Source organism: Neobacillus terrae, from assembly GCF_011393025.1.
In the GTDB taxonomy this organism is placed as follows: domain Bacteria; phylum Bacillota; class Bacilli; order Bacillales; family Cytobacillaceae; genus Neobacillus_A; species Neobacillus_A terrae.
On record NZ_JAAOEO010000007.1, the window covers coordinates 1 to 57671 of the forward strand.

Annotated in this window: 44 protein-coding genes (1 of these 44 running past the window's edge); 29 read left to right on the top strand and 15 right to left on the bottom strand. The window is 38.3% G+C overall.

Annotated elements, in window-relative coordinates; all coding sequences use genetic code 11:
- Positions 1–294: 294 nt before the first annotated feature.
- A complete protein-coding gene (locus tag G8761_RS11845) occupies positions 295–546 on the top strand; it encodes a hypothetical protein (RefSeq protein WP_166026885.1) in 252 nt (83 codons plus the stop codon).
- 490 nt (positions 547–1036) lie between these two features.
- Here the strand turns inward: G8761_RS11845 and G8761_RS11850 are convergent, their stop codons facing one another.
- The 3 genes from G8761_RS11850 to G8761_RS11860 all read right to left on the bottom strand — a co-directional run bounded on the left by G8761_RS11850 (position 1037) and on the right by G8761_RS11860 (position 3759).
- Entirely contained in the window at positions 1037–1540 is a 504-nt protein-coding gene (locus tag G8761_RS11850) for an HAD family hydrolase (protein ID WP_166026887.1), read from the bottom strand.
- A 1-nt stretch (position 1541) separates the two neighbouring features.
- Positions 1542–3089, bottom strand: a complete 1548-nt coding sequence (locus G8761_RS11855) for a DNA-processing protein DprA (RefSeq protein ID WP_166026889.1) — start codon at positions 3087–3089, stop codon at positions 1542–1544.
- A 121-nt stretch (positions 3090–3210) separates the two neighbouring features.
- A complete protein-coding gene (locus G8761_RS11860) occupies positions 3211–3759 on the bottom strand; it encodes a hypothetical protein (protein ID WP_166026891.1) in 549 nt (182 codons plus the stop codon).
- 269 nt (positions 3760–4028) lie between these two features.
- On the opposite strand from G8761_RS11860, the gene G8761_RS11865 reads away from it, so the two are divergent.
- From G8761_RS11865 to G8761_RS11885, 5 genes are all read left to right on the top strand, one after another.
- Complete coding sequence (locus G8761_RS11865; RefSeq protein WP_166026892.1) at positions 4029–6608, top strand: hypothetical protein; 2580 nt, start codon at positions 4029–4031, stop codon at positions 6606–6608.
- A 9-nt stretch (positions 6609–6617) separates the two neighbouring features.
- Positions 6618–7064, top strand: coding sequence for a hypothetical protein (locus G8761_RS11870; protein WP_338000946.1), 447 nt, complete (start codon positions 6618–6620; stop codon positions 7062–7064).
- A 1350-nt stretch (positions 7065–8414) separates the two neighbouring features.
- Entirely contained in the window at positions 8415–8945 is a 531-nt protein-coding gene (locus tag G8761_RS11875) for a hypothetical protein (RefSeq protein WP_166026895.1), read from the top strand.
- Positions 8946–9470: 525 nt separating this feature from the next.
- The gene (locus G8761_RS11880; RefSeq protein ID WP_166026897.1) at positions 9471–10958 is read left to right on the top strand and encodes a DHA2 family efflux MFS transporter permease subunit; all 1488 of its coding nucleotides are present in this window, start codon (positions 9471–9473) and stop codon (positions 10956–10958) included.
- A 130-nt stretch (positions 10959–11088) separates the two neighbouring features.
- Positions 11089–11421 (top strand): aminotransferase class III-fold pyridoxal phosphate-dependent enzyme, encoded by a 333-nt coding sequence (locus G8761_RS11885; RefSeq protein WP_166026900.1) that lies wholly within the window; start codon positions 11089–11091, stop codon positions 11419–11421.
- Positions 11422–11847: 426 nt separating this feature from the next.
- Here the strand turns inward: G8761_RS11885 and G8761_RS11890 are convergent, their stop codons facing one another.
- From G8761_RS11890 to G8761_RS11900, 3 genes are all read right to left on the bottom strand, one after another.
- A complete protein-coding gene (locus G8761_RS11890) occupies positions 11848–12201 on the bottom strand; it encodes a site-specific integrase (RefSeq protein WP_166026902.1) in 354 nt (117 codons plus the stop codon).
- Positions 12202–12929: 728 nt separating this feature from the next.
- Positions 12930–13772: an SHOCT domain-containing protein gene (locus G8761_RS11895; RefSeq protein WP_166026904.1), complete on the bottom strand. Its 843-nt coding sequence runs from the start codon at positions 13770–13772 to the stop codon at positions 12930–12932.
- Positions 13773–13976: 204 nt separating this feature from the next.
- The gene (locus G8761_RS11900; RefSeq protein WP_166026906.1) at positions 13977–14771 is read right to left on the bottom strand and encodes a putative hydro-lyase; all 795 of its coding nucleotides are present in this window, start codon (positions 14769–14771) and stop codon (positions 13977–13979) included.
- A 302-nt stretch (positions 14772–15073) separates the two neighbouring features.
- On the opposite strand from G8761_RS11900, the gene G8761_RS11905 reads away from it, so the two are divergent.
- From G8761_RS11905 to G8761_RS11995, 19 genes are all read left to right on the top strand, one after another.
- Positions 15074–16213, top strand: coding sequence for a M24 family metallopeptidase (locus G8761_RS11905; protein ID WP_166026908.1), 1140 nt, complete (start codon positions 15074–15076; stop codon positions 16211–16213).
- 21 nt (positions 16214–16234) lie between these two features.
- A complete protein-coding gene (locus G8761_RS11910) occupies positions 16235–17308 on the top strand; it encodes an ABC transporter substrate-binding protein (RefSeq protein WP_166026909.1) in 1074 nt (357 codons plus the stop codon).
- Positions 17309–17342: 34 nt separating this feature from the next.
- Positions 17343–18239 (top strand): ABC transporter permease subunit, encoded by an 897-nt coding sequence (locus tag G8761_RS27165; protein WP_207789195.1) that lies wholly within the window; start codon positions 17343–17345, stop codon positions 18237–18239.
- A complete protein-coding gene (locus tag G8761_RS11920) occupies positions 18236–19045 on the top strand; it encodes an ABC transporter permease (protein ID WP_166026911.1) in 810 nt (269 codons plus the stop codon). The genes G8761_RS27165 and G8761_RS11920 overlap by 4 nt, the downstream gene beginning before the upstream one ends.
- Positions 19046–19054: 9 nt before the next feature.
- A complete protein-coding gene (locus G8761_RS11925; protein WP_166026913.1) occupies positions 19055–20110 on the top strand; it encodes an ABC transporter ATP-binding protein in 1056 nt (351 codons plus the stop codon).
- Between the two features lie 758 nt (positions 20111–20868).
- Positions 20869–21696 (top strand): GNAT family N-acetyltransferase, encoded by an 828-nt coding sequence (locus tag G8761_RS11930; RefSeq protein WP_166026915.1) that lies wholly within the window; start codon positions 20869–20871, stop codon positions 21694–21696.
- Positions 21689–22837 (top strand): M20 peptidase aminoacylase family protein, encoded by a 1149-nt coding sequence (locus G8761_RS11935; protein ID WP_166026917.1) that lies wholly within the window; start codon positions 21689–21691, stop codon positions 22835–22837. The genes G8761_RS11930 and G8761_RS11935 overlap by 8 nt, the downstream gene beginning before the upstream one ends.
- Before the next feature lie 219 nt (positions 22838–23056).
- A complete protein-coding gene (locus G8761_RS11940) occupies positions 23057–23908 on the top strand; it encodes a MurR/RpiR family transcriptional regulator (protein WP_166026919.1) in 852 nt (283 codons plus the stop codon).
- Between the two features lie 56 nt (positions 23909–23964).
- The gene (gene menC, locus G8761_RS11945) at positions 23965–25092 is read left to right on the top strand and encodes an o-succinylbenzoate synthase (protein WP_166027259.1); all 1128 of its coding nucleotides are present in this window, start codon (positions 23965–23967) and stop codon (positions 25090–25092) included.
- A 103-nt stretch (positions 25093–25195) separates the two neighbouring features.
- On the top strand, positions 25196–26641 hold the full coding sequence (locus tag G8761_RS11950) for a serine hydrolase domain-containing protein (RefSeq protein WP_166026921.1): 1446 nt from the start codon (positions 25196–25198) through the stop codon (positions 26639–26641).
- A 150-nt stretch (positions 26642–26791) separates the two neighbouring features.
- Positions 26792–28453, top strand: coding sequence for an ABC transporter substrate-binding protein (locus tag G8761_RS11955; protein ID WP_166026923.1), 1662 nt, complete (start codon positions 26792–26794; stop codon positions 28451–28453).
- Positions 28453–29388 (top strand): nickel ABC transporter permease, encoded by a 936-nt coding sequence (gene nikB, locus G8761_RS11960; RefSeq protein ID WP_166026925.1) that lies wholly within the window; start codon positions 28453–28455, stop codon positions 29386–29388. Before G8761_RS11955 ends, nikB begins: the two co-directional genes overlap by 1 nt.
- Positions 29389–29424: 36 nt before the next feature.
- Positions 29425–30297, top strand: coding sequence for an ABC transporter permease (locus G8761_RS11965; RefSeq protein ID WP_166027261.1), 873 nt, complete (start codon positions 29425–29427; stop codon positions 30295–30297).
- A 28-nt stretch (positions 30298–30325) separates the two neighbouring features.
- Positions 30326–31309 carry an ABC transporter ATP-binding protein gene (locus G8761_RS11970; protein ID WP_166026927.1) on the top strand — a complete coding sequence of 328 codons (984 nt, stop codon included), beginning with the start codon at positions 30326–30328 and terminating at the stop codon, positions 31307–31309.
- On the top strand, positions 31306–32268 hold the full coding sequence (locus tag G8761_RS11975) for an ABC transporter ATP-binding protein (protein ID WP_166026929.1): 963 nt from the start codon (positions 31306–31308) through the stop codon (positions 32266–32268). Before G8761_RS11970 ends, G8761_RS11975 begins: the two co-directional genes overlap by 4 nt.
- 93 nt (positions 32269–32361) lie before the next feature.
- Positions 32362–33528, top strand: a complete 1167-nt coding sequence (locus G8761_RS11980; RefSeq protein WP_166026931.1) for a dipeptidase — start codon at positions 32362–32364, stop codon at positions 33526–33528.
- 137 nt (positions 33529–33665) lie between these two features.
- The gene (locus G8761_RS11985) at positions 33666–34568 is read left to right on the top strand and encodes a serine hydrolase (protein ID WP_166026933.1); all 903 of its coding nucleotides are present in this window, start codon (positions 33666–33668) and stop codon (positions 34566–34568) included.
- A 44-nt stretch (positions 34569–34612) separates the two neighbouring features.
- Complete coding sequence (locus G8761_RS11990) at positions 34613–36085, top strand: M81 family metallopeptidase (RefSeq protein WP_166026935.1); 1473 nt, start codon at positions 34613–34615, stop codon at positions 36083–36085.
- A 393-nt stretch (positions 36086–36478) separates the two neighbouring features.
- The gene (locus tag G8761_RS11995; protein WP_166026937.1) at positions 36479–38449 is read left to right on the top strand and encodes a S9 family peptidase; all 1971 of its coding nucleotides are present in this window, start codon (positions 36479–36481) and stop codon (positions 38447–38449) included.
- A gap of 1431 nt (positions 38450–39880) precedes the next feature.
- Here G8761_RS11995 and G8761_RS12000 read toward each other — a convergent pair.
- The 3 genes from G8761_RS12000 to G8761_RS12010 are packed head-to-tail and all read right to left on the bottom strand — an operon-like array spanning position 39881 to position 43173.
- Positions 39881–41506 carry a PhnE/PtxC family ABC transporter permease gene (locus G8761_RS12000; RefSeq protein WP_166026939.1) on the bottom strand — a complete coding sequence of 542 codons (1626 nt, stop codon included), beginning with the start codon at positions 41504–41506 and terminating at the stop codon, positions 39881–39883.
- A gap of 1 nt (position 41507) precedes the next feature.
- Positions 41508–42257: a phosphonate ABC transporter ATP-binding protein gene (locus tag G8761_RS12005; RefSeq protein ID WP_166026941.1), complete on the bottom strand. Its 750-nt coding sequence runs from the start codon at positions 42255–42257 to the stop codon at positions 41508–41510.
- Positions 42258–42270: 13 nt separating this feature from the next.
- Positions 42271–43173: a putative selenate ABC transporter substrate-binding protein gene (locus G8761_RS12010; RefSeq protein ID WP_166026943.1), complete on the bottom strand. Its 903-nt coding sequence runs from the start codon at positions 43171–43173 to the stop codon at positions 42271–42273.
- Between the two features lie 1243 nt (positions 43174–44416).
- On the opposite strand from G8761_RS12010, the gene G8761_RS12015 reads away from it, so the two are divergent.
- The 3 genes from G8761_RS12015 (at position 44417) to G8761_RS12025 (ending at position 47324) form a co-directional block, all read left to right on the top strand.
- Positions 44417–45247: an alpha/beta hydrolase gene (locus G8761_RS12015; protein ID WP_166026945.1), complete on the top strand. Its 831-nt coding sequence runs from the start codon at positions 44417–44419 to the stop codon at positions 45245–45247.
- Positions 45248–45399: 152 nt separating this feature from the next.
- Positions 45400–46569, top strand: a complete 1170-nt coding sequence (locus G8761_RS12020; RefSeq protein WP_166026947.1) for an ATP-grasp domain-containing protein — start codon at positions 45400–45402, stop codon at positions 46567–46569.
- 17 nt (positions 46570–46586) lie between these two features.
- Positions 46587–47324: an esterase family protein gene (locus G8761_RS12025; protein WP_166026949.1), complete on the top strand. Its 738-nt coding sequence runs from the start codon at positions 46587–46589 to the stop codon at positions 47322–47324.
- Between the two features lie 935 nt (positions 47325–48259).
- Here G8761_RS12025 and G8761_RS12030 read toward each other — a convergent pair.
- The 6 genes from G8761_RS12030 to G8761_RS12055 are packed head-to-tail and all read right to left on the bottom strand — an operon-like array spanning position 48260 to position 55126.
- Positions 48260–49891, bottom strand: a complete 1632-nt coding sequence (locus tag G8761_RS12030) for an ABC transporter substrate-binding protein (RefSeq protein WP_166026951.1) — start codon at positions 49889–49891, stop codon at positions 48260–48262.
- Between the two features lie 36 nt (positions 49892–49927).
- Positions 49928–50860 (bottom strand): oligopeptide ABC transporter permease, encoded by a 933-nt coding sequence (gene opp4C, locus G8761_RS12035; RefSeq protein WP_166026952.1) that lies wholly within the window; start codon positions 50858–50860, stop codon positions 49928–49930.
- Positions 50861–50881: 21 nt separating this feature from the next.
- On the bottom strand, positions 50882–51832 hold the full coding sequence (locus G8761_RS12040; RefSeq protein WP_166026954.1) for an ABC transporter permease: 951 nt from the start codon (positions 51830–51832) through the stop codon (positions 50882–50884).
- Positions 51833–51854: 22 nt separating this feature from the next.
- Complete coding sequence (locus G8761_RS12045) at positions 51855–52874, bottom strand: ABC transporter ATP-binding protein (RefSeq protein ID WP_166026956.1); 1020 nt, start codon at positions 52872–52874, stop codon at positions 51855–51857.
- Positions 52871–53893, bottom strand: coding sequence for an ABC transporter ATP-binding protein (locus tag G8761_RS12050; RefSeq protein ID WP_166026958.1), 1023 nt, complete (start codon positions 53891–53893; stop codon positions 52871–52873). Before G8761_RS12050 ends, G8761_RS12045 begins: the two co-directional genes overlap by 4 nt.
- A gap of 24 nt (positions 53894–53917) precedes the next feature.
- The gene (locus tag G8761_RS12055; RefSeq protein WP_166026960.1) at positions 53918–55126 is read right to left on the bottom strand and encodes a M20 family metallopeptidase; all 1209 of its coding nucleotides are present in this window, start codon (positions 55124–55126) and stop codon (positions 53918–53920) included.
- A gap of 770 nt (positions 55127–55896) precedes the next feature.
- Between G8761_RS12055 and G8761_RS12060 the strand changes: the two genes are divergently transcribed.
- Positions 55897–57671: the start of an AAA domain-containing protein gene (locus tag G8761_RS12060; RefSeq protein ID WP_166026962.1), read on the top strand. Its footprint extends 2014 nt past the window's final position; only the first 1775 of its 3789 coding nucleotides appear in the window; its start codon is at positions 55897–55899; its stop codon lies beyond the right edge, outside the window.

Genomic DNA, 57671 nt, shown 5'->3' on the forward strand with positions numbered 1-57671 from the left:
GAAGAGGCTATTAATAAGAAAGATAAAACACAAGCTTCAAAAATGGTTGATACTAATCGCCAAAATATTTTGCAAGCAGGTAAAGAATTGGGGCTAACTTTAAAAGAATAAGATAAATTGCATTATTAAGCTAAAAGGTGGATTCCTCTAAAAATTGGGATGCACCTTTTCTTATTGAACTAGCGGGGGCTATAGTTCAAGATCACTGTCATAAATACCGGCTTTTTCTGAGATTAACAAGAGGGATAAGCGAGATTAACTACATCCATGTTTAAGAGGAGTAAAAAGACTAATATGAATTTTAACCTGGAAGTACAGCTAAGAATAGACGGAACTGGTGTTGCGCAGACAGGAGCCTTTAATGCGAGAAAAGCAGAGGAAATTCCAGAGGTTGCGTATCAATTCATTCAACATATTAAAAGAGAAACTGGATATCGCGAAACAATTATCGAAAAGGTAATAATAAACCACGACCACGATATAACTGATATGGTTCTTGAAATTGAAAACAGGCCAATACCCAAAATGGATGATGTATGGTGGTAAGGTAGTTCCTGCAGTGTAATCTAGAATAAATACAAACTACGGGGTATATTATGTCCTCCTATTTGTCCTCGCTTTATTTTATTATTATTTAAGATAGTTTTAAAGGACAAGGAATAAACCCTGTAAAAATAAGCTTTTTTATATGCTATTTTCTATTAATATCTGTTGAAAAGAATGGGCGGCATGATGTAATAAAAAGAAAAATAGAACAGAAAAACTTTTGCCTGTTGGTATGAAAGAAATATTAATAAAAGCCTCAGAGCAAGCGGAAAAGCCATCTAAAGAAGACTATACTAAAAATTGGGAAGACGCTAAAAATAATTGTAAGTGATGGAAGGATACCTAAGCACCCTCATGGGTGCTTTTTTTATGATTTAGGGGAGTAGGGACAAAGGGAAATAAACAAGCCTGAATATAGCTATACTTTTAAGTGCGTTTCTATATTCAAGCCTATTTATATTATAAATGGTAGTTATTAATTTAGTATATTTTACTTTATTAGACTAAAAATATCTTTAAAAGAGTCAACCACTATATCAGCACCATTTGCTATTAATTTATCTTTATTAGCTACACCCCAACTAACACCTATTGAATACATTCCTGCCCGCTTAGATGCTAATACATCTTTTAAATCATCACCAATAGACAAAATATCCTCAGGATTTAATTCTAATCCAGATGCACACTTTAACATCGGTTCAGGATCAGGTTTTCTCCTTGTGACATCACGATAGGCAACTAAGTAATCATATTTAATATTATGGTGCTTCAACACCTGTTTAGCATAATTCCTTGGTGACATAGTTACAACCCCGATTTTAAGTTTCAATTCCCTACAAATTGTTAAAAGTTCCTCTACAAAGGGATACAATTCCGTTCGGTGTATGTTTGAAAAGCAACTTCGCCAATTTCCACTATCCCTAAAATTTTTTAAACAGGTTGTGTTTACAAGTGTCTCATCTAAATCGAAAATAAGTCCCTTAAAAGGCATATTATTCACCAGTTTCCATTTGGTTATTAATAAAGTTGATGATTTCTGTTTTTGTAAGACCAAGTGATTTAGCTATTTTACATATATCCTTTAATTTCACTTTAATTTCTTCGGTAAGCTTGTTTTCTTCCTGTTTTAGATTACTATCGCTATTTGGATCCGCGTTGCTATTTGGATCCGCGTTGCTATTTGGATCCGCTTCGCTATTTGGATCCGCTTCGCTATTTGAATCTGCTTCGCTATTTGGATCTGCTTCGCTATTTGGATCTGCTTCGCTATTTGGATCTGCAACGCTATTTGGATTTGCTTCGCTATTTGGATTTGCTTCGCTATTTGGATCCGCTTCGCTATTTGGATCCGCTTCGCTATTTGGATCCGCTTCGCTATTTGGATCCGCTTTTCTATTTAGAGCAGCTTCGCTATTTGGATCCGCTTCGCTATTTGGATTTGCTTCGCTATTTGGAGTAGTTTCGCTATTTGGAGCGGCTTTCGAAATTCGTGAACTCGCTACATAAGCACTATTACATTCGGAATTATTCTCAAAATCAAAGATTGTTGTTTCCACAAATTTTTCAGTATTTGTTTTAGTTAAAATAGCTGTATTAATGTTATTTGTCCTGTTTAATGATTGCAGCTTGGTTACCATAACATTATTTAATAAATCGTAGTCATCTTTGTTTCTAAGGACAAGAGCTTCATTATTGGATATAAGTTTATATACACCCCTATAGGCAGGGATGTCTCCCTCCTCAGATGGTATTGGGCAAAATAATAATCTATTTTGCTTCTGTGTAAACTTGATTGTGTGTTGGGTACCTCCTTCAATATCGGTTTGGACGGGACACACACCTATACTTAATCCGCTTTGTAATCTATCTCTTTGAACGAATGCTGCTCTCACTACTTTTTGGCCGGGGGGATATTCTGAAACTAATAATCCCTTATTATTAACAATGTCAATAGCTAATTTTCTATTTTTAGCAGGATATATCGATTTATCATCAACTCCTCCTGCCAGAACAGCTATTGTTAAACCACCAACCTCAAGTGCGCCTAAATGTCCAGCAGTGTCAATTCCTAGAGCAAGACCACTCACAATAACATAATCCATTTTTGCAAAAGTGGCGGCAATCTTGCCAGCGGCGTTCAACCCTTTTTTAGTAGCTTCCCTTGTTCCAACAACTGCAATTTTTTTGGGAGCTGAAAGTGCTTCAATATTCCCACGGCAGTAAAGAATAATGGGCGGGTCTTCAATCTGTTTTAAAAGGAAAGGATAAATATCGTCACCTATAGAGATAACTTTAATTCCTTGTTGTTCATATTTTTTTATTTCAAGGGATATATCTCTGTATAAATTGTCCATATATTCTTTATCACTTAAATAATTCATTATTTTCTTGTTTTTGCAAATTAGAGATAATTGGCCTTGTATCTCATTTTTAAATAAATCGTTATATTTCAAAGTAGGGAAGTCGGCAAAAATCTTTTGAACCGTTTTATTTCCTACACCAGGTACCCTAAGAATCGTAGCCCACAATATGTTACTCATTTTTTTGACCTCTTTATTATTGAATTGGAAAGACAATTTCTATTTTTAATATTACCATCATAAAGAAACGTGCATAAAGTTTATATTATTAAAAGAAACATTATGCACGTTTTTAGAAAAACTAACGTTTAGTATAACCTAACACTAATTTTACAACCTTTTTAGCGCCATATTCTAATAACAGTTGTTCACAGGCACTAATTGAACTTTCTGATGTTGCCACATCATCAAGTAAGAGTACCTTTCTACCTGTTATTAAATGTGTTGAAACTACCTGAATAGTATCTAGATGATTCTGTTTGTTTCTTGGACCACCATTGGTAGCTTTAGGAATACTTGTGTGCCTCTGTAAACAATTTGTACCGTCAATTCTGTTATTGCTAGCTAGCATTCTAGCCAATCTCTTAATGCCCGTATCTGTTTTTTCCGCGGTTGATGATGGAACAACACATATAGAAATATCATTATTCAAAATTGGATTAACGAGATCAAAAAAATGATTAATTGCTGGTTTTTCCAATTTTTTTAAATTTAATATGTGATTACAGTGGTCATCAAATTTGTCATTTTTTACCTTACCTTCTGGTCCATAATTCCAGTATGGATAGTAATCCCCTAAATGCCATACTTCATTAGGAAACTTTGTATCGTCACCATTATTGAAAACCATATTCTTCCCCCTATAAACGATAATTATACAAATATTACTAAAGAAACAGTAAAAAAGATGTCGAAATTTGTAATATAATCCAAAATAGTGGTTAGAATTTACTCATAAAATATACAAGGGAATATTACATGCTATTAAATTAGTTAAAGGTTTGCGGTTTGTTATGAGGGACAACGTTAACAAATGGTAAGGACAGTGAATGTAAATTTTTGTTTCAATACTAGAGATAGTTAGATAAAATGGAAGAAAATGAAAAAAAGGTGATTTAAATGTCTTTGTTGAGATTCCACTCACATTCTGAGGTTGATCCTGAATACTGGCGTGAATTAGGAATTGCTGTTGATTCGATTAATGACTTCTCTCAAAAAGAATTGGCAGTAAATGATCGTATGGAAACCTTATTAAATAGACTTACTGTCGAAAATTTGAAGGAACTTGCTGAGCTTTACCAAATCGAATTAGAGAAAGATATGACGAAGGAAAAGCTTGTTTCTAAATTTAAAATTCTGGAGAAATCCAGCAAAATAGAACTTTTTCTGCTCCAAGACTTTCTAAATCGAAAAAAACGTGCCGTTGACGACATATATAGCATTAAGTGTAATGATAATAGAAATCTTATATCATCCTTAGCTAGGGTAAAATTTTTATATCAATCCTCTCCTAAATTATTAATGGAAGCGTTTACCTATTTTCAATGGAACGAAAAGGGATCCGGAATCGTACATACATTTAGTAAAAAAGTTCCTTATAAAAATATCCTGAAACTCACTACGGACTATAAAACCTCGTTTCCTCAAAAACTGTTTGAAAAGTCAAAGGGAAAAAATTATTTTAAGATACATTCCTATTTTACATTGGATAATAAGGAATTAATCTTAAATGTTTATAAACAAGTAAATGATAGCCCAAGGCCGGATTTTGACAAGGCTATTCGAAATAAAGAGGTTTCTAGTATTCTCTTAAGAGTCGATATAGAGCAAAACCTTGTTGAATTTAAAGGAGCAAATAAGACTGACGAAGGACACATAATTTCATATATTGAGGAAACTTATTCAGTTAACTCATCAGAAGTGAAACCTAGTGTATTCAAAGATTATAATCCTGAGGCTATAACGAATGCTTTTTTGACCGGGGAATCTGTTTCGAAAGATAAGGTTATGGATTTTCTAGTTACCAAGATTTCTTTCCGTGGAAGCTTGTTAAAGCGAAGCCCAAAAATATCAATAGAATTAGATAACGAGAGTATATGGCCCTCCATAATCGATGCTCAGCAAAAGGGAATTCTAACTATGCGGAGTATAAAAGATATAGAACATGTCATGGCTCAAATTAAAAATAAAAAAAGGTTAATACGGAGCAATATATTACAAAATGGAAATGTTATATTTTCATTTGATGACAGCCGCATGGACAATGATATGAAAGAAAATTTCAAAGATAACTTCCAGGATCTCTTTGGGATTCCCTTGTTTCAGGAAATTTCTAATTATGGATTTTTTGAAGGAAGAGTAGATAAGTTTGATTATCTAATGTCCCTATCCAATCCTGATATATTGTCAAACGAAGACAAGTCAGTGTTTGATCGATTGGTTTTAGAAAATCTCATCAAGGAGAAACAAGGTTTAATTCTTACCTGTAAATCGTGTAAGGATGTAAGTGAAATTGAAGATGTTAGCTTTAATATTGAATCTTTTATTTGCGAATGCGGACATACCGAATGTTATTATAAAAAGACTCTTAATATAGAGATTAATTTAAGAACTGTTACTGATGTCATAAAAAAGCAATTTAATTCTTTATTTAAATCATTGGGATATACAGATAAACCAAAGCTATCTACTATTAATATTAATGAAGAAAAACATAAGTTTATCAGTTATCACAATGATGAGACGAATGAAATGATTCAATTATTTATCACGAGCGACTATATTCGACCTACGTTTATCAAACGTCTTTCCACAATGATGATCCCGACTCTTATAATAACAGTGGGAATGGTTGAGGAAACTATTCAATCTCTCCGTGACCAAGGTGTACATCCAATTAACTTTGGTAAGATTTATTTATCTGACCAAGAAGAACTAAAGGAATACTATTTAGATAATATTGAAAGAGTGAAACGTCAGTCAAAGACTAAAATAGCGGAAGCCGCAGATCATGCTTATATATCATTAAAGCAAATACTTAAAGACCCAAGTAAAGTTGACTCTAAATATACCGATAAAATTTTTGAGGATGATGTCTTTGCCTTGTTAAAGGATATAATTCCGAATGGAGAAAAATGGGGGAAGGAAAAAAGCGGAAAGGCTTATCCTGAAGGAATTTTTGCCATTTCAGCGAAGAATGTAAGGAAAGGTGATTTTAGAAGGGTTTTTTCATATGATTGTAAATTTACAAGGGATGATAATGGGTATGATTTGAAAAGAGAAGAAAAACGAAAAGCAATCGAATATGTAGAAAAATTAAATGAGAATGACTACGTAATAAACTATAGCGATAAAAAAGAGTTAACTGCTCATATTTTCATTTCCAACAGATTTCAAGAACAGCAAAAAGTAGGGATGAGAGACTTTTTTAACAGTGCATTAGGTGAGGATTATGACACTAAGCCCATTTTTCTTGATGTGGAGTGTCTTTTGTATATGCATGAGTCTTATCGTAATAATGTTGAGCATATACTTGCAAATAGGAACCTTTTTTACGAGCAGCTCATATTATTATTCACAAGGGAAAACATTAGTAAGCAGGAAATTGACAAAATTTTTATGAAAGCGTTGGATAAGGATCTTGAGGAAAACAGGAAGTTGGACACGAAGAAGGTGACGAATACCTATAAGGACTATTAAAGAGTAGGGGTGATTAAGTTGGTTCAATTATCTGTTGATGATCAGGCAATTAGGAAATTTTCCAGCTTTTTTGTTCCGTTTGTTGAAGAGCAAATTGTAACCTATTACAACCCCGATTTTTTAATTAACTTTTCCTCTACATCGTATAGTTTTTCCTTTTTGCAAAACGAAATAATAATTTGTTTTCTTAAGGGTGTAAGGATATCCGACATCAAACGTCTTGAATATAAAGAATTTATACCGGACTCTTTTCTTACCAATCTCCTTAACAATGATAATATACCATCTAGGTTAAAAAGATATAGACGAATTGGGACAAATCGTCTGCGCCTTGAGCTTGCAGATGAATTAAGACTGGGTGGCATTTTTGCAAGAGAAACAACAGCAATATGGGACAATTATCAGTTGAAAATTAGAATCTCTTCTGCTCTTCAAATGGAACAAATTGAAATATAAAAGATTTACATTAAGTAAAAGTTCAAACCTCTATATAATAAAAAAACCCTCACAGGGATAGAAGAAAAGGATTGCCTTGGCAATCCTTTTTTAATTATTAAGAGTTTAATAGTTTTTCTAGTTGCTCCTTGTTATAGGGAGTATACTTAGCTGCTTCTTCAATACTCATACCACTTTTTATAAGACTTTGTACTGTTTTCACAATCCCGGAGTCATAGGCGCTTTGTCTGAGACTGTTTAAATCCACCTTTAAGAGAACAAAATCGTATTGTAAATAGAGTCAATAAATTATTTGCTCTATGTGATGAATTAGAACAAAAGATTGAACATTCCAAGAAAAATTACGTTGGGATAATGAAGGCTGTTTTACAAGAAACCTACTTTACTAATTAACATATTAAATAACCAAGATATATACCTAGACAAAAAAATAAACTCCTCATCTGAAGAGGAGTTTTCTGTTGGTAAAGTTTAATACTCTCGGTTGAAGAATCTTTGTGATTTCCAGTTAATTTAAATGTTTTTGTCCGCGGGATTGTCCGCAATCTTTTTTATAGCTATTTTATATTATTGTATCTCCAAGTGGATAATGACCTACTTACTTTGACTTTTAGAGTGTAATTTCTTTATTTTTAAATAATAAAGAATGGGCTGCATGATGTAATAACGCCACCACGGACGTGCTTCTAATGTCATTATAGGTATATCTCCATGTACTATGTCTCCAGGCGAATAGATCCCTGCTTTTTCATTGTTCCCGTCTCCGCGAATGTAAAATATTCCTTCTGGAGGGTATATTTTTTCTTTTTGGGAAAATTTCATGCCCGGTTCGAACTCTTCAGAACTGGCTTGTAATCTCTGCTATTCAATCTGGTCCTATTTTCCGGTCTATTACCGCTCAGGGGATGATTAAAAGCCGGCGATTGCTTGCTGAGCGTGTGGCTGAAATTGTGAAAAAATACTGTAAGAAAGCGGGTTTGAACCCTGAAGAGTTTAGTGGGCATTCCATGAGGATCGGTTATGTAACTACTGCGGCGGAGGCCGGGCGCAGTCATTCTCAGATTATGGTCCAAACTCACATAAATCAGTGGAAAGTGTACATAAGTACGTGAAGAAAACCAAACTATTTGAAAATCATCCTTCGTATGGCCTGGGGTTATAAGTCACTAGGTGGTCTATGAAGATGTATGCATTTTGCAGGCAAGTTTGCTTCATTTTGTATGCAAATGAAAACAGGAAAGAGCAGCGGGATACCGTTGTTCTTTTTTTGTGAACAATTCAGGTTCTTTTGGGAAAAGGGAAGGAATACATTTCGGTGGGGCGAATGAATGAAGGAAGGAGGAAAAGAATATGCCTTATCTCATTTATTTGTGCGTCTTATTTATTGGGATTCCCGTTTTACTGTGTATCTTCATCCTGTTGACATACAAAATGACCTGGATCGTCCTCGGTCTCTCTGTTGTTCTTTTCTTTGTTTGGAGCGTCGTCCATCAGACCAAAAAAGGATACAATGGAGTGATTAAAGGGCGCGTCCGATTCGACGGAGTAGACCCCGACCAGAAATCTGCCTTTTATTTGTATCCCGACCGGATCACGATTAATGACATTCAAATCATCCCGATGGAACAGGTCATAAAAGCCTCTCTTGGTAAGTATGACAACGGATTTCGCTACCGCGGCATCTGGAACAAAAAAGAAGTCTACCAGGTGAATCTGGAGTTCAAGGACAAGGAGGGAAAGACCCAGTTCCTCACCTGCGCCTCCAAGGAAAATCCTAATTTCACCGCTGACAACTATGCGGCCATGGTTCAGGCCATTAACAAGATGGTGGGATACGTCGAACCCCAGCCCACTTACCCAAAGAAACCTTATAATCTATGAAAAACGATTGTAGGCTTTCTATTCTGTGTTAGAGGATCCCACTATCAATCCGGAAACTGTCTAATCTAACCGGCTTTCCCTTTGTTACCGGATGAAAGGATAGTTTTACCGGCAATATAGAGATTTGATCCAGGAGGAGGATAAGAAGTTTATTTTCCTTGACCCTAAACTAAAATGTCGTGTTAAATTCCGGAATTAGCCCATTGGGAGGTTTGGTGCCCAACAAAAAAACCAGCTAAAAACATTCTCAGTATCTAATCGGTTTAAACCATTCAAATGATTGGAAAAAACGATCAATAACGTGTATCCTTTAATAGGACTTTTTATAAAATCTTTTTGATTAATTGTGCTTATTTTAAGAGGATAAAGAATTATGTTTCCTGCATTTGATTGGTAATTTAACTATCCTGCCTTGATTAACTTGTTGAGTGTAAATTCAATGTTTTAATACTACATGGTTTCGACATACTAAGCATACTTACCAAAAACCAAAAATCACAAGTAATGATTTATAGGGAGGATTTTATGGCTACAGTAAAAACATCTACGACATCTCTTCGCACAACACCGATTTTTACAGTTTTACTTGCAGGTGCTTTTATCGCATTTTTGAATCAAACTGTAATCAATGTAGCATTGCCGCAAATTATGGAAGACTTTAATATTTCAGCAGCTACAGCCAACTGGTTAAGTACGATTTTTATGTTGACTAACGGAATCGTTATTCCTGTTACCGCATTTTTAATGGAAAGATTTAAAACCAGGCAATTATTCTTATTCTCAATTGGAGTTTTTGCAATCGGAACTTTAATTTGTGCTATTGCTCCTGCTTTTTCGGTCATCTTAATTGGCCGCGTTATTCAAGCTATTGGAGCAGGTATCCTTTTTCCGTTGATTGTAAATGTTATTTTTACTATTTTTCCGATTGAACGGCGAGGATTTGCGATGGGGATTTTTGGTGTTGCATTGAACTTCGCTCCTGCAATCGGTCCTACATGGGCTGGTTGGATTATAGAGAACTATTCCTGGCATACGATGTTTTATTTTATTGCACCTTTAGCCTTACTGGACTTTATCGTGGCCATATTTGCCGTGAAAAATGTCACGGAAACTAGCCGTCCAAAACTGGATATTCTAGGTGTTATTCTCTCAACAATTGGGTTTGGCGGTTTGCTTTATGCTTTTTCTACTGGTGGCACGAAAGGGTGGAGTGATCCGGAAGTCGTCACGCTGTTTATTATTGGAGGGGTTAGTCTAATCCTGTTTGTTTGGCGTCAAATGGTGGTCAATCATCCTATTTTAGAATTCCGAATTTTTAAGTATAGAATGTTTACGTTAACTACCATTATCAACGTAATTGTGACTATGGCAATGTTCTCCGGAATGATTTTGATGCCAATTTATATGCAAAGCATTCATGGTTTCACTCCACTGAAAGCGGGATTTATGCTTTTACCAGGCGGAGTGGTAATGGGAATTATGTCTCCGATTACGGGCAGGTTGTTTGATAAGTATGGTGCGCGTTGGTTAGCAATAATCGGTTTAGGGATTACTCTTGTCACAACCTATGCCCTGACTAAACTGGAGATGGGTACTCCCTATTCTTATGTTCTATGGGTATATACTGCCAGGATGTTTGGAATGTCAATTCTGATGATGCCAATTTTCACAGCGGGTTTGAATGATTTGGGGTTGAGTTTAAATAAATATGGAACGGCAATGATTAACACGTTAAGGATGGTAGCAGGAGCAATAGGAATGGCATTCTTTGTATCAATTATGACAAGTCAGGCAAAAGCACATGCTAAAACCATCATGAGTGAACATAAAATTTCCCTAGCGGACAAAGTTCATTTTGCATCGGTGGTTAAGCAAGCAACGGTGATGGGGATTGATGATGCATTCATGTTTGCTACTTACTTAACAATTATCGCATTTGTTTTGGCTTTCTTTATCCACACATCTGGTCAGATGGAACAGCAAATTCAAAAAAAAGAAATTAAAATATCATGACCGCAACCGCATTAAATAAGTCAAACGAAAAAAATGGATTTTGAAAGGACAAAAGGAGTTGCTGAGGCAGCTTTTTTTGCTTATTAAACAAGATCCGCCCTTTTTCGATGCTCTAAAAAGGTAGTACAAAATGCCGGTAAAAAAGTGCCCTAATGGAGAGTTGTACTACAAAGGGGCTAAAGCATATGCAGCTTACATGGGACTTATGATCGGAGTGGAACTTGTCAAAGATGAAGAAAAAACCCCAGCAGCAACAGAGGCAGCGAAAGTGGCTTATCGTGCATATCAAATGGGCTTGATTATCTTTTATGGGGGAATTTATTCAAATGTGCTTGAGATTACTCCACCACTGACCATTTCTGATGATGAAATTAGGCATGGCATAGAAGTTCTTGATAAGGCCCTTACTAATGTTGAAAACGGATTAGTAAGTGATGACGCTTTGTCATATGCAGGATGGTAATTGAAAAAAAATATACGATATCTTTTAGGTTATAAAATGAACGAATTTAACGCCCTGTGAATATGCAGGGCGTTTTTTATAGATTTAAAATCTCCATTAAATTACAGGTGGTTGGTGCCATGCTTGGTGCCCAAATTTTTAAAATTAGAAATCACAAGGAATCATCAGAAAACAAGAAACCTTGATTTATCAATACTTTAGGGTACCTAAAGGTACTAGAAAAACAGATGCTAGCAAACTTCAAAACCGCTTGTGACCTGCGTGCCAGGTCAGGTGGGTTCGATTCCCACGCAGTCCCGCCATTATTGATATAATAGGGGTTTAGCAAGGTTTAAGAAGTGATTTTAAGAGGGTTTGTTATTGGCCAATAACTGAGATTTTTTAAAAATGGTCACGATTTGGTCACGTTAATATTTTTACATACAATTATTTTATCAGCTGCTCAAATTGATGGGCAGCTTCTTTTTGCATGTTTGGCATTACATGTGTGTAGGTACCCATTGTGATACCTATTGTTGAATGACCTAAACGTTCTGAGACCACTTTAGGATGTACTCCTTGTTGAAGCATTAGTGTAGCATGGGTATGTTTGAGGTCATGAAACCTTATATAAGGCAAGCCGCTGTTTTTGACAATCTTTCGATAGTTTCTATGCATTTCAGGTGGCAGAATAGGATTACCGTTTTTTTGGGCAAAAACTAAATCAAGATCGTTGTATTCATATCCAATTAAAATTTTGTTGCGACTTTCTTCCTTGACAGAGTAGGAAGTTCGATTCAATTTGATTTTATTAGAAATCTCTTACCTAATAAACAAAGCAGTAGTATTCTTTCCAGGAATCTGCTGCTTTTTCTTTTATAATAAATAGTAAAGGGTATAAAACTTAAGGAAGATAGTAAGCCAGCAACCTTTGATCTTATTGAGTTTACTGACTATTGTGGAAGAAGTAAATAAGGGAACATTCGTGTAAATAGCAAAACAAGCAGGAAGAAAATCCAAGGCAAACTAAAAGAAACTAAAGAATAGCTGAAGAATAACAGAAATAAGATATTCAAATGATTATGGATATATTAAAACGCTCACTAACTGGATATTACAATTATAAATGCATCACTGATAATATCCAGAGTGTAAACAAATTAAGAGAAAAAATCGGATACTTACTCTTTAATGGCTCAACAGAAGAAGTCAAAGGAAATCATTTACTTGAGATAGATTTAGCCTCTTTCTTAATAAATTTCCATTATGCCTTACAAAAGAGTTAAGGGTTATATTTACGACTTAGAAAAGAGATAAGCTACATTCTGTATATGATGACTAGGATGAGCCGTGTGCATTAATAGTTCAGGACGGTTCTATGTGGGGAGAGTACAATTTACTGCAAGGTAGAGAGGCCCCCTTCTACTCGACTAGTTTAAATTTCCCTACAACAACAGAAGAAAGAGAAGTCTGACTTTTCCAGAGTCTTCTCCTTAAAAAGTTATATGTTTTTTATGTAGTAACTGCAATTAAATTAATAGTAATTTAGTCTTTTTATTTTCAAATTCTTCCTGGGAGATTAATCCCTCATCCCTTAATTTTCCTAGTTCCCTAATTTCATTTGCTATTGAAGATATTCCACTTTCACCTTCTATCTTTTGTTGCGTTGGTTTTTCGAAGTTATCTGCATCAATAGCTTGTTTGATTAAAACGCTTATTATGGTGTGTAATTGTTGAGCTTGTTCAATTTCATTTTTGAGCAAATCTATTGGATGTGGCATTATTACACCTTTTGAGTAGTGTTCAAAATTGAAAAAGTTTAAAGAATACGAGGGATTGTTTATATCTTTTACTGTAATTCTTAAATCTATCTTTGACACCTCGGTATCTTTTGTTTGAGTTCCGGAAAGCCCGCCGATTATCGCTCCTACACCCCCAGCTAGTGCACCACCAATTAATGCACCACCTAATTGGCTTGAGCGAGAAGTTTTCATAGTTTCCTTCCCATCAATCAGTACTTCAGATGATAAAATATCACGATTGTTATAGATTCTATATCGTTGCCCTTCAATAAAAGCCACTTTTTTATTTTTCTCATCAACAGCTACAGCATCAGAATAGAAGCTGCTGCCCTCAAAGATTTTATCTATTTTAAAGAATGTTACTTCCCTAAGTTTTTCTAGGGCACTTAGTCGTTTAAGACTTTCAATAATTTGTTTTTCTTCTTTTTCTTTTTTGTTTTTTTTATCAGTATAAACTCCTGCACCTATCAATAGAATTAAAAGTATACTACCAAAAATGGGGCTTCCACTGAATGCCCAAAAAATTAAAATAATACCTAAAAAACCTAACATACCTACCAAAACTATCACTTTATTCTTATCCCGAACGGTTCAGTTATGTTACATCCGACAGGATGGGTATTAGAGGATATTTTAAGGGAATCTGTGTCAGATTGCGGTAGAATGTCGATTCTCAACTTTTTCCGAATAATAAACAGATTTTCTACCAAAATAGTAAATAGTATCTAGATGCGTTCTCTTACTCTTTAACATAAAAATACTCTAAATTGTCCATCAAAATATAGAGTAGCTGCTATCTTTTACCTCCGTAATAAACATATGACCAGGAGCATGTGTGATCATCAATGGGGGTTTGCTAGACATTGCGAAAGATTGAGGGGTAACCCCACAAGCCCAGAAAACAGGAATTTCACCATCATTTATTGTTACTGACTCACCAAAATTCGGTGTAGCAAGATCTAGTATCCCTATTGTTTCAGGATTTCCACAATGTATTGGTGCACCATGTACAGTTGGAAATCTGGAGGTGATTTGGACTGCTCTTATAACGTCCTTTGGTAAGAAAGGCCTCATACTTACAACCATGTTTCCATGAAATACACCTGAAGATTGGCATGGACTGTTAGTTATATACATCGGAACATTTCGATTCTCTTGAATATGTCGTATCGAAAGCCCATTTTCGATTAAAGGAAATTCAAACGTGAAACTGCAGCCAATTAAAAACGCTACAAAATCGTCCTTCCAGTATAAACCGATATCGTTTACTGCCTCTACAAGTTTCCCAAATTTATAAATATGATATTTAGGTAAGTCAAATCGCAAGTCGGAATTGGGAGCTGTTAGCATAGGCACTGGTGAACCTATATCGGTTACTTCGATGAGAGGGCATGATTTTGGATTTCGCTGGCAGAATAGTAAAAAGTCATATGCTAAATCCTTTGGCAAAATTACAAGATTTGCTTGTGTGTACCCTGGTGCTAATCCAGCGGTAAAACCCTTATATTCGTTGTTTCTTATCAATTTGCGAATATCTGCGATTTCTAGTTCTTTAAGCAATTCATTCATCTCCTTCACTCCTTCAAGTCTTCGTATTTAACATATGATAGGTCCACTTCACCTATTTCATTGATTTATAAAAAGGGCTATGGTTAATTGGTTCCACTAGAATTACTTATATTTATACAATATAAATTTCCCTAATACAGTCTTGAAACGGATCTGCATTAGTAAAACCTATAATTTATCGAAATGCCGAAAAATTGTAATATTCATATTTTCCGAATAATTATTGATATCTTCGTTCTAATATATATCGTTTTTTAATATATTTAAGTGCATGAAAATTTTAGGACACGAGGGGGATTTAAATGTCAGTAGCTCAGCGGTTGGAAAGATTGCGTAGTTTTATGGACAACAATCAGTTATCAGCGGTAGTTATAACAAGCCCAGATAATCAATTCTATTTTAGTGGTTTTAAAGCTCTCATCTATTCCCGCCCTATTTATTATGTTGTTACACAACGAGAAACCGCGCTTATAGTTCCGGGATTGGAAGAAACACATGCTTTAGCAGACTCGAATGTGGATCACGTGTCCGTGTATTATGAACATCCAGAAAAAGAAGATGCAGGCAAAGATTCGACTCTGGCATTATTAAAGTATCTTGAATCCATAAACGGTAGTAATAAGAGAGTTGGATTAGAGTATAGCACCTCACCGATAATGCTCGAAAAAGCTTTACAGGGTGCAAATTGGGAAATACTTGACACTACCACTCAAATTGTCAAACAACGAGCTGTGAAAGATCAAGAGGAAATTTCCATCATGAAAGAGGCGGGTCGGTTGGTGAGTTTAGCGCTATCTGAATCTTTTACCGCCATACGTGAAGGCATTACGGAAATAGAGTTGGATTCTGTTGGAAATGCAGCTTTGTTCAAAGAGGTATCTAGGATTCACCCTAATGCCACTTTGGATATTATTGTTATGAGTCCGTCGGGTGTTGAACGGTCAGTTATGCCACATGTATTCTCAAACACTCGGAAATTGCAAAAAGGTGATGTTGTGATTCATAGCCGCCAAGTGGCTTTTAATGGTTACCGGGCAGAATGTGAGCGGACTTTTATTGTTGGAGAGCCAACAGCAGAACAACAAAGAGCTTTTGAAGTAGCTGTGGAGGCTCAACTTGCTGCCTTGAATGCCATCAAAGCGGGTGTTTTGATGAAAGATGTAGACTTGGCAGCCAGAAAAATCATCCAGCAAGCGGGTTATGGAGAGTATGCAATCCATCGAACAGGACATAGCATTGGAGTTTCTGCCCATGAAGGTCCGTTCTTAAGATTTGATGCAAATGAACCTCTAGCCGCTGGGATGGCTTTCTCTATTGAACCCGGATTCTATGTGCCTGGACTAGGTGGTTTCCGTCACTCCGATACTATTATTGTAACTGAAGATGGGTACGAGCTGATTACTGAGTATCCCAGCGAAGTTAAAGCTTTGATCTACAATTAATAATGGCTGGAGGAGAACAGGATGAAAAAATTAAAGCAAATGTTTCTTTGTTTACTTTTACCATCCGCCCTTATATTAAGCTCTTGTGGACAGACAACCAGTAAGTCAGAAAACAGTGGCGGAGGCAAAAAAGGGAACGAAGAAGTAGTAGTTGGAACCTGGGGTGGAGATTATCAGCAATTTTTAAAGGAAAATGTGGATACGCCTCTGGCCGGCAATCATCCTGACACGAAAGTGGTATACGCGATAGGCGATCAAACCACACGTATGACAAAGATGCGTACGGAAAAAAGTGGAGAGGGAACCTTCGATGTAATCCATCTAGCGGATTATGACATGCAGCAGATGATTAATGAAGGTTTGCTTTCAGAACTAGATTACTCTAAAATGCCAAACGCTGAACATGCAATTCCAGACTTAAAACATCCTAATTTTATTCCTCATATTTATAGCGCCTCTGTTCTCATTTACAACAAGAATAAAGTGAAAGATGTACCGGATTCATGGGGGGCACTTTGGGATCCAAAGTATAAAGGGAAAGTAGGTATTCTTTCTCAATTATGGACAAACTGGGTATATGCCGCAGCTGCTCTTGAAGGTAAAAATAACACAACAAATTGGGACGATGCCTGGGATACATTAGTAAAACTTCGTGATGTAAAACCGAAAATTTATGCCACTCAAGAGGAATTAGGACAAGCCATTCAAACTGGGGAAGTCTGGATGACCATTTCCTTTAGGGCTCGTGCTGTTCAATGGAATAACGCAGGGGGAGAACCACTCGGTAATGTAGTGCCAAAAGAAGGAACTTATCCGATTGTGTTCGGAGCAGCAATACCAAAGAATGCTAAAAATGTGAATGGTGCTTACAACTATCTGAATGCCATGCTTGATCCAAAAGGCCAAGTTGGTTTTTCTCAGAAAATGGGTTATGCCCCAACTGTGGACAATGCCCCTTTGCCAAAAGATCTACAATCCTCAATTGGTTTTACGAAAGAAGAAATGGATCTTATCAAACCGCTTGATTTAAAGTATGTTGCGAAGAACAATCCTAGATGGAAAGAACAATTTGAAAAAGATATTGCCTCAAAATAATGTTACTTCATTTTCTGTCATGGGGAGAGGACTAGTGAAGATTAAAAAACAACAAAATACACAAGCGTACCAAGTGGGATCTTTAATTGGTCCCACGACCCTTTTGGTCACAGTAATGTTTTTGATTCCCCTGCTTAACTTCCTAAGGAATAGTTTTAATGTTTTTGTTCCTGGCCAATTTATGCAAACAGCGTGGACCTTAGAAAACTATCATAAATTCCTTACAGACCCCTATTACCTTTCCATTCTTGGACGCTCGTTTTATATTGCATTTTCAGCAACTCTGTTAGCCCTTGTAATGGGATTTCCTATTGCTTATTTTCTCGCAAGAACAAAATCAAAGTGGAAAAGTATCATTATCATGCTAATCGTATTTCCTTTATTAGTCGGGAATATTATTCGCGATGTAGGGTGGATCTCTTTATTTAGCGGCACAGGTTTAATAAACCGTTTCCTGTTAGATATAGGAGTAGTTCAAGAACCGATTCAACTTCTCCAGACCCCGATGGCGGTTATCATTGCCATTACGAATGTTGTATTGCCCTATATGATACTTACACTGCACTCCGTGCTTGAACGAATCGACCCAGCACTTGAAGAGGCGGCTTATGATTTAGGGGCGTCACGATGGACTGTCATGAAATCCATTATTATACCTCTGGGCATACCAGGCATAATGGCTGGAACTCTCTTTGTTTTTGTTCTCTCCATAAATGCTTATACAACCCCACTGGTGATTGGAGGTTCTAAAGTTCAAATGATGGCTCCAGCGTTATATTCTCAGATATCAGAGGTATCCAACTGGCCTTTAGGAGCTGCGATGGCTGTGATTTTAATCGTTTTTACTTTACTTTCTTCTACCATTTATTTGCGTATTATCGAAAGGATGTCAATGAATGTAAGGGCAGCTGGAACGGAGGTAAAAGGATGAGCCAGTCATACTTGTCACGTATTGGGTCGAAACTATTTATCCTGTTAATCTTTGGTTTTATTACCCTGCCTGTGTTCATGGTTATATGGATATCCTTCTTTAAAAACCAGCTTATTGTCTTTCCACCGAAGGGTTATTCAACACACTGGTATATGCAATTAGCGGATCAAGGAAATTTTGCCATGGCTTTCTTTTTTAGTCTCGAGGTTTCTTTACTTGCCATGATTATTTCATTGGTTTTAGGCCTGCTAAGTTCGTTAGCCATTACTCATTATGAATTTAGAGGAAAGCAAACTTTACAAACCTTTTTGCTCTCACCGTTAGTAGTGCCGGCAATTATTACGGGAATCGCAATTTATATTTTTCTTTTTAAATCTGAGAACTGGCTTGGCTTTAACCTGGTTCCCAGCTTCTGGTCCTTAACATTTGCCCATGTGATCATCACTTTACCATGGACTGTGCGTTTAATTTCAGCCGGTTTGCAAGGAGTTAATCGGTCTTTGGAAGAAGCGGCCGTTGATTTAGGGGCGAGCAAACTGCAGACCTTCTGGTATGTAATAATGCCCAGCATTCGGCCATCGCTAGTAGCAGCTGGAATATTTGCTTTCATCTTTTCATTTAACAATTTGGAAATAAGCTTAATGTTAGTGAGTCCTAGGCAAACGACTCTGCCTATTGAAATTCTAAACTATGTTTTCTGGAAGGTGGATCCGTTTATTGCGGCAGTATCCACTGTACAAATTATTGTAATTGCTGGTTTAATGTTAATCGCTGATCGTTTTGTAGGGTTAAGTAAAGTGTTTTAGGAGGATCATATGGCAGAGGTTGTATTGAACCATGTTATTAAACGATTTGGAAATTCATTGGCTATAAACGATTTGAATTTGTCGATTGACAAAGGAGAGCTGGTTTCTTTTCTTGGACCAAGTGGCTGTGGTAAAACTACAACCCTTCGCATGATAGCGGGATTTTTGGAACCTGATGAAGGAGATATTTTAATTCATGAAGAGAATGTTACACGGATCCCCGCTAATAAAAGGGATACAGCATTAGTTTTTCAAAATTACGCTTTATTTCCACATATGACCATATTCGAAAACGTGGCATTCGGTTTGAAAATGAGAAAGGTATCAAAAGAGGAAACCCGGTCTCGAGTTTTAGAAGCTCTTTCAATGGTTCAACTGGAGAAGTTTGGTGACAGGTATCCAAGACAGATCTCTGGCGGACAACAACAGCGGGTGGCACTTGCACGTGCCCTGGTTGTTAATCCTAGGCTTCTTTTGCTGGACGAACCATTGAGCAATCTAGATGCTAAACTTAGGCAAGAAATGCGGTCTGAAATTCGCCAACTCCAACAACGTCTTGGAATAACCTCCATTTTTGTTACACATGACCAAGAAGAAGCTTTAGTCCTATCCGATCGAATTGTGGTGTTAGAACAAGGAGAAATACGTCAGATAGGACGGCCACAGGAAGTATACGATAGCCCACAATCCCATTTTGTTGCTGATTTTGTAGGTGTGAGAAACTTTTTCAACGGTCATTTTGAAAGTCATGCATTTATCACAAACAATGGTATCAAAATCTTTACTGATATGAAACAAAAAAGCGATTTTAAAAAAATCGGCATTCGTTCAAATATGATTGTCGTTAATCCGAATAACAAGGAAATGTATATTAATACCTTTAAAGTAAAAGTAGAACTAATCACATATAAAGGTACTATTATCGAATTGTTAGTTTTATTCCCTACCGGCGATTCAATTGTTGTTGAAATGCCATCGGAGCAATTTAAACAAAATACCTTTAGTAAAGGGGATCAAATCGATATTTGCTGGCGGCCTGATAGTGTTCTGCCATTATCATCATAATAAAAAATAAAAAAATTTTTTGAGGCACACTATGCTTCTTTCTAAGTGGATGTTTAGTTCCGAGCCGTTTCGTTTCAGAAGCGCTTGGCGGAAATGTTTATTGGGATGACCGAGCCATTTCGGTCTTTATTTATTCTGATTAGAAAATAATAAAAGGGGCTATCTAAAAAGTCCCTAAAATAGTAAAGAAGCTGGCGAAAACGGTATGTTTCGCCAGCTTTTTTTATAATATCAGAATTTATATCTGAACATTGAAAACTGCCTGGCTCCAGCGCTTGTAAGGGCTGACCACTAAGGGAAGCTTCTGAGAGAATAGGCTTCGCAGGAACAAGCGGTTTTTGCTTGTTCCGAGGGAGCTTGCGCTTTTCTTACGTTTGATTCAAGTAAAGTGGAGAGGTGAAGAGGCGGTTCCACGCCACTTTCAGTAAGATTTCGTCAAAATAACAAGGAAGCTGACAAGTTAACTGTTTTATTTATAATTTCAGGTCGAAAACTATTGTTTGAATTTTAAGAAAATAAACACGATTGTTATTGATAATCATTTGCTGGATAGTTTATAATGTGAAAAAGCAAATACTTCAAAAATTAAAAAATGAAGGGAAGGCTTTTTATTGAAATTAATTACTGCCTCTTTTCATTATCAGAGATAATTTCATCCCCTGCAAAAGCTCATCATAACGAATGGTAAGATGCACAGGCAAACCACTTACACTTGTTTAATAATAGAAATTTTTTATAAGAGTGAGGAGGTAAGATAGATGAATCGGACAGATTCAATCACGTATCGGGAGATTAAAAATTTAGAGGACATTCATGAAGTCGTCTTGCTCCAATCAGATATTTGGAGTGATGAGGTTGTATCACCATTACCCCAGTTAGTAGCCTCCATCCATCATGGCGGAATTATTATTGGAGCCTATGTTGAAGATAGATTAGTAGGTTTCTGCTTCGGTTTTGCCGGGTTTAAGAATGGTGAGTCTTATTTAGTCTCTCATATGGCAGGTGTGCGCCCGGAATATCAAAATTGTGGAGTCGGATTTCAATTAAAGATAAAGCAAAGAGAATGGGCAATCGCCTATGGCTATCAAAAGATTGTATGGACGTATGATCCTTTAGAAGTGAGGAATGGTTTTTTTAATTTATGTAAATTAGGAGCTTATTCCCGAACCTACCTTTCCTCGTATTATGGTGAAATGGAAGATAAATTGAATAAAGGGCTTCCTTCTGATCGGTTATTAATCGAGTGGGATATTTGTTCAATACGTGTGGAAAAGGCCCTGCATGGTGAGCTGCCTTATCAATCAGATTATGAAATTCTGCTTCAACCCGATGGGGAGTATCCATCTCAAGTTGAGAAGAAATTCAATACGAAACAAAAAGGATATCTTGTTTCTGTACCCACGGACATTCAAAGGTTAAAACAAACAAATTTTGATGCCGCAAAGTTCTGGAGATTTGCGCTAAGGAGTTTGTTAAATGACGCCCTATTAAAAGGATATGTTATTACTGGAGTCAAAAAAAACACAGATTCTATGATTCATTATTACATCCTTGAAAATAAACGGTTGGAGGAAATTCATGAATAAGGAAATAAACAAGTGGGTGATACAGAATGAGGAATTCATTAAGTCTACCTATCATCATTTACATACAAATGCGGAAGTGAGCTGGGAGGAAGTAGAAACAACTAAGTTCATATGTTCTCAGCTAGAGAGTTTAGGAATTCCGTACCAAACATTTGATCATCATACTGGTGTGATTGGATATTGGGGAAATCAAGAGGAAGGTCCAACAATCGGGATAAGAGCGGATATGGATGCATTATTTCAGCTTGTTGATGGGGAATGGAAGGCGAATCATTCATGCGGACATGACGCCCACATGACCATGGTTCTACATTCCATTACCTGTCTTAAGGAAGTAGGTTTTAATCCCAAAGGGTTAATTAAGGTCATTTTTCAGCCTGCTGAAGAATCAGGTAAAGGAGCACAGGCTCTTATAGAAACAGGGATTATAAAAGACATCGATTACCTACTTGGCATCCATGTAAGACCTATTCAAGAAATGGAATTCGGATTAGCTTCACCGGGTATTTATCATGGTGCTACTACTCTGTTAAGAGGAGAAATAAAAGGTGTGCAGGCTCATGGTTCTAGACCTAATCTTGGGATCAATGTGATTGATTCGATTGGATCTGTTATTCAAGCCGTAAATGCTGTCAAAATCGACCCGACCGTGTCAGCATCTGTAAAGGTGACAATGGTAAAAGGGGGAGGAGATAACTTTAATATCATCCCGGATTACGCGGAATTCGGAATTGATGTTCGCGCTGAGCGGAATGAAATCATGGCTGACCTGTTAAAAAGACTCGAACATGCAGTTTTATCGGCTGGTTCCATGAACCATGCGGAAGTTAGTCTAACACCACTCGCTTCCATGGTCGCGGCAGAAGCAAGTATTGAATTCGAAGAGATTGTAAAAGAGGCTATTATTGATGTCCTTGGTGAGGAAGCATTAGTTCCGCCACCTGTGACTCCCGGCGGGGAAGATTTTCATTTTTATAAAACCATGTATCCGGATATACAGGCAACGATGGTTGGCCTTGGGACTGGATTAACACCTGGACTGCACCATCCAAACATGAGCTTTAACCTGGATTCTCTTCTTAACGGAACGAAAATCCTCAGCATGGCGATCGTTAAAGTTGTTGGGGATAAGGATAGATAAAATGGCATTTCAATCCAAAGCGGGTGAGATGGAGGGGTGAGTAATATTTCTGTTGCTGAAATTTTCGCGTTAAATGGTGACCGCCAATACTGACTTTATGACTAAGAAATCGTGTTAACAATTTTCAGAAAGCATATGTTAATTTTTAAGAAAAGAAGTATATACTTTAATATTAATAAAAAAAAGGAAAACCTTCAAATTGAGAATTAGGAGCAAAATATGGTAGATACACTGAAAAAAGAAGTACAGGAAAAATATAATGATTTTTCAAAAGGGTTAAAAAAAGTATCCAAACTCTTTTTAACTAACCATGAAGAGTTTGCGTTAAACTCTGCTGAGCAGGTTGGAAGTCAGATTAAGGTTAGTGAGACAACTGTAATCCGATTCTGTCATGCACTTGGATATAGTGGGTTTAGTAGTCTTCAAAAGGATGTCCAGGATTATTTACTAAATAAACATAGCAGCTTATTTGAATACCATTCTATGAAATATGAAATGGACAACGATCAAGATTTTTTTAAGAAAATCATGCAAAAGGATGCAGAAGTGATAAGCAAGACAGCTGAAAGATTAAGTCAAGAAGATTTCGAAATGGCGGTAAATCAACTAGCCATAGCGGATCGTGTTCTTGTATCAGGCGTCCGATCCTCCCACGCGATGGCTCATTGGTTTACTTTCACACTTGATCTAATTCGAGGAAATGTCAGATTGTTTCGTCCAGACATTGATGACTTAATTTTGAGAATAAGGGAAATGGACAAGAATTGTGTATTTGTGGCTTTTTCCTTTCACCGTTATGCGGTTGAAACGATCAATATGGCAAAAGAAGCGAAGCGGCTTGGCGCATTTGTCATTGGTATCACCGATTCGGAGGTTGCACCGATTCGAGATTATGCAGATGTATTATTTACTGTTCAGCTTCCAAAAAAATCAACCATTGATGTAGCTGCAGCTGTTTTTTCATTGATAAATGCCTTAATTGCTGGAGTATCTGTAAAAAACTCTGAACAGTTCAAACAACGAATGGAATCATATGAACAATTTCATTTTAATAATTTTTTCGTGGAGTAAGTCTGAAATCATAAAAAAAAGTAGGTAAAGGAGGAAAAAATGTGACAAGTAATTCTATTTCCATACGGGAAGTCACACTTCACCGAATGGTCATGACGTTGAAAAATCCGTTTGCCACCAGCTTTGGCACATTTAAAGAAAAAGAATTTTATGTTATCGAGATGGAGGATGATACAGGTTGTATTGGGTTCGGAGAATCGGTTGCCTTTTCAAGCCCTTGGTATAGTGAGGAAACGGTTGAAACGAACAAACATATGATGGAAAAATTTTTAATCCCTTTATTACTACAAGATCCCATCCAACATCCTAACGAAGTATCGGAAAGATTTAAATCAATCAGAAGAAACAATATGGCGAAATCTGCCCTAGAAGGTGCTGTTTGGGATTTATATGCAAAAAGAAATAACAGTCCCCTTTATCAGGTTCTCGGTGGGAATAAACAGCAAATTGATGTAGGAATTAGTATTGGCATCCAGCCATCTGCGAAAGATCTTCTTCATGTTGTCGAAGGTTTTGTAATAGAAGGGTATAAGCGAATGAAAATAAAAATAAAGCCTGGTTCTGATTATCAAATGTTAAAAGAAGTAAGAAAACATTTTCCAGATACCTTGCTTATGGCAGATGCTAATTCTGCTTATACCCTACAGGACATTGAAACACTCAAAAAACTTGATGAATTAGGATTAATGATGATCGAACAGCCTCTTGAACATGATGACATTATTGATCATGCCAAATTACAATCGCAACTAACTACCCCCATTTGTTTAGATGAAAGCATCCATTCATTGGAAGATGCTAGAAAAGCGATTGAATTGGGCAGTTGTAAAATAATTAATATTAAGATTGGTAGAGTAGGAGGTATTACAGAATCAAAGAAAATACATGATTATTGTGCTGAACAAGGGATTTCTGTTTGGTGTGGCGGTATGTTAGAAGCGGGAATCGGCCGGGCACATAACATCGCCTTAACAACATTACCTCAGTTTAATTTACCTGGTGATACAGCGGCTTCTTCAAGATATTGGGAAAAAGACATTATTGATCCTGAAGTAAGCGTCTATAATGGGGTTATTCATGTTCCGAATAAACCCGGGATTGGATATGAGGTAGACAGGAAGGTAATGGAATCATTAAGGGTTGAGAAATTAGTATTTTCCCAAACCAATCCAGTTAGTCAATAACTAATCTATTAGTGCTAAAAATAGTAGTACATGTGGTTATTAATTGTACTTAGGTACAATTTCATTATTAAATTTCAGAAAAATCAGAAAAGAGGAGTTATGGATGGTACAAAAAACAATCACGCGTGAGTTTGAGCAGTATTGCAATGAAATTGTGGAAAAATATGAGATTCCTGGTTTTTCTATTGGTTTAGCGAAAGAAGGGGAATTATTTTATGAAGGCAGTTTTGGATATCGGGATGTAGAAAAACAGCTTCCGTTATCCTCTGACACTGTTTTTGGAATTGGATCGGTAACGAAGTCTTTTACTTGTATTGCCATTCTTCAGCTCCAGGAGGCGGGAAGGCTTTCCGTACACGATCCTGTTGTTAAATATTTACCAGAGTTTAAGACGCCAAATGATGAATATACGAAACAAATAACGATCCATCACTTTATGACACATTCTGCAGGATTACCTCCTTTACCAACCTTATTTAGTGCGTTAAGAAAGAGCATTGAAAATGATCCAAAGTTTGAAGATCAAAAGAATAATAGTGAACTTGAAAATGCAAATGCTGCGCAAGAAACACCTATACCTACACCAGTTGATACATATGAAGAGTTACTGGAAACCCTTGCAAAACAGGAATATACACTGCTTGGAGCTCCGGGGACTGAGTTTAGTTATTCCAACGATTGCTACGCCCTTTTAGGTGCAATTATTGAAAGATTAACGGGAATGTCGTACGAGCGATACACGAAGGAATACATTCTTGATCCGGCCGGCATGAATAATAGCGTTTTTCATCTTGAAGAACTAAATAACCATGATGATATTTCTTCCCTTTATAATTCACGGAAGAAGGATGATGAAACGATCATTTTTGTATCCAATAATCCATGGGATGCACCAGCAATGCGTGCAGCGGGATTCCTAAAATCAACTGTTAACGATATGCTCAAATATACGGAAATCTTTAGAAATCAAGGGAAAGTTGGAAATGAGCAAATCTTATCTCCAGAAAGTGTTGAATTAATGACAACTCCATACATTCAGTGTGAGGTTGGACGTTTTTATGGATATGGACTTATGATTACACCGGATTATTTTGGCTACAAGCTTATAGAACACGGTGGTTCCATTAAAGGGGTTGCGGCACAAATGAACATCATTCCTGAGTTAGGGCTGACCGGTGTTTCTTTGGCCAATTTAGCGGGTGTACCATCTACTAAACTATTATATAATGCAATTGCAGATTATTTAGGTAAATCAGTTCATGCTTCTCATCTATCGTATAGGGAAATCGAACGATCAGAAGAGGAGTTAAAGCAATATGAGGGCGTATTTGCGTCAGGGGAAGGTGCGAAATATAAATTATTTTTTGAAAATGGAAATCTCTATCTTAGTGGCGAAGGAATAGATCCAACAGCAATCATCCCATTTGATGATGATTCATTTATTGTCAACTTTAGAGAATCACAAATGTCGCTGCGTTTTGTAAGAGACAAAGAACAAAAAATTATCCGCGCGGCTTTTGGATTTCGACAAACACCAAAAATGGAATAGGGGATCATCAAGTTTCAAAAGACGGTAAAGCATGCACCTTGAATAACTGCATTATCACAGTGTTATTGCCTTTTTTATAACATTGGGAATATGTTGGGGCAAAAATAAAACAATTAATTTAATAGTAAAACGATATTTGGAGGTAATCAAATGACGAATAGCAGATGTACCAAGTTTTTTGCATTACTTATGGTTTTATTAATGGCTATGTTTGTAAGTGTAGGGTGCAGTTCTGAAAAAGAGTCGTCAGGAGAAGCGAAAAAAACTGATAACACTTCCAATTCAGACAATACTTCGGGTAATACACCACAAAAGGGTGGAACCCTTACCATTGGTTATGCTGAAGAACCAGATTCTCTGGATGTGCAAAAAACCGGTATGATGATTGGTTCCATTGTTGGATCTAATTTTGGAGGATCACTCATTTCCATGCATCCTAAAACGAAGGAATTTGTGCCGAATTTAGCGGAAAGCTTCGATATTTCTGATGATGGATTAACGTTAACGTTTAAAATTCGCCCAAACATTACCTTCAGTGATGGTACACCATTGACAGCCAAAAATTATAAAGAGACGTTCGACAGAGCCCTGGACCCTGCTACGGGTGCAACAATCATACCAGGTCAATTTAAACAGGTAAAGGAAATACTTGCACCTGATGATTCGACGTTAATTATTAAGCTGAACGAGCCTTCCGCGCCGTTTTTAGTAAATCTGTCAGACCCAGGGTATATGCAGCCTCTTTCATTAGCAGCGATAAAAAAGGAAGGGGATAATTATGGAAGAAATCCTGTAGGTGTTGGACCATTCAAATTTAAAGAGTGGAAGACAGGGCAATCAATCACATTAGAAAGAAATAATGACTTTAAATGGCCAGCCCCATTCTTTAAAAATCAAGGAAGTGCTTATCCTGATCAATTGGTTTACAAATTTATTAAAGACTACCAAACAATGATTGCAGCCCTGGATAGTGGCTCCATAGATGTAGCATATGGTATTGCTGGAAAAGACGTAGATAGATATGAAAACAATAATAAATATCAAGTTTTTGAAATGGATCGCCAAGGAATTGGCCTTTTCCTGGAAATGAATACAGAAAATGAAGCACTAAAGGATAAAATTGTTCGTCAAGCAGTGAATACGGCCATTAATAAAGAAGCCATTGTTCAAGCCGTGTTAAATGGCAAAGGAAGAGTTGCTCATGGTCCCATCCCGGCATCGTTCTTTGGATATGATCCTGATGTTGAAAAATATGATTACAAGTACAACATCGATAAAGCTATTAAGCTATTGGAATCTGATGGATGGAGTAAAAATGATAAAGGGATAATGGAAAAGGATGGTAAGGAGCTTAGTTTTAATTTGATGATTTTAGACCGTTGGAATCAGCCTTCACAAATGGTTCAGGCGATGTTAAAGGACATTGGCATTAGTATCAAAATTCAAGCCCTAGAGGCAGGTGCGTTAATTGAGAAGGCTGCATCAGGGGATTTTGATATGACCTTTATGGGATACTTCGGAGTCGATCCTGATTCTCTATATACTTTCCTGCATTCCAGCCAAATCAATGTGATGAATCATTCTAGAGTAAATAATCCTGAGCTTGACAGTTTACTTGATAAGGGCAGAAAAACGATTGACTTGGAAGAGAGAAAGAAAGTATATTTTGAAGCTCAGAAGCTAATTGTAGATGAAGCTTATTGGGTTCCTATTTATTCGGAGAAGCAATATCATGTTGCCAATAAAAGAGTGCATGGTATCACACAAGCGTTTAATGGACTATTATTCCAAGATAGCTGGGTGAGCAAGTAATGGGTCAGTTCATTTTAAATAGAATTTTGTCAGGAATTATCGTAATATTCGGAATATCAGTCTTTTCATTTCTGTTAATCCATTTTATTCCCGGTGACCCTGTGAAAATTATGCTTGGTCAAAATGCTACTCCAGAGGCAATTAAACAGCTAAATGAAAACTTGGGGCTTGATAAGCCCCTCCTTGTACAATATACAACCTACATCACGAACGTACTGCAAGGAGATTTTGGTACTTCTTTAAAAACAGGGAGACCGGTTATAACGGAGATACTCGACCGTTTCCCGGAAACCGTCAAGCTTGCAGCAGCAGGGATATTCATAGCAATCGTAATAGGAATCACTTTAGGTATCATTGCCGCCCGATTTAAAAGTTCCTTTATTGATTCAGGTGTAATGATGCTGGCTACATTGGGAGTTTCGATTCCAAGTTTTTGGTTGGCCATTTTATTAATAATGGTATTCTCTGTAAAGTTCACCTGGTTTCCGATTGCGGAAGGAACGGGGTTAAGGGACCTGGTACTACCTGCCGTTACGATAGGTGTACTTGCTTCAACCATGATCAGCAGATTAACTCGCAATGGAATGGTCGAAACACTCTCAAATGACTTTATACGTACAGCAAGGGCAAAGGGGCTTGAAGAAAGAATCATTTTATTCCGCCATGCCCTAAGAAATGTACTTATTCCAGTGGTCACCCTCATTGGATTACAAATGGCAGCACTGTTGGGCGGGACTGTAATAATCGAACAAGTATTTAACTGGCCTGGTTTAGGAACGCTTGCCATCGGTGCGATTAGCTCGAGGGATTTTCCTCTTATTCAAGGGACAGTCCTGTTTATGGGGGTTGTTTATGTAATGATTAATATACTGATAGATGTTATTTATGGCATCATTGATCCACGTATCGATTTAAGCGCAAAGGAGGCAAGGTAAGTGGCAAACATTAGCAAAACACTTGAATCTTTGGAAATGCAAACCACCCTTGTTAAAAAACAACCTTCGTCCTTAAAACTAAATTTCTTAAAGGAAATCGGAAGTAATAAAAGAGCTCGATATAGTTTATTTTTTTTACTGCTGGTTATTCTAATCGGCGTTTTCGCTCCACTTTTAGCACCCCATGATCCCGAGAAACCATATTATGAAGCACTCTTGCATGGCCCAAGCAAAGAGCATTTGTTGGGAACAGATTCAATCGGAAGAGATTTACTATCACGTTTATTATATGGAATAAGAGCCACCTTAACGGCTGCTTCTATTGCAGTAGCCATTACATTTACAATAGGCACCTTTATAGGATTAATAAGTGCTTACATTGGTGGAATTATCGATAATATTTTGATGAGAATTATGGATGTGCTTCTTGCTCTTCCAACGATTGTGTTAGCCTTGGCGATTGTAGCAATATTAGGACCAAGTCTGGCAAATGCCATGATCGCTGTGGGCTTTGCATCGATTCCTGGCTTTGCAAGGATTACGAGGGGGGCCGCACTAACCATTAAATCTTCCGGATTTGTGGAGGCAAGCCGATCAATTGGCAGTTCACACTCCTGGATTCTTCTAAGACAATTTCTTCCGAATATTGGCGGTGTATTGCTTGTTTATACGACGTTATTTATTGGTGTAGCCATATTGGATACAGCAGCATTAAGCTTTATTGGTCTCGGCGCACAACCTCCTACTCCGGAATGGGGAACCATGCTGGCAGAAGGAAAAAATTATATCTATCAAGCTTGGTGGCTGGCAACATTTCCTGGCCTTGCGATCACATCAGTTGTCTTTTCGGTAAATTTTCTCGGAGATGCACTAAGGGATATGTTTGATCCGAAATCGATGGGGCGATGATAAAGTTTCGAACTAGGGGTGCAAAAAGATGGAATATTTATTAGAGGTAAAAGGGCTCACCACTCAATTTAACAGTAAAAAAGGACCACTTACTGTTGTGGATCATGTTGATTTCAATGTAAAAAAAGGAGAAGTAATGGGTATTGTAGGTGAGTCTGGCTGCGGTAAAAGTGTTACTTCTCTTTCCATTCTACAGCTATTAGATAAAGCAGGAGAAATTAAAGACGGGCAAATTCTCTTTAAAAATATCAATTTATTAAAAAAGAAAGAGAAAGAAATGAGGATCATAAGAGGTAAAGAAATATCCATGATCTTCCAAGATCCGATGTCTTCTTTAAATCCAGTCTTAACTATTGGCAGACAAATTGCAGAAATCATGGAAAAACATGAAAAGCTGCCAAAACCAATGGTTAAGAAAAAGGTGATAAGTCTATTGAATACTGTCGGAATTCCTCGTGCTTCCGAAATATATGAAGAGTATCCACACCGATTATCAGGAGGAATGAAGCAAAGGGTGATGATTGCAATGGCAATTGCATGCAACCCTTCTCTGTTAATCGCGGATGAGCCCACTACTGCGCTGGATGTAACGATTCAGGCTCAAATTTTAGAACTATTAAGATCGTTAAAGGATGAGTTGGGAATGTCCATTCTGCTTATTACTCATGACCTTGGAGTGGTAGCGGAGATGTGTGATCGAATTGTTGTTATGTATGCCGGGCAAGTAGTGGAAACAGCTGATACAAGAACCCTTCTTAGACATCCAAAGCATCCATATACAAATGGGCTTATTCAATCACAACCGCATCAATCAAAAGGAGAAAGGCGATTAAAGTCCATACCTGGCCAAGTACCGACACCTGACAAATTTGGAGCTGGATGCCGTTTTGCTGAACGGTGTGAAAACGTAATGGAGATTTGTTCAAGTGCATCTCCACCGCTCGTATCGATTGATGGTCAGTCATCCTGCAGATGCTGGTTATACAGCGATAAGGAGGAAATGACGATATGACATCAAAACTGTTAGAAGTAAAGGGTCTTCATAAGAGTTTTCCATTGAAAAACAGCTTGTTTCAACAGAAAAGATTTGTCCATGCAGTAAATGGGGTTACCTTAGAATTAAATGAGGGAGAAACCATTGGGATTGTTGGTGAGTCAGGGTGCGGCAAATCAACGACAGGCAGATGTATTCTACGGTTGATTGAACCTACCAGCGGTGAAATTATTTTTCAGGGAAAAGATATTACGAAAATAAGGAAACAAGAAATGAAAAGGTTCAGGCGTGATATTCAAATGGTTTTCCAAAACCCAATGGATTCAATGAATCCAAAACTTACGGTAGCAGAAATCATAACAGAACCGTTGATTGCACATAGCATTCCAAAAGAACATCGCTATCGCATACTAAAGGAGACCATGGAATTAGTCGGTCTTTCTGAAAGCCAGCTAAATCGATATCCTCATGAGTTTTCAGGTGGACAAAGACAACGAATTGGCATTGCAAGAGCTATTACACTTAGACCCAAAATTGTAATACTGGATGAACCTGTATCGGCACTAGATGTATCGGTTCAATCTCAAATCTTAAATCTATTACAGGATCTGCAGGAAGAACTTGGTTTATCTTATATTTTTATTTCCCATGATCTAGGGGTAGTGGAGCACATCGCGCATAAAGTAGGTGTCATGTATTTAGGAGAGTTAGTAGAATTTGCAGATAAGGACCAATTGTTTACGGAGCCACTCCATCCATATACAAAAGCATTAATATCGGCAATACCAAAATCTGATCCAGATGAAGTGAAGGAAAGAATTATTTTACAAGGTGAGCTGCCTTCACCAGCGAACCCACCAGCTGGCTGCAAGTTTCACCCAAGATGTGCCCATGCAAATGAAACCTGTATGTCGCTTAATCCTATATTAACAGATGTAAATGGCAGAAAAGTAGCTTGTCATTTATATCAGGAATAGGAACAAACAGGGTGAAAAAGGAGCCGTTTAATTCGGAATATATTTTTTAAAAATATATTTAAAAAATTATAAGTGGACAGGGAGATGAACGTATTGAGCATTCATTTATTCGACTTTCATTTATCTCAAGAGCAAGAAGCAAGAGCGAAACGTTTGCATGAGGAAAGCATCGTCATTGATATGCTTTACCAGGGACCAATGTCACCTCTTAATTTCACAGATGAAGTAACCGAAGAATTGAAGAGGAGATGTGAAAAATATATCAATGATCCAAATGATTATGTTTTTCGCATCATGAATGAAGCAGCTAACATGGCAGCCCAGGGGTATTTGCCTGAGTTTAGGGACCTTTGGCTGCAATCTGGAATAACGGCAGGAAATCGGCAGATTACAGGCGGAAAAGATAGTCGTGGCATGGAAGATTCGATACAGTGGCTAGCCGCGGCTCAGCAGCAATTTGATTCCTTTGACTGGCTTGTAAAAGCAACAAAAGGGGAACATATTCGTCATGCAAAAAGAGAGGGAAAAGTAGCGGGAATGGTAACAACTCAAGATACAGTATGGCTTGGAACCGATTTAGAAAACCTGGAAAACATGTATAAATTCGGACTTCGAGTGATTCAATTAACTTATAATCAGCACAATCATGTCGGAGCAGGATGTACAGAGCGAAATGATGCCGGTATCTCTAACTTCGGCGTGAAATTTATTAAGAAAATGAATGAATTAGGAATTCTAGTTGATACAGGTCATACGGGAAGACAGTCCACTTTGGATGCCTGTGAAATTTCAGATGCTCCTGTAATAGCTTCCCATACCGCATGTAAAGCAGTAAGCGGCCACGCAAGAGGTAAGGATGATTACACCCTTGAAGCGATTGCAAAAACAGGTGGAGTAATCGGAGTGGTGACCGTACCTCAATTTCTCAATCAGGAAAAAGAAAGACCAGATATGGATGATTTCTTAGATCATGTCGATCATTTAGTTAAACTCGTTGGAATAGAACATGTTGGGATTGGAACAGACTGGCCAATGAATATGCCATTATTTATCCAGGAAATGATTGCAACAAAAATAGCTCCAACCATCGGTTTCCGAGCACAAGATAAATTACCAACAAGCGACTCCCTTCTTGGATTTGAACAATACATTGAAGCCATTAACATTACGAGAGGCTTAGTGAGCAGAGGGTACAAAGATAAGCAAATTAAACTTATCCTCGGAGAGAATTGGATGAGGGTAATCGAGCAGGTATGGTAGTAAACTTAATAAACCACTAATAGAAAACAAACTTCTCTGGGAAAGGAACTCCTTTTTACGTTTGCAAAATGCCTAAGCTTAAAAGGCTTAGGCTTTTTTAGGTCAAATTCGATTTTAATAGAAAGGAAGATTGGAAAATGAGTTTACAAGCCCAATTAGAGGACATTGTAAAGGATGCGAACGGTACATTTGGTGTTTATGTGAAGCACTTGGAAACAGGAGAAACAGCGTCAATTTATGAGAATCGCTTATTTCAAGCTGCTAGTACCTTCAAGGTGCCTATTCTTTCTGCCCTTTATAGAGAGGCAAAGAAAGGGACAGTAAATTTAGATGAAAGAGTCAAGCTAACCGAAAAAGACTTTGTTCCTGGTTCTGGCATATTTCAAAGATTAACACCGGGAGTAGAAGTGACCATTAAGGACTTAGCGATGATGATGATTATCGTAAGTGATAATGCTGGAACAGATAAAATATTGGAAATCATCGGTAAAGAAACCGTTGATCAGTTTATGAAAGAATTAGGATTAACAAATATTCATACTCCGCTTACATGCTGGGAGCTCCTTTGCTTATGCGTGGATTTAGAACCAAGACCCTATTCACCTGAATTTTTAGCTGATCTTAATCATCGTCTGGAAAATGGGAAGTTTAATACTGATTCCATCGTGTTCCAAGAAAGTATTCATAATAATGTAAGCTCACCAAAGGATATGGCAAAGCTATTGGAATTGATTGTCACAAAGCAACTAATTTCAGAAAAAGCATGTGATGAGATGTTTGATATATTATCCAAACAGCAGCATCGAAATCGTATCCCTTATTTGCTGCCGGGCAACACCGTTGTTGCACACAAGACGGGTACGGTTGGAAGCGTAATTAATGATGTCGGAATTGTTAAACTTCCTTATCAAATGGGAACCTATGTTATTACGGTATTTTCTACTGGAAATTCATCAGAAGCAGAGGGGGCCAATATCATCAATAAATTATCAAAAGCTGCGTATGATTACTTTTTATCAAAAATAGCAGTAGGAAAGTAGAAAAATCATTAACAAAGCGTAAATCTAAAAGAGGGGTGTAAAAGTTGAAAATTATTATCGGTGGTATTGCTCATGAAACAAATACTTTTTCAAATGTTAAAACGGATGAAGAGTCTTTCCGGCTTTGGGGCTGGGAGTTAGGAGAAGAAATTGTTGCCCAAAATCGTAAAGTTAGAAATTTCATTGGTGGAATGATTGATAGAGCAGAAGAATTGAAGATTGATATCATTCCAACCTTTTCAACGTTTGCATATCCTGCTGGAATTATAACAGCAGCTACATATGCATCCCTTATAAATGAATTAATTAGTCAGATCAATAAAGCAGAAGGGTATGATGCAATTGTATTATCTCTTCATGGTGCTGGCGTTTCAGAGTGCTCTGAGGATTTGGAAGGATCTATTTTAAAAGAGGTTCGATCCGTTGTAGGATATGACATACCTATTATTATCACACTTGATTTACATGCAAATATGACAAAAACAATGGTTGAAGAAGCGACATTAATTCTAGGGAATCATCTATATCCTCACACCGATAGCTATGAGATTGGTAGAGAAGCTGTAGAGTATGCACAGAAAATCGTTGAGGATGGTCTTCAACCTACTATGCATCTCACAACCCTACCAATGATTATTCCTACATCGACTACAAATCTTTCTCCTGCAAACGATGTCAATCATCTTTGTTATAACTGGGAAAGTGATGATCATGTTATAGATTGTACTTTCTATCACGCTTTTCCGTATACGAACATTTCTGAACTTGGTGTTGCTGTCCTTGCCACTACGATTAATGATCCGAATCTAGCCAAACAGGCAGCTGATGAAGTTGCTGCCTATGTATGGGAACAAAGAGATAACTTCCTAATCAAGCATCCTTCTCCAAAAGAAGGAATTGCCCTTGCCATACAACATGAAGGCCTGCCGGTTGTCATCAATGAAACTTCTGATAATCCAGGCGGTGGAACTCCTGGTGATGGAACCTATTTATTAAAAGCTCTTCTAGATGAACAAGCAGAGAAATCTTGCTTTGGTTTCATTTATGACCCTGAAGTTGTAGATCTTGCTTTCAAAGCTGGTGTAGGTTCATGGATTGTGGTAGAACTAGGAGGCAAAACCGATGAGTTACATGGGGATTCTATTCCGCTAACTGCATATATAAAGAGTTTAACAGATGGAAAATTTGTTCAATCATCACCTATGGGCAGAGGAGCTCACGTGAACCTTGGCCGTTCGGTCCGTCTTCAATGTAATAATGTTGATATTATTGTATGTTCGGTGAAAGCACAAACCCTGGATGAACAAATCTTCCTGTTACATGGTATTGATGTCGCAACGTATAAAATTGTTGGATTAAAATCAAGTCAACACTTTAGAGCAGGCTTTGAACCGATAAGTTCAAAAATCATTACGGTTGATTCACCTGGATTAACAACCCTAGATTTTACATCCTTTGATTATACAAATTTAAATACTGAAGTTTATCCCTTACAACAAGTAAAAGCATCAAGCTAAATTCTCCTAAATTTATTATGTAAACCTAAGATTTTAGAACTTTCCTAACAGAAAAATAAAAAGAGTACTTAGCATTTGGCAAAGAATTCTTTATTTTATGTTACTAATCCTCCCATCATCGATTTTTTATTAATTTATATTCAAGTGATGGGGTATTGAAAAAATGAAGCTGGTCATTGGTTTACTATTAACCTGAAGGATCAGCTTCTTTCTTTTCATATGCTCGTTACAGGTGAGGGTGATATTGACCCTGCCTATGTTGAAGAAGAACCCGATCAAAAACTAGGGACAATTTCCACTGAGAGAGATAACTTTGAAAAAAGCATCATTTGAAGATGAATATAAACTATCATTAATTGTTTTAATATACCTTAAGCATAGGAGGATATCCAAATGAGTAAACGCTTATTAGAAGCAGAAGATTTGGCAAGATTACAGTTTGTCGGTGATCCGCAGGTTTCTCCTCAAAAAGATCGAGTTGCTTATGTTTTAACAAAAATGGATTTCGAAAAAGATGGTTATTCTTCTTCTATCTATATTAGTGAATTTGATGGAAGTCAAGTTCGTTTTACTAATCATGATGATGAAAAAAGGTTAATAAAAGATTTTTCACCGAATTGGTCTCCAGATGGAAAATTCATCACTTTTATATCCAATTTAACTGGATGTAACCAGGTATGGATACGTCCAATATCAGATGACCATGAAGCAACACCATTAACCAATCTAAAAGGGAATGTTGTAGAGTATAAATGGTCTCCGGATGGAACCAAACTTGCTTTAACTGTTCAAGAACCACCGGAGGAAAATGATAGTGATGTAATCGTCGTTACTCGGCTGAGATATAAATTAGACGGAGTAAGTGATTTTCTAAATACACGTAAACACATATACTTGTTTAATCTTGAAACAAAAGAAAGCTCAAAACTCACCGAGGGAGAATTTGACTTTTATGGCCCATCTTTTTCTCCCGATGGGCAAACCCTTTATTATTTGGGCACGACAGATGAATTTCAAGAAATAGAATATATTCCTTCTATATGGCAGTATGATTTTACCAAAATGGAAAGTTCATTGTTCCATCAAGGAAAAGGACCTATTACTGCATTATCACCTTCTCCAGATGGGAAATGGGTTGCGTTTATCGGTCATGATCATGGTGAGTGCTATTCAAAGAATGTAGATGTTTGGGCGATTTCGACAGCCAGTAAGGAAGTTGTTAATTTGGGCCATACATTGAATCGAACCGTTGACAATCCAGTAAGGGTTGATGCTTCTTATGACACTGGGGCACAAAAGGTCATTTGGGATCAGGGCAGCTCAAGTCTATATTTTACAGCAACAGACCAAGGCAGCATTCAATTGTATAGAGCAACACTCGAAGGTGAAGTATCAGAACCATTATCTGGGAGTAAACATACGATTACCTCTTTTACGATGATAGATGATGAAAAGGCAATACTCGTACAAGCACATAGTCATTCAACTGGCGATCTTGTCCTTCAAAATATAAACGAAAAAAAGGATAAAAAGAACTTAACCGATTGGAATGATACGTTATTTAGTGAAATCAGTTTAAGCACTCCTGAACATATTATTTTTACAGGTGAAGATGGGTTAGAATTTGAAGGTTGGATTTTGCATCCTACTCTTCGAAAGGAAGGGGAGAAACAACCTCTTGTTTTACAAATTCATGGTGGCCCTCATTCAGCCTATGGATATGGTTTTCAGCATGAATGGCAGCTAATGGCTGCTCGTGGATATGCCGTTCTCTATACAAATCCTCGTGGTAGCCAAGGTTATGGAGAAGATTTTATGAAACGAGTAGTTGGTGACTGGGGTGGAGAGGACTATAAGGACCAAATGACAGCGGTTGATTATGTATTGAAAAAATACGACTATATTGATCGCAATGAGTTATTTGTAACAGGAATAAGCTATGGTGGTTATATGACCAATATCATTACTACCAGAACAGACCGCTTTAAAGCGGCGGCCACACAAAATTCCGTTACCAACCTCTACAGTATGTATGGTACAAGTGACATCGGATTTTATTTTAATGGGGCGCAATTAGGTGGGGCGGATATGTGGGAGGATGAAGAAATTATCATGAAATATTCACCCATCCGTTATGTAAGGAATGTAAAGACACCAACACTGATTTTGCATAGTGAAAATGATTACCGCTGTCCAATGGAACAAGGAGAACAATGGTATATCGCTCTACGCAGATTAGGAGTGAAAACGAAATTCGTTCGTTTTCCTTCTGAAAGTCATGGAATCTCATCAAAAGGAAAACCGAAGCATCGTCTTGAACGATTAAACCATTTAATCGGTTGGTTTGAAGAACACAGAGAGTAAAGTAAATGGGTGTAAAAGACTTAATAATTTTTAAAAAATGACCACAATCGAACAAGACTGTTCATTTCCATTTTTTATAACTGTGCTATCATGGAGATCCGGTGAAATATTATTTTTCAATAAAAATTCGGTTACTCCATGAAAAGTGTCACAAGCATATCACCTGATATCAACAGTATTTTTGATTCCTAAATTGATATCGTGGTACATGTAAATATCCTAAAACCTGTGAGCATCGATGACGGTATGTCGGTTACGGACAAACTAAGCAGTGTTCAAACCGATTATCAAGATGCGCAAACCGCTAAAGATGAGTTGGAAAATCTGATAAAGTAACTTCTGGATCTGCCCGTATTGGGCGGTCTTTTTTTTATGTAAAAACGAGTGATTCATAATAATGTAATGTAAAGTTCGATTTTAAAATGATTTTAGTATCCCTCAGTAGGGTTCCTCTGATTCTATCTAGAATATAAATTGTATAAAGGTAGGGACTGATATTTTTGAAAATGAATTATCTCAAAAGTTGGATATTCTAAAGCATTATTTAAATGACTCCTCATATACAGTGGAATTCACCGCAGGCATGTCCACCGAAGCGGGATTGCCTGACTTTTCGGCTTGTTTGAAAAGAACATCCAAGTCATCTCCATGAAGAGGGAACATCGAGACTTAATAGAAAAAGTAGATAATTTCATGCATTACAATATTATCGAGCGAAATTTCCAACATTTTCAGAGCCAGAAAAACTAATGGCTGTGCCAACTGCATTTTCAACGAAGAACAAAAGGAAGGAAGACGTTCGTATTGCCATGGCTGGGACTACTGAAGATGTCCAATACAACTGGGAAAACCCGTGTTTCTGGCTTACCAACGGAAAAGCATTCCAAGGTTATAATTACTTTAATCCCAATTAAGTAAAACATTAACATGTATCACAGAAGCGGTTATTTCCCGCCAGAAGAAAGACAAGATGACTATGCCGGATTCAATCGAAGCGAATTGCGGAAACATGTTCAAAGTCTGGTGGAGAAGTGAATAAATAAGAGCCTAATCTTAGTGTGATAAGGCCCCTTAGTCATAGATTCAATTGTTCTTAAGTCCATTACAGTAATCGAATCAAACGCCACTTTCGATGATATCCAGGGCGCGAAATATGGGACAAAGGATACAGAATTTAGTCTCCGCGCTGAAAGAAACGGAACAGGAGATGAAGGTATCTACACGATTACCTATGAAATAACAGATAAAGCCGGGAACAAAACAGAAGCCAAAGTAACTGTTACCGTTCCAAAAGGTAATAAATAAGTCAGGCTTGAAGGTTATCGCTAACGCGGTGGCCTTTTTTTATCTCTGTATACTTTAATCAACTGAAAATGCTTTGATTTTATTATATTTAGAAACAAAAAGAGCCTGTTCCTGGAACAAGCTCTTTTATTTCACCGCTTTTCTGGTGCTTTCGGATGCAAAATCTGCGATAACGACGAGAACCATGTAACAAATCAAAAGCAGTGTTAGATTGGTATATTGGAAGTAACTCATACTCAATTTAAACTGCATTCCCAAACCTCCGGCACCGACAAAACCTACAACAATGGTCGTCCGCATAATGACTTCCCAGCGGTATAAAATGTAGGTTAAAAACCTTGGTAATACTCTTGGAAGAATGCCATAGTAAAATGACTGCAATCGTGAAGCGCCCGATGAAGACAGATTACGGATTGGACGGGAATCCATATCCTCAATGACCTCAGCCCAGAGCTTTCCGAGAATTCCGAAGTTGTGAAGAGCAAGGGCAATGGCACCTGGTAATAAACCCGGCTTAAACAGGAAGATAATCATCATTGCCCATACTAACTCAGGAACAGAGCGGGAAAAAATATATAGAACCCGGACAACTCCGAATAGTATCCAGTTATACCATCGCTTTGTTAAGGTTAAGTCCCCGTTGGCGATATTTCTTGCTGCAGGGAGGACGGTAATAAATGCTGCGATTGTGGAAAAACCAATTGCCATAATACTCATCTCAAGTGTTTCAATGGTGAGCTTTAAGGCACTACTCCAGTTTTCTTTATCAAAGAAGGCGGGATGGGGGTTGCCTACACCAAACATACCGCCAAAAAACCGCTGTGCATATTGAATATTTTTATCAGAAAAAAGTTCAAGGAAATGAACGTCTTCTGTTACATAAACCCATGAAAAAATAATTAAAACAACAGAGAGAAGAGTGGAGAGCCAGCCAATACTGATTCCTTTCACCCGTTTTCTCTCCACCAAGCCCCGGCGGACAAGATTACTCCACCCGTCAATTAATAGGACCAGGACTATAAGAAAATAAATATAAGACCAAACCTGGTTGTATTTTAAATCTGCCAATGATAATTGTATCTGATAACCCAGTCCGCCTAATCCTACAAAGCTCATAATGGCAGAGGAACGAATGGAGCATTCAAAGCGGTACATAGTATAGCTGATCATATCAGCCCAAACTAAAGGCAAATAGCCGTAAATAAGAATTTGTAATTTAGATGCTCCGGCAGCTTTTAATGCCATAATCGGCTCTTGCGGAACATCATTCAGCATATCAGCAAAAATCCTGCCCAGAATTCCGCCATATGGAATAGCCAAAGCGAGGATAGCTGCATAAGGGGAAAGACCGATTGCCGCAACAAAAAGCCATGCCCAAATTAATTCATGAATGGCCCGTGTAAAGCCAAGAATACCGCGGAAAAATATTTTTGAAGTTAGTCTTGATACTGTTTTGGAAGTAAGTGTACCGGACGCCAGAATTCCGACGATAAAGGCATAAAGAATGGCTAGAGACATTCCGGTAACAGCATAGGCAAGAGTAATCCACGCGGCTTTCAAACCAAGAGCCAATATCTCAGCTGTCAAATCCGGTCTGATTACACCTTTTAGTATTTGCAGCATGGTGGGCCAGCCGCCAGTGTGCAACAAATCAGAATTCCAGTGGACGGAGAATAAACTCCATACAAAAATAGCGATCAAAAATACCGATAAAATAAACCTTTTTGGCAAGAGAACAGCAGAATTCTTCATGTTACGCTTTCTCCTTTAAAAGGTAAAGCTCTGCTAAAAGGTCATCGGTAACTTGTTCAGTTGGCAAATCAAAAAATATCGCACCATTCTTAATCCCAATGATTCTCGTGAAATATTTGCGGGCATATTCAACAGAGTGGAGGCTGGTGATTAGCGTTTGCCGGTTCTCTGAAACGAGATTCACCAGCATGGCTAACACATCATCTGCCCTCGCAGGATCCAGCGAAGCCACGGGCTCATCAGCCAAAATAATTTCCGGATTTTGTACCAGCAAACGCGCCATTGCAACACGCTGCTGTTCACCGCCTGACAGATTAGCGGTACTTTCATACGATTTATCGGCTAAACCTACTCGGCTCAACGCCTCCATTGCTAATCCTTTTTCCTGTGGAACAAGTAGGGAAATCAATGATTTAACCAATCCCCATTCTGCAAGTCTCCCAGCAAGAACATTGTGCATCACTGCAAGGGGGCCTATTAGATCAAATTGCTGACGGATCACACCGACTTTTTTAGCCAATAGCTTACCACGATAAGAAGGAAGGGGATTTTGGTCAATCAGAAGCTCTCCACTTTCAAGTGGAACTAACCCTGCTATGGTATTTAGCAGGGTAGTTTTCCCAGCTCCGCTAGGTCCAATTAACGCCACTATTTCTCCGTGGTGAATGGTAAAAGAAAGGGAAGATAATGCTATCTTCCGCTCAAAGTGTTTCGTTATATTTTTTGCTTCAATAATGGTCTTTGAAGACATTTCTAAACACCTTCTACTGTATCATCTTTAATGCTTTTGCTACCTTTTCGATTTTAGCATAATTAGAATTCTTCGTTTCAACAAATTTATCTGTCTGGAAGAAATCGGTAATTTCTTTTTGCTGTGTTGTGATGGATAAAACGGCATCCTTCACTTTTTTATCTGCACCTTTACCAAAAACGTCATTTACATTGCTGTTAAGTGTCCAGTTATAGTCGTAGAAAGAAGGAGTTGTATAGAAAACTTTTACTTTATTTGGATCAACTTTGTGGTCTTTCACAGCTGTCTGCCATACTGCTTCATTTAAAGCACCAGCTTTGAAGGCACCAGACTCAACTAATTTATAGGTTGTATCATGAGAGCCAGAAAAGTTTGGTTTACCGTCAAAATCTTTATTGGCATCAATGCCAGCTTGCATTAGATAATAGCGGGGCATTAAGTGGCCAGATGTAGAGCTTTCACTTCCAAATGTGAACGATTTGCCTTTTAAATCTTCAAGCTTATTAATGCCAGATGAAGGCTGTGTAATGAATACTGAGTGGAATTGTGAGTCACGTGGTCGCTGAGCGAATGAATCTGCATCAGGAACAAGAGCTCTCGCTTGTACACTTGTTAGTCCGCCAAACCATGCCATATGAATTTCACCACGCTGGAAAGCAGTTACGAGCGCTGCATAATCAACAGACGGAACAAATTCAACCTTCATGCCTGTTTTTTCACTTAAGTATTTAGCAACAGCAGTCATGCCTTTACTTAGGTCAGCTGCATTTTGGTCTGGAATTGCTCCTATTTTAAACACTTCCTGTGTTTTTGCTTCTTTCTTTTCTTTGCCAGTCTTTTTATCATTCTGTCCGCTGCAAGCAGCTAAGGAGAAAACAAGAACAGCTAAAATGATAATTGAAACCCATTTTTTCATAATTTTGCACCTCAATTAAATATCGATTTTTTTCTTACTGCTCTATTTTACTCTAAAAAATTATTCAAGCAAAATAAAATATAAAACTTTTATATATTAATCATAAATATTTTTTATAAATCTCGCAAAAAAAAAGACCCTTACGTACCAATTTATTAACTTCAACATGCCTTTTGTTAAGCAACTTCAGTAAAAAAGAGATAACTACTCTACGGTCCAGAAAAAATTTATAGCTGAGTACGATGTTCAAAAACTTTAGTTGTACATTGATTCTCCGTTTGAAAAACAGGCATATGAATAGTTTAGGAACCTAGGCAGGTGAGTTCTACCTAAAATCCTAACTTGAGGTTATTGGTAAGCTATTGTGCACTAATAAAAGCGTAGAGGATATAACCGATTGCGGACATTAGAATCTGAAACAATATTTGATTCAGCAAAATTATTGAGATGGAGATAGAAAATAAGGAAACCTTGGCTGTGTCTGGAGTCCACGAAGACGGCTAAGGCTCTCTGATAAAAGCAAACTATGTACCACCCAGGGGTGGATGGTACAAGATAATTTTACCAGTATAACAAGATGTTTAGGTAACGTTCGTATTAGACCTAATGGTGCTAACGTGGCAGGTTAGCGAAAGAAGGAATAATTTATTTCTGTATCGAATGAAAATATTGTTAAAACCAAAGGGAGATGTGTAGGGTGAGCGCACGCTGGAAGGTAGAGCGATAGCAAAACTACGGGAGGACTTTCACAATGGTAGGCCAGCAATGTTTACAAATGCACAAATAGTGTATGCTCTCTCTTCTTAAGATACACTCATACAAGCAAGTTGAAGGTATGACAGTATATCAAAAAGCACTTTAATAAGGTCAAAACGGCGGCAGTCGGTGAAGTGAAACCGGCTCTTTTTTATGTTTAGAATTGAGAATGATGGAAAAGATTATTATTAATCCTGAAATGTATCATCCCTTTTTAAAGAAATTCTATTATGCTCTAACGGTAAGATTAGTTGAACTAGAAATGTTAAAATAAAGAAAAATCTTAAAGTTCAACATCTTCAGAAGTACCACAAGCGAGAGATAATATCAATGGTGTTTGGCTGGCAAAAGGAAAACAGGATGGGTTAATAGCACTTGGTATTTAATAATGGGCAATTAACAGTCAATTACGTGCCTATCAATCAACTAATTTTCAAGATATTGATTAGTATATTTAATTTAATATCAAAGGAGTGAGGAAGATAAAATGAATCAATCCTATTTTTATTTAAAACTAGAAACACATCATTTACATATGTCCTATAAAAATGAAGAACGTCGCCTGCGTGTATTGTTGCCGAAAAATTATGATATAGATGAGGCTGAAAGTTATCCGGTCGTCTATATGCATGATGGACAAAATGTTTTCTACAGTAGTGAATCTTATAGCGGGTTTTCATGGAAAGTAATTCCGGCAATTAAACAAAACCCCGATTTACCGAGGATGATTGTGGTTGGGATAGATAACGGTGGACAAGAACGAATTAATGAATATACGCCTTGGAAAATTACTGAAAGCCCGCTTCCTGAAGATTTTGAGCTAGGCGGAAGAGGCGCGGAGTTTGCTGAGTTTGTCATGACAGTCGTGAAGCCGTTTATCGACCTGCATTACCGAACTAAGTCAGATAAGTTTCATACAGCGATGATTGGCAGTTCACTTGGAGGTAATATTTCGGCTTTTATGGGGATTGAATATAAAGATCAAATTGGTGGGTTAGGTATTTTTTCTTTAGCCAATTGGATTACAAGTAAAGCCTTTGACAGTTATATTGCTAGAAAAGAGTTGGATCCTGAACAACGTGTGTACATTCAAGTTGGGACTCAGGAAGGTGATGATACCGATCGAAAATTTATGTATGGTAATATGAAGCAGGCATATATCGATGGCTCGCTTAAGTATTATAAACAACTAGTAAAAGCCTCTGTTCCAATTGATAGCATTCTTTTCAATATTTTTGCGGATGAAGAACATAATGAAAAAGCTTGGGCAAAACACTTACCAGAATGTTTACGTTTCTTAAGTGAGAAGTGGTCTTGAACAAACTGAATAATTATATATCTTTGATAGTGGGAGGAAACTCTCACTCTTTTTTTTTGAATATTTTTGAATTTAAATTGATTTAAAATTTAAATGATTGTATCATTTGTAAAAACTATGATTCTTTGATTATGAGAAAGGAGCCTTTTTTTATGAATTATATTTTGATATCACCCTATTATCCAGGTAATTTTCAGCCATTTGCTCATCGTTTAAAAAAAGCAGGTGTCAATGTTTTAGGAATTGGCGAAGAGCCATATAACCAATTAGGTTCCGAATTACAAAACTCATTAACTGAATATTATCGTGTGAATAATTTAGAAGATATTGATGAAGTGAAACGTGCTGTTGCATTTTTATTTTATAAACATGGTCCAATTGACCGTATTGAATCCAATAACGAGCACTGGTTAGAACTTGATGCGCAGTTGCGTGAGCAATTTAACGTGTACGGCAATAAAACGAATGACTTGAAAAAAGTTAAGTATAAATCTGAAATGAAGAAGCTGTTTAAAGAAGCAGATGTGCCTGTTGTAGAAGGAAGAATCGTTAAAACTAAAAAGGAGTTAGCTAAAGCCATTGATGAATTAGGACTGCCAGTTATCGCTAAACCGGATAATGGAGTGGGATCAACTGCAACCTTTAAACTAAATTCAGAAGAGGATGTACGTCATTTTGAAGAAGTTTGGGGAGAAGCACAAGTGTACTTCCTAGAACCATTTGTCGAAGGAGGCGTGCTTTGTACATTTGATGGTTTAGTGGATCAGAAAGGGAACATTGTTTTCCAAACAAGCTTTACATATAATGTGCCAACTCTGGAACTCGTTAAGGGTCAGTTGGATTTAGCTTATGTGATTCAAAATGAAATTGATCCAAAGCTCGAAACGTATGGAAAGGCAATCGTAAAAGCTTTTGGAATGAAAGAACGCTTTTTCCATATTGAGTTTTTTAAATTAGAAAATGGGGATTATGTTGCACTTGAATACAATAATCGCTTGGCTGGCGGCTACACGGTTGATATGTACAATTTCGCGTACTCCATTGATTTATTTGCTCAGTATGCTTCTCTTGTGACAGGAGGAGAATTTAAGGAACCCGAGGCAGAAAACCAGTTTTGTGTCGGTGTAACACAGCGTGATGCGTATGAGTATAAGCATGATAAGAATGCTATTTATGAACGATTTGGCGCTCGTGTGAAGTCTGGACAGCGCATTCCAGATGCGTTTGCGAACCTCCAAGGAAATCAATTTTATGCGATTAATGCAGATTCTCCAGAAGAAGTCGATGAAATTATCCGTTTTGTACATGAACGAAAAAGTTAGGGAAAGGAGATTTTTCTATGCATATAGAACAGTTAAACCATTGGAGTGGCGAATTAGGACGTGAAATGCTGTTGAACAGATATGGACACGGTGGCATGCCAATCGTAGTTTTTCCTTCATCTGGAGGGACGCATACTGAATACTATGATTTTGGAATGATTGATGTGTGTCATGACTTTATTGAATCCGGAAAAGTTCAGTTTTTTACATTGGCCAGTATAGATAGCGAAAGTTGGCTGCACGACTCAAAACCGGCGCATGACCGTGCATTAGCTCATGAAGCATATGACCGTTATGTGATTTCAGAAGCTATTCCATTTATTAAACATAAAACAGGCTGGTCTGATCCGATGATGACAACGGGGTGTAGCATGGGGGCATATCATGCGTTGAACTTTTTCCTGAGACATCCGGATGTCTTCCAAACAACCGTTGCACTAAGCGGTGTTTACGATGTGCGTTTCTTTTTTGGGGATTACGGAAATGATCCGCTTGTATACCAAAATTCACCGAGTGATTACATATGGAATCAAAATGACGGCTGGTTTATTGATCGATATCGTTCAGCAGATATCATTATTTGTACCGGGCGGGGTGATTGGGAACAGGATGGGCTGGCTTCATACTTTACATTAAAAGAAGCCTTTGAAGAAAAACAAATTCCAGCATGGTTTGATGAGTGGGGCGAAGATGTTTCGCATGATTGGATTTGGTGGCGGCGCCAAATCCCGTATTATTTAGGGAAATTATTTTAAGAAAATTTCAAAAAAAACATCAGTACAGTTGAGTCGCTGGTTTTTTTTAGTCAATTGAATAGTTTAACGCTTTTGAGAGAACAGGGGACAGTTGTAACGAAGGATGTACCGAAGAATACGGTTGTTGCAGGCATGCCATTAACTGATTACTTCATTCTATTATTAACTGGGCTGTTGCCTCAATCGGGTCTTTTTATGTAAGGTTAGTTCTTGATGGTGTTCGAAAGATACCGAGCCATCATAACTTAGGGAGAACAAAACTGTTTGTGCTGCATGTGGTGCCATGCTTGGTGCCCAAATTTTTAAAATTAGAAATCACAAGAAAACACTAGAGAGCAAGAAACCCAGATTTATCAGTACTTTTGAGCACATAAAGATACTAGAAAAACAGATGCCAGCAAACTTCAAAACCGCATGACGCCTGCGTGCCAGGTCAGGTGGGTTCGATTCCCACACAGTCCCGCCAACGTAATTAGTAAATCCAGTAACCGCATTGGTTCACGGTGTTTAAATGTTGTTATAGGACGTTAATTTTAACGGTAACACCCCGACATATTTTGATGATTTTAGCGAATATGTTGGTAAATGTTTAAGGGAAACCGTGTGTACTAATAACTGTTTTGGGTACTGATTAACCTTATATAATGCATTTAAAGCCTGCTATTAACGTTAAGTACATAAAACGTTACTAGGAGGTTTCTTTATGACAGGACGAATATTAAGGCAACAAGGCATCTCGCGTACGTCAGTTAGTAGGGAAGAGGAAGGTTTCCAATCTCGGAAAGAAAACAGCATTTATCGGCAAAGTGGGAAATGACCAATTTGTCTATACGTTAAAAACCGCTTTTGAAGGAATGGGTATCAATAGAATTCTATTAAAAACAGAGGCCAATCGCAAAGATGGCCTCTGTTTATTTAATATTGCTTATCTATCATTACTGTGCTCCGTCAACATCCCAATTTTGGATTCCATCATGGAAACCTGAAATTTTTGGTTCTCCATTCGTTACCTTATTGGAAATGGCATCAAAGTCGCTGTCGGAGTAGAGGGTAATAATTGGCATATCTTGCTCCCAAATTTTTTGGAGTTGGGAGTAAATTTCTTTTCTTTTTGTAGGGTCTGCTTCTTCTTTACCCTTTGCCAGCAGTTCATCTGATTGTGGATTATTGTAACGCATGAAATTGTAAGACCCAACTTTACCATATAGATTTGACATATCCGGATCAAAGGTGAACGTAAAGCCCATTAATAATAAGTCAAAATCTCCGGCTTTCCCTTTTTGCATGATGGTAGGGAAGTCGAAAGTCGATACTTTCACTTTAACCCCTGCTGCCTGAAGGTCCTGGGTAATAAGGTCAGCGGATTGCTCACGAACCTTGTTGCCAATCGGAACGACTAAATTAAGAGTTTTATTAAAATCCCAGCCCGCATCCTTCAGCATTTGCTTCGCTTTTTCAGAATCATACTTGATGATATTCGTACTCTTATCAAGATATGGATTGATAGAAGTGTACGGACCGTCCACAACTTCCCCATATCCTTTTAGAAGCTTATCGACGATTTTGGAACGGTTTAGAGCAAAGGCAAGTGCCTGACGCACTTTGGCATCTTTTATTTTCGTCGTGTTGAACATCATCGTTTGGAACCCGATGGTTGGTTCCACTTTCGTTCTTACATTCTTTAATTGCTTGACACGATCAAAGTCTTCCGGCGGAATTTTCCCAATTCCAATTCCCACGTTCATATGAAGTTCTCCTGTTTGCAGCTGTGCGGCAAGGTTCGGAGCCTGCATGATTTTTATATACATGTTATCGACCTTTGGTTTGCCAAGGTAATAATCCGGGTTGGCAGCAAGCTGTACATCTTGGTCCTTATTGTAGACGACAAACTTAAATGGCCCGTCTGTTACAGTTGGCTTTAAGAAGAATGGGTCCTTTGCAAGGTCTTCCGGTTTAATTTTTTCCAATACATGCTTTGGCAGTGTCATAAATTTGGTGCCCAATTGTTCCTTAATCATATTAGGGTCAACCGGTGACTTTGTTTTAAATTGAATCGTGTTTTGATCGACCACTTTAACGGAAGGAATGGACGTTACACCATCCGGCAGCTTGCCCTTGACATCAAGACCGTCCAACATGGAAATATAGGAGCCAATTGTGGTTTCCACCTTTGGATTTGCTACTAAATTCATCGTAAAGAGTACATCATCAGCTGTTACAGGCTGACCATCAGACCATTTTGCATTCTTGTTAAGTTTGATCGTGAACGTTTGATTGTCCGACGATTCAAACGAATCAGCAAGTTTTGGGTCGAACTTTTGCGCGGCAGGCATTTCTAAAAACGGTTCGAAAATGAAATGGTCAACAAAGGTTGATGCCACATCGGGTGAGTTGACAGGGCTGAAGTTGATTGGCGGATTGACCATCCCCAGGAACATTGTTTTTGGACCAGATGATTTTCCTCCGCTTGCATTACCTGTCGTTTTTGTAGATTGTCCGCTACAAGCTGCCAGCATTAACATAGAAGAAATGACTCCTGCACCAACTACTTTTTTAACGTTTTTCATACATTACCCCCTGAAGTTTTTATATTATTAATAGAACTACCTTAGACTCTTTGGATCCATAGCATCCCTTAATCCGTCTCCCATGAAATTAATCGAGAGAACAGACAGTAGAATCATGATTCCTGGCGGTACCCAAAGCCAGGGCTGAGAGGCAAGGACGGACAACGATTGGGCATCCTTTAGCATATTTCCCCAGCTGGCTGTTGGAGGCTGAACTCCCATACCCAGGAAGCTTAAACTCGCCTCCGTAATAATGGCAGCGGCAATACCAAATGTGGCATTGACCAGGATCGGACCTAAACAGTTTGGCAAAATATGCTGAAAAACCAATCTTGGTGCGGAGTAGCCAAGTGCCACCCCCGCCTTTATATAATCCATTTGCTTGATGGAAAGAACACTTCCGCGAACAATCCTCGCTATTCCTGGCCAGCCTAAGAGACCGAGCACGACGATAATGTTAAAAAGGCTGGGACCCATAATACTGACTAGAACAAGGATGACCATTAAATAAGGAAACGACATAAACACATCTGTAATCCGCATAATTATCATATCGACCCATTTTCCAAAATACCCGGCAATTGCACCCAAGATCGTCCCAATGGCTACATAAATCGCCACTGCACCGATTCCAACGGAAAGGGAAACCCTCGATCCATAAATCAGACGGCTGAATAAATCCCTTCCTACCTGGTCTGTTCCTAGCATATATTTGGAAGAAGGCGCTGCGGAAAATTGATCCGTTATCGCATATGGGCTCCTAGGCGCAAGAAGGGGCGCAAGGATTGCCATTAATAGAATCAAAGTGAAAACAATTAGTCCCAAAACCGCTAATTTGTGTTTGAAAAAGCGCTTCGTGATTACGCGCAGATAGCTTTCCTCTTCCCCTAATTCCTCAATAGGGGCCAATGGAATCTGCTGTTCAAATGAAACGGCTTGATCGTCCAGCTTGACGTTGGCCATTGACATTTTTTATTCCTCCTTCCGTTGTTAATTGTATTTAATCCTTGGATCTGCTACCGAATAAAGAACATCTGTAATCAGATTCGACAAGAGCACGGCTACAGCCGCCATTAGATTCATGGCCATTAAGGTCGGATAGTCCCGGGAGCCAATCGATTGAATCGTTAATTGTCCTAATCCCGGCCATTGGAAGATTTGTTCGGTAACAACCGCTCCACCGATTAATAAAGGAATATCCATTCCGATGACCGTTATGATTGGAATCAGGGCGTTCCTAAGTGCATGTTTGTTGATAACAAAAAATTCCTTCAGGCCTTTTGAACGGGCTGTCCGTAAGTAGTCCTGTCCCAGTATCTCCAATACGCTTGACCTTACATAGCGGACCATACTTCCTGCTATACCAGTGCCTAAGACGAGTGCCGGCAAGATCAGGTGATTGAATGTATCGGCAAATCCTCCGGTTCCGCCCAATGTATTCATGCCGCCTGTCGGAAAAATTTGAAAAACAATCGAAAAAACATAAATGGCGCCTAATCCCAGAAAAAAGTGAGGTATGGAAATACCTAAAAACGAAAAGGAGGTAGACAGGTAATCCATCCAGGAATATTGGCGTGTTGCACTTAAAATGCCGATAGGGATTGCAATTAAATAAGCAATGATGATAGCTGTTCCCATTAAGAGAAGGGTTGGGCCAATTCGGTCGCTAATCATGCCAGTTACGGCTTGATGAGTCGAAAACGAAAATCCGAAATTACCATGGAGGATTCCGCTCAGCCAGCGTACATATTGCACATAAAGAGGGTCATTCAATCCCAATGCTTCCTTTTTTAAGGCAATATCAGCTGCGGTAGCATCTGGATTTATTTGCATTTCTACCGGGTTGCCGGGAGCCATATTCACAATCAAAAAGCTGAAAATGGTTACCCCAAAAAGTACCGGAAGCGCAATTAATATACGCCGAACAATATATTGAAACAAGTTAATCGCCCCCTTATCCTTTTTATGCCAGCGGAAAATGACATGCTACAGTATGTCCGCTGCCCATCAAATCAGGTGTTTTTTCACGGCAGATGCTTTGTGCCAGAGGACACCTTGTATGAAAGCTGCAGCCTTTAGGAGGGTTCGCTGGGTTTGGAACATCTCCTTCGACGACGACCCGGTTCCGGTTGCGAAGATGCGGATTCGGTACCGGATACGCACTGAGTAATATTTGTGTGTAAGGGTGTCTAGGATTTTTAAAAATTTCTTCCGTTGTCCCAAGCTCAACAATTTTGCCAAGATACATAACAGCGATTCGGTCGCTGATATATTTTACGGCACCAAGTCCGTGGGCAATAAATAGGTAGGTTAATTGAAACTTCTGTTGTAAGTCTTTTAATAAGTTCAGAACCTGTGCTTGAATGGATACATCAAGAGCTGAAACGGGCTCATCACAAACAATTAGTTTAGGATTCAGAATAAGGGCTCTTGCAATCCCGATTCTTTGCCGCTGACCGCCAGAAAATTCGTGAGGATAATGGTTGCGGTGGTGCTTGGTTAACCCGACAATTTCCAGTATGTCATCCACTTTACGGGTGACTTCACTTTTGTCAGCCAGTTTATGGACCAGCAAAGGTTCTGCTAATAAATCCCCAACCCGCTTACGAGGATTTAAGGACGAATAGGGATCTTGAAAAATAATTTGCAATTGGGGCCGCAGCTGCCGCAATTCTGTATTCGATAATGTTGATAAGTCCCTTCCTTGGAAAATGACTTTTCCTTCGGTAGGAGGATCAAGCTGGACGATAGCCTGTCCCGTTGTGGATTTGCCGCACCCTGATTCACCAACAAGGGAAATCGTTTCTCCGGGATAAATCGAGAAGTTCAAACCATCAACTGCTTTTACATGTCCAACCGTTTTAGATAGAATCCCTTTTTTAATAGGGTAATATTTTTTTAAGTTTTGAACTTCAATTAATGGTGTCCCTTGCCGAGGAGCATCTGCTTTTCGATCTGTTTCTAACGAAGTGGTACTACTCATGCATGAACCTCCCTTTGCGTATCAGCTAGTATTTGTTGATGCTGGTCTTCATAAAGCCAGCATCTCACTTTATGCTCATCATGTTGATTAATAGAAAGGAGTGGAGGTTTTTCGTTTTTACATTTTTCATTAGCAAATGGGCAACGTGTATGGAAACGGCAGCCTTTCGGCATGTGCTTCAGTGTTGGTACAGTTCCTGGAATGGAAGCGAGTCTTTCATGGCTGTCATATTCAAGGTGGGGAATAGATTCCATGAGTCCTTTTGTATAAGGATGTTTTGGTTCATCAAATAAGGCAAATACATCTGCTTCTTCAACAACCTGGCCTGCATACATCACGAGGACCTTATCTGCCATCTCAGCAATGACTCCTAAATCATGGGAGATCATCATGATGGCTGTATTGGATTCCTGACGAAGTTTCTTCATTAACTCAAGAATCTGGGCTTGAATGGTTACATCAAGAGCTGTCGTTGGTTCATCGGCAATTAACAATTTGGGTTTACAGGAGAGAGCCATTGCAATCATAACCCTTTGCCGCATACCGCCGGATAATTTATGCGGGTACTCATGAATGATTTCTTCCGCCCTTGGTATTCCGACTTTCTTCAGCATTTCAATCGCATACATTTTTGCTTCTTTTTTTGATAATTTCATATGAAGAAGGATTAATTCCATCATTTGATTTCCAATGGTAAAAACAGGATTCAACGAGGTCATTGGCTCCTGGAAAATCATAGAAATTTCATTCCCGCGAATATGTCTCATATGTGCTTCAGGCAGCTGGGCTAAATCATTTCCACCCAGTTTAATCGATCCCTTTTTTATATAACCGGATTTCCCGAGCAACCTCATAACGGACAGGGAGGTAACACTTTTCCCGCAGCCGGATTCACCTACAATTCCAATTGTTTCTCCCGGTTTTAAATTAAAAGTTACCTCATCGACTGAAATGACTTCCCCTTTATCATTTTTAAATGCGGTTTGAAGCTTTTCTACCTCTAATAGGTTGCTAGACAAAAGAACCACCCCCCGATTTAGTAATTAAATAGATGGCTGTGCGGCATTTTCCTCTACTTTTTCGACAATATAGTGGTAAACCAGGCTTAAAAATGCCTTTCCGGCGTACACCATTGCTTTTTCATCAATATCAAACTTCGGATGGTGATGGGGAGCAATAGCTCCTAATTCTTCATTGCGTGACCCGGTGAAAAAGAACATTCCAGGCCTTTCTCTTAAATAATAGGAAAAGTCCTCGCTTCCCATTATGGCTGGCATTTCAACAAGAGTACTTTCGCTGTGGCAGGCCTCCATAATCGTTTTAAACACTTCTGTTTCTTCTTCGTGGTTATAAACAGCAGGATATCCTTTTTTGTACATAATCTCGCATTCCGCATGCAGTGCACTGCAAATTCCCTTGACAATATTCTTTATTTCGCTTTCCATATGTTCTCTTACCGTTTCATCGAAGCTTCGGACAGTTCCTGTTAAGGTTGCAGTATCGGCAATGACATTATTAGCATTTCCTGCATGGAACGAGCCAACGGATAAAACAGCTGATTTTTGAGGATCAATCTGCCTGCTCACTATGTACTGAAGCTGATTAACAATTTGGCTGCCAATCGCAACGGCATCAACAGTTTCATGTGGGGAAGCGCCGTGTCCGCCTTTTCCCAGGATTTTTATTTCAAAAGCGTCGGCAGCAGCCATAGCAAATCCTTTTCGATAGAGGTAGGTTCCTGTTGGGGAACCTGATGATAAATGAGTTCCAAATACTACATCCACACCATCGAGGCATCCATCCTCAATCATCGCAATCGCACCGCCGGGAGATAACTCTTCAGCATGCTGATGAAGAAACACTACGTTTCCTGCAAGTTCACTGCGATTTTCGCTCAATACTTTGGCAACAGCCAGAAGTGTTGCAGTATGGCCGTCGTGGCCGCAAGCGTGCATCACTCCGGGTACTTTGGATTTATAAGGAACTTCTTTTTCATCCTGAATGGGAAGGGCATCAAAGTCAGCTCTTAAGGCAACGGTCTTTCCTGGTTTTCCGCCGCGGATCGTTCCAACCACACCTCGTCCTCCAACATTTGTACGTACTTCAATTCCATAGCCTTTTAAGATTTCTGCTATCATTTTTGGTGTTTCAACCTCTTGGAATGATAGCTCAGGGTTCTGATGCAAATGTCTTCTCCATTCCACTATTTGCCCATACGCCTCTTCTAACTGTGAATGCCAATCTATTAACATGTCCAAACCTCCAAATGTTTTTATCGGCCTTCTTCATAAAAAAGTTTCTGGAAAAACTATAGCATGTCCCATAGGAAAACTAATTTAGTATGGAAGATTTCCTACCACACTTTTTGGGAAATTCCTCATAGAGGATTATTTTTAAACCTTGTCAATTAAATTTTTCTGTAGAAATAAGAAAGTTTATGTTGGATGTACCCCGCTCGCTGTTCCACTCCTCTCTGTAAAAAATGCAGCTTTCCTAAAAAATTAAAGCTGCAAAAAATTTCTGGAATTTTCGTAAGTCACTTGTAAAAAATATTTTTATATAGTTTTATTATTCAGAGTATACTGAAAATTAGATATTAGGTCAATCAAGATTTATAAATTTTAGAATATTCTGTTGCGTTATTCCACATGTTTCCTTTTTCAAAAAACCTCATAAAATTTTTATATGGGTCTTTAGAATAGTATTACTACAGTTAGGACGGAAAGGGTTTTGGCGAATTTGTTTAAAAACTAGAAAAAAGATAACGCGGGCACCAATTTTTCTAGTTTTTAGGTAATTTTGAAAAAACAGAAAACGTTGTAGAAAAGTAGAAAAGAATCTTCCCGTAAGCCATTTGTCGCTCTGCCTTCCCTTTTTCTTAAAGGGACCAACAAGTCTATTTCTCACCTCAAACTGGTACAATTAATCTGTCACTCCATCCTTCAAAACATTGTGTTATAATTATCAAGTTATTATAATCCACATCAATTAGGTTTTTTTCTCATAAAAAGCAGGTGATCAGATGATAAAGGCACAAAATACAATATATCGTTGTCCGATCACTTTGACCAATAAGGCAAAGGATAAAATGCGAGAGCTCGGGTTGGATGAGCGATCGTTTTTTTTATTGGAGAAATCGTTTCATGTTTATATAGAAAAGTATCCGCAATCGGGTGATGGCCTTGTTTCTGCTGCCTTATTTTTTGACATGGAGAGAAATGAAAAGCTTGCGAACATGTTCGATCGGTTTGTTGTCGTTCTGCATTGTTTGGTGAAGCAGGATCGGTTTGTCGTGACGAATGTGACGACGAGACCGGTGCATATACCCTTGGCTTCGAATTGGCGTGAGTCGGCAGATTTCACCTTTGACTTGAATGTTCAGGGCAGCGCCCCTTTACCATTTGATTTGCTGAACTTGATCCACAACATGCCGGTTGCCCAGGAAAGTTCCATGTATGTGAAAAAGCGGATTGCCAGTTGGGAAGGCTACCTGAAAATTCAAGAGCAATCCGCGGATATTCCTGATATAACCTGCCGCTATTCCTCGCTTATCTTCAATGATGATTTCAGTCGGGTGAAAATAACCGGCTGCCAGCTGAAGGAACAGGAATGGAAGTCACTCAAGGATATGAGTGTGAAGCTAAAGGGAATGGACAAGGATATCGGCAAAGTCTTGAAAGCGAATCGTACGGCCTCCACGGTTGAGGTGGAATTGCACGGTTATATGGAGGAACAGGCCCGCCGGCAGCGGCTTGATGCACACCCAAGGGAAGTCACCTTTAGCAATTTTGCCACTTTAAGTCAGGTGAAAAGGCTCCGTCAAGGGTTTAAGCAGTTGGAAAACGGTTTGGCTGCGAATCCTGAACTAGAACGCCTCTTATTTGAAAACAAGCCGCCGGTCAAAGAGGTGAAAAAGCGCTCTAGTCTTCAGTTTCACAATCGATTGAATGAGTTCCAGCAAGCAGCTGTCACAGGTGCTATATCAGCTGAAGACTTATATGTCATTCAAGGACCGCCCGGAACAGGGAAAACAACCGTTATTTCAGAGATCTGTCTGCAAAATGCTAAGGCAGGGTTGCGCACGCTGGTTGCCTCGCAGTCAAATTTGGCGGTCGACAATGCCCTAGGGCGATTGCTGGCGAACAAAGATATTCGAATTCTCCGGGTCGGTCGTACGGAAAGCATCGAAGAAGAAGGCAAAAAGTTCATTGAGGAAAATGTCGGACAGTACTGGAAAGACCATACGCTGCAGGAAGTTTCAGGTCAATACTATACCCGTAAACAACGGGAACTCGAACTGGAAGCGGAATGGGCAGCGAATGAACAGGAACAAGAGCGGCTCCAGCAAGAGCTTTTACGAGTAGAGGCAGAGTTACAAGCAAAAAAGAATGCCCAGAAGCAGTATGACGAAATCCAGTCCATTATTGAAAAGCATAAAAAGGACATTCATGAAGCTGAGCAGGAGAGGCAATCAGTTCAGGAGATTTTGCACAAGATCGAACAGTCGATTCGTTTGTTGAATAACAACATCGAAAAAGACGAAACGTTTCTGGCCGAGGAACCGGATAGTGACTCCATTCAAAAAGAGCTGGAAGCCAACAAGCGGGAGATTGAACGTCTACAAGAAAGTGTGGCCCTTCAGGAGCTTGAAGAAAAAATTAATGAAATAAAACATACCATAGATGAGACTTCTGCTAACTATGAGAGATGGAACGAGGCAACGACACAGAAGGAAGCTTTAGAAGAAAGAATCACCGCCGCTAAAAAAATCGACAGCTTAAAGTGGATCATGCTCGA

Bases quoted from the DNA above. Each gene is read 5' to 3' on its own strand.
- G8761_RS11845 (WP_166026885.1), top strand. From the start codon at position 295: ATGAATTTTAACCTGGAAGTACAGCTAAGAATAGACGGAACTGGTGTT.
- G8761_RS11850 (WP_166026887.1), bottom strand. From the start codon at position 1,540: ATGCCTTTTAAGGGACTTATTTTCGATTTAGATGAGACACTTGTAAAC.
- G8761_RS11855 (WP_166026889.1), bottom strand. From the start codon at position 3,089: ATGAGTAACATATTGTGGGCTACGATTCTTAGGGTACCTGGTGTAGGA.
- G8761_RS11860 (WP_166026891.1), bottom strand. From the start codon at position 3,759: ATGGTTTTCAATAATGGTGACGATACAAAGTTTCCTAATGAAGTATGG.
- G8761_RS11865 (WP_166026892.1), top strand. From the start codon at position 4,029: ATGTCTTTGTTGAGATTCCACTCACATTCTGAGGTTGATCCTGAATAC.
- G8761_RS11875 (WP_166026895.1), top strand. From the start codon at position 8,415: ATGCCTTATCTCATTTATTTGTGCGTCTTATTTATTGGGATTCCCGTT.
- G8761_RS11880 (WP_166026897.1), top strand. From the start codon at position 9,471: ATGGCTACAGTAAAAACATCTACGACATCTCTTCGCACAACACCGATT.
- G8761_RS11885 (WP_166026900.1), top strand. From the start codon at position 11,089: ATGCCGGTAAAAAAGTGCCCTAATGGAGAGTTGTACTACAAAGGGGCT.
- G8761_RS11900 (WP_166026906.1), bottom strand. From the start codon at position 14,771: ATGAATGAATTGCTTAAAGAACTAGAAATCGCAGATATTCGCAAATTG.
- G8761_RS11905 (WP_166026908.1), top strand. From the start codon at position 15,074: ATGTCAGTAGCTCAGCGGTTGGAAAGATTGCGTAGTTTTATGGACAAC.
- G8761_RS11910 (WP_166026909.1), top strand. From the start codon at position 16,235: ATGAAAAAATTAAAGCAAATGTTTCTTTGTTTACTTTTACCATCCGCC.
- G8761_RS11920 (WP_166026911.1), top strand. From the start codon at position 18,236: ATGAGCCAGTCATACTTGTCACGTATTGGGTCGAAACTATTTATCCTG.
- G8761_RS11925 (WP_166026913.1), top strand. From the start codon at position 19,055: ATGGCAGAGGTTGTATTGAACCATGTTATTAAACGATTTGGAAATTCA.
- G8761_RS11930 (WP_166026915.1), top strand. From the start codon at position 20,869: ATGAATCGGACAGATTCAATCACGTATCGGGAGATTAAAAATTTAGAG.
- G8761_RS11935 (WP_166026917.1), top strand. From the start codon at position 21,689: ATGAATAAGGAAATAAACAAGTGGGTGATACAGAATGAGGAATTCATT.
- G8761_RS11940 (WP_166026919.1), top strand. From the start codon at position 23,057: ATGGTAGATACACTGAAAAAAGAAGTACAGGAAAAATATAATGATTTT.
- G8761_RS11950 (WP_166026921.1), top strand. From the start codon at position 25,196: ATGGTACAAAAAACAATCACGCGTGAGTTTGAGCAGTATTGCAATGAA.
- G8761_RS11955 (WP_166026923.1), top strand. From the start codon at position 26,792: ATGACGAATAGCAGATGTACCAAGTTTTTTGCATTACTTATGGTTTTA.
- nikB (WP_166026925.1), top strand. From the start codon at position 28,453: ATGGGTCAGTTCATTTTAAATAGAATTTTGTCAGGAATTATCGTAATA.
- G8761_RS11965 (WP_166027261.1), top strand. From the start codon at position 29,425: ATGCAAACCACCCTTGTTAAAAAACAACCTTCGTCCTTAAAACTAAAT.
- G8761_RS11970 (WP_166026927.1), top strand. From the start codon at position 30,326: ATGGAATATTTATTAGAGGTAAAAGGGCTCACCACTCAATTTAACAGT.
- G8761_RS11975 (WP_166026929.1), top strand. From the start codon at position 31,306: ATGACATCAAAACTGTTAGAAGTAAAGGGTCTTCATAAGAGTTTTCCA.
- G8761_RS11985 (WP_166026933.1), top strand. From the start codon at position 33,666: ATGAGTTTACAAGCCCAATTAGAGGACATTGTAAAGGATGCGAACGGT.
- G8761_RS11995 (WP_166026937.1), top strand. From the start codon at position 36,479: ATGAGTAAACGCTTATTAGAAGCAGAAGATTTGGCAAGATTACAGTTT.
- G8761_RS12000 (WP_166026939.1), bottom strand. From the start codon at position 41,506: ATGAAGAATTCTGCTGTTCTCTTGCCAAAAAGGTTTATTTTATCGGTA.
- G8761_RS12005 (WP_166026941.1), bottom strand. From the start codon at position 42,257: ATGTCTTCAAAGACCATTATTGAAGCAAAAAATATAACGAAACACTTT.
- G8761_RS12010 (WP_166026943.1), bottom strand. From the start codon at position 43,173: ATGAAAAAATGGGTTTCAATTATCATTTTAGCTGTTCTTGTTTTCTCC.
- G8761_RS12015 (WP_166026945.1), top strand. From the start codon at position 44,417: ATGAATCAATCCTATTTTTATTTAAAACTAGAAACACATCATTTACAT.
- G8761_RS12020 (WP_166026947.1), top strand. From the start codon at position 45,400: ATGAATTATATTTTGATATCACCCTATTATCCAGGTAATTTTCAGCCA.
- G8761_RS12025 (WP_166026949.1), top strand. From the start codon at position 46,587: ATGCATATAGAACAGTTAAACCATTGGAGTGGCGAATTAGGACGTGAA.
- G8761_RS12030 (WP_166026951.1), bottom strand. From the start codon at position 49,891: ATGAAAAACGTTAAAAAAGTAGTTGGTGCAGGAGTCATTTCTTCTATG.
- opp4C (WP_166026952.1), bottom strand. From the start codon at position 50,860: ATGTCAATGGCCAACGTCAAGCTGGACGATCAAGCCGTTTCATTTGAA.
- G8761_RS12045 (WP_166026956.1), bottom strand. From the start codon at position 52,874: ATGAGTAGTACCACTTCGTTAGAAACAGATCGAAAAGCAGATGCTCCT.
- G8761_RS12055 (WP_166026960.1), bottom strand. From the start codon at position 55,126: ATGTTAATAGATTGGCATTCACAGTTAGAAGAGGCGTATGGGCAAATA.